This is a genomic window from Streptomyces sp. NPDC001351 (genome assembly GCF_042896045.1).
Taxonomy (GTDB): domain Bacteria; phylum Actinomycetota; class Actinomycetes; order Streptomycetales; family Streptomycetaceae; genus Streptomyces.
The window spans coordinates 168,376-210,433 of record NZ_JBIAWS010000002.1; the positions used below are offsets into that span (position 1 = coordinate 168,376).

42 protein-coding genes, 3 tRNA genes and 1 pseudogene (1 of these 46 cut by a window edge) are annotated in these 42,058 nt (G+C 70.5%); 29 read left to right on the forward strand and 17 right to left on the reverse strand.

Going from position 1 to position 42,058, the window contains the following annotated elements:
• A protein-coding gene (locus tag ACFY1U_RS06315) for an ABC transporter ATP-binding protein (protein ID WP_390693655.1) crosses the window boundary here: on the forward strand, positions 1-768 show its 3' portion. It extends 210 nt beyond the left edge of the window; only the last 768 of its 978 coding nucleotides appear in the window; its start codon lies off the left edge, out of view; its stop codon occupies positions 766-768.
• Positions 755-1,639: an ABC transporter permease gene (locus ACFY1U_RS06320; RefSeq protein WP_390692989.1), complete on the forward strand. Its 885-nt coding sequence runs from the start codon at positions 755-757 to the stop codon at positions 1,637-1,639. Before ACFY1U_RS06315 ends, ACFY1U_RS06320 begins: the two co-directional genes overlap by 14 nt.
• A 3-nt stretch (positions 1,640-1,642) precedes the next feature.
• Here ACFY1U_RS06320 and ACFY1U_RS06325 read toward each other — a convergent pair whose 3' ends face one another.
• Both ACFY1U_RS06325 and ACFY1U_RS06330 read right to left on the reverse strand, forming a co-directional pair.
• Positions 1,643-2,230 carry a flavodoxin family protein gene (locus ACFY1U_RS06325; RefSeq protein WP_390692990.1) on the reverse strand — a complete coding sequence of 196 codons (588 nt, stop codon included), beginning with the start codon at positions 2,228-2,230 and terminating at the stop codon, positions 1,643-1,645.
• Positions 2,231-2,370: 140 nt separating this feature from the next.
• Positions 2,371-2,874: a DUF6668 family protein gene (locus ACFY1U_RS06330; RefSeq protein ID WP_390692991.1), complete on the reverse strand. Its 504-nt coding sequence runs from the start codon at positions 2,872-2,874 to the stop codon at positions 2,371-2,373.
• 258 nt (positions 2,875-3,132) lie between these two features.
• Between ACFY1U_RS06330 and ACFY1U_RS06335 the strand changes: the two genes are divergently transcribed.
• A complete protein-coding gene (locus tag ACFY1U_RS06335) occupies positions 3,133-4,359 on the forward strand; it encodes a tetratricopeptide repeat protein (protein WP_390692992.1) in 1,227 nt (408 codons plus the stop codon).
• Between the two features lie 127 nt (positions 4,360-4,486).
• Positions 4,487-4,625, forward strand: a pseudogene (locus ACFY1U_RS06340) (peptidase M28); the annotation flags it as partial.
• Between the two features lie 108 nt (positions 4,626-4,733).
• Here the strand turns inward: ACFY1U_RS06340 and ACFY1U_RS06345 are convergent.
• The 4 genes from ACFY1U_RS06345 to ACFY1U_RS06360 all read right to left on the reverse strand — a co-directional run bounded on the left by ACFY1U_RS06345 (position 4,734) and on the right by ACFY1U_RS06360 (position 7,642).
• Positions 4,734-5,000, reverse strand: coding sequence for a M28 family peptidase (locus ACFY1U_RS06345; protein WP_390692993.1), 267 nt, complete (start codon positions 4,998-5,000; stop codon positions 4,734-4,736).
• Between the two features lie 68 nt (positions 5,001-5,068).
• Positions 5,069-5,557 (reverse strand): VOC family protein, encoded by a 489-nt coding sequence (locus ACFY1U_RS06350; RefSeq protein ID WP_390692994.1) that lies wholly within the window; start codon positions 5,555-5,557, stop codon positions 5,069-5,071.
• A 163-nt stretch (positions 5,558-5,720) separates the two neighbouring features.
• The gene (gene rarD / locus ACFY1U_RS06355) at positions 5,721-6,668 is read right to left on the reverse strand and encodes an EamA family transporter RarD (RefSeq protein WP_390692995.1); all 948 of its coding nucleotides are present in this window, start codon (positions 6,666-6,668) and stop codon (positions 5,721-5,723) included.
• A 119-nt stretch (positions 6,669-6,787) separates the two neighbouring features.
• Positions 6,788-7,642: an SDR family oxidoreductase gene (locus tag ACFY1U_RS06360; protein ID WP_390692996.1), complete on the reverse strand. Its 855-nt coding sequence runs from the start codon at positions 7,640-7,642 to the stop codon at positions 6,788-6,790.
• Positions 7,643-7,736: 94 nt separating this feature from the next.
• Here ACFY1U_RS06360 and ACFY1U_RS06365 point away from each other — a divergent pair, with 94 nt between their 5' ends.
• Positions 7,737-8,147, forward strand: a complete 411-nt coding sequence (locus ACFY1U_RS06365; protein ID WP_390692997.1) for a winged helix-turn-helix transcriptional regulator — start codon at positions 7,737-7,739, stop codon at positions 8,145-8,147.
• Between the two features lie 96 nt (positions 8,148-8,243).
• Entirely contained in the window at positions 8,244-8,597 is a 354-nt protein-coding gene (locus ACFY1U_RS06370; RefSeq protein WP_390692998.1) for a DUF6082 family protein, read from the forward strand.
• Positions 8,598-8,658: 61 nt separating this feature from the next.
• Here the strand turns inward: ACFY1U_RS06370 and ACFY1U_RS06375 are convergent, their stop codons facing one another.
• The 5 genes from ACFY1U_RS06375 to ACFY1U_RS06395 all read right to left on the reverse strand — a co-directional run bounded on the left by ACFY1U_RS06375 (position 8,659) and on the right by ACFY1U_RS06395 (position 15,632).
• Complete coding sequence (locus ACFY1U_RS06375; protein WP_390692999.1) at positions 8,659-9,738, reverse strand: 2-oxoacid:ferredoxin oxidoreductase subunit beta; 1,080 nt, start codon at positions 9,736-9,738, stop codon at positions 8,659-8,661.
• Positions 9,731-11,659 (reverse strand): 2-oxoacid:acceptor oxidoreductase subunit alpha, encoded by a 1,929-nt coding sequence (locus ACFY1U_RS06380; RefSeq protein ID WP_390693000.1) that lies wholly within the window; start codon positions 11,657-11,659, stop codon positions 9,731-9,733. The genes ACFY1U_RS06375 and ACFY1U_RS06380 overlap by 8 nt, the downstream gene beginning before the upstream one ends.
• 278 nt (positions 11,660-11,937) lie before the next feature.
• Positions 11,938-12,597, reverse strand: a complete 660-nt coding sequence (locus ACFY1U_RS06385; protein WP_390693656.1) for a response regulator — start codon at positions 12,595-12,597, stop codon at positions 11,938-11,940.
• A gap of 354 nt (positions 12,598-12,951) precedes the next feature.
• Positions 12,952-14,310, reverse strand: coding sequence for a sensor histidine kinase (locus ACFY1U_RS06390; RefSeq protein WP_390693001.1), 1,359 nt, complete (start codon positions 14,308-14,310; stop codon positions 12,952-12,954).
• A 128-nt stretch (positions 14,311-14,438) separates the two neighbouring features.
• Entirely contained in the window at positions 14,439-15,632 is a 1,194-nt protein-coding gene (locus tag ACFY1U_RS06395) for a sensor histidine kinase (protein WP_390693002.1), read from the reverse strand.
• 227 nt (positions 15,633-15,859) lie between these two features.
• Here ACFY1U_RS06395 and ACFY1U_RS06400 point away from each other — a divergent pair, with 227 nt between their 5' ends.
• The 13 genes from ACFY1U_RS06400 (at position 15,860) to ACFY1U_RS06460 (ending at position 28,514) form a co-directional block, all read left to right on the forward strand.
• A complete protein-coding gene (locus ACFY1U_RS06400) occupies positions 15,860-16,267 on the forward strand; it encodes an NADH-quinone oxidoreductase subunit A (protein ID WP_344403636.1) in 408 nt (135 codons plus the stop codon).
• The gene (locus tag ACFY1U_RS06405) at positions 16,258-16,878 is read left to right on the forward strand and encodes an NADH-quinone oxidoreductase subunit B (RefSeq protein WP_390693003.1); all 621 of its coding nucleotides are present in this window, start codon (positions 16,258-16,260) and stop codon (positions 16,876-16,878) included. Before ACFY1U_RS06400 ends, ACFY1U_RS06405 begins: the two co-directional genes overlap by 10 nt.
• The gene (locus tag ACFY1U_RS06410) at positions 16,875-18,596 is read left to right on the forward strand and encodes an NADH-quinone oxidoreductase subunit C (RefSeq protein WP_390693004.1); all 1,722 of its coding nucleotides are present in this window, start codon (positions 16,875-16,877) and stop codon (positions 18,594-18,596) included. Before ACFY1U_RS06405 ends, ACFY1U_RS06410 begins: the two co-directional genes overlap by 4 nt.
• Positions 18,593-19,561, forward strand: a complete 969-nt coding sequence (locus ACFY1U_RS06415; RefSeq protein WP_390693005.1) for an NADH-quinone oxidoreductase subunit H — start codon at positions 18,593-18,595, stop codon at positions 19,559-19,561. Before ACFY1U_RS06410 ends, ACFY1U_RS06415 begins: the two co-directional genes overlap by 4 nt.
• The gene (locus ACFY1U_RS06420; protein WP_266958883.1) at positions 19,561-20,172 is read left to right on the forward strand and encodes an NADH-quinone oxidoreductase subunit I; all 612 of its coding nucleotides are present in this window, start codon (positions 19,561-19,563) and stop codon (positions 20,170-20,172) included. Before ACFY1U_RS06415 ends, ACFY1U_RS06420 begins: the two co-directional genes overlap by 1 nt.
• Before the next feature lie 5 nt (positions 20,173-20,177).
• Positions 20,178-20,903 carry an NADH-quinone oxidoreductase subunit J gene (locus tag ACFY1U_RS06425; RefSeq protein WP_390693657.1) on the forward strand — a complete coding sequence of 242 codons (726 nt, stop codon included), beginning with the start codon at positions 20,178-20,180 and terminating at the stop codon, positions 20,901-20,903.
• Positions 20,903-21,292 (forward strand): NADH-quinone oxidoreductase subunit NuoK, encoded by a 390-nt coding sequence (gene nuoK / locus ACFY1U_RS06430; RefSeq protein WP_390693006.1) that lies wholly within the window; start codon positions 20,903-20,905, stop codon positions 21,290-21,292. The genes ACFY1U_RS06425 and nuoK overlap by 1 nt, the downstream gene beginning before the upstream one ends.
• Entirely contained in the window at positions 21,289-23,283 is a 1,995-nt protein-coding gene (locus ACFY1U_RS06435) for an NADH-quinone oxidoreductase subunit L (RefSeq protein ID WP_390693007.1), read from the forward strand. The genes nuoK and ACFY1U_RS06435 overlap by 4 nt, the downstream gene beginning before the upstream one ends.
• Before the next feature lie 6 nt (positions 23,284-23,289).
• Entirely contained in the window at positions 23,290-24,864 is a 1,575-nt protein-coding gene (locus tag ACFY1U_RS06440) for an NADH-quinone oxidoreductase subunit M (protein WP_390693008.1), read from the forward strand.
• Complete coding sequence (locus ACFY1U_RS06445) at positions 24,861-26,381, forward strand: NADH-quinone oxidoreductase subunit N (RefSeq protein ID WP_390693009.1); 1,521 nt, start codon at positions 24,861-24,863, stop codon at positions 26,379-26,381. The genes ACFY1U_RS06440 and ACFY1U_RS06445 overlap by 4 nt, the downstream gene beginning before the upstream one ends.
• Positions 26,382-26,574: 193 nt before the next feature.
• On the forward strand, positions 26,575-27,438 hold the full coding sequence (gene htpX / locus ACFY1U_RS06450; protein ID WP_390693010.1) for a zinc metalloprotease HtpX: 864 nt from the start codon (positions 26,575-26,577) through the stop codon (positions 27,436-27,438).
• On the forward strand, positions 27,435-27,827 hold the full coding sequence (locus ACFY1U_RS06455; RefSeq protein ID WP_390693011.1) for a YccF domain-containing protein: 393 nt from the start codon (positions 27,435-27,437) through the stop codon (positions 27,825-27,827). Before htpX ends, ACFY1U_RS06455 begins: the two co-directional genes overlap by 4 nt.
• A gap of 120 nt (positions 27,828-27,947) precedes the next feature.
• On the forward strand, positions 27,948-28,514 hold the full coding sequence (locus ACFY1U_RS06460; RefSeq protein ID WP_390693012.1) for an SMI1/KNR4 family protein: 567 nt from the start codon (positions 27,948-27,950) through the stop codon (positions 28,512-28,514).
• Positions 28,515-28,698: 184 nt separating this feature from the next.
• Here ACFY1U_RS06460 and ACFY1U_RS06465 read toward each other — a convergent pair whose 3' ends face one another.
• Positions 28,699-29,949 carry an APC family permease gene (locus ACFY1U_RS06465; RefSeq protein WP_390693013.1) on the reverse strand — a complete coding sequence of 417 codons (1,251 nt, stop codon included), beginning with the start codon at positions 29,947-29,949 and terminating at the stop codon, positions 28,699-28,701.
• A 154-nt stretch (positions 29,950-30,103) separates the two neighbouring features.
• Here ACFY1U_RS06465 and ACFY1U_RS06470 point away from each other — a divergent pair, with 154 nt between their 5' ends.
• Positions 30,104-30,370, forward strand: coding sequence for a GlsB/YeaQ/YmgE family stress response membrane protein (locus ACFY1U_RS06470; protein WP_390693014.1), 267 nt, complete (start codon positions 30,104-30,106; stop codon positions 30,368-30,370).
• Between the two features lie 137 nt (positions 30,371-30,507).
• Here the strand turns inward: ACFY1U_RS06470 and ACFY1U_RS06475 are convergent, their stop codons facing one another.
• Complete coding sequence (locus ACFY1U_RS06475) at positions 30,508-30,996, reverse strand: YajQ family cyclic di-GMP-binding protein (protein ID WP_030945172.1); 489 nt, start codon at positions 30,994-30,996, stop codon at positions 30,508-30,510.
• 233 nt (positions 30,997-31,229) lie between these two features.
• Here ACFY1U_RS06475 and ACFY1U_RS06480 point away from each other — a divergent pair.
• A tRNA-Tyr gene (locus ACFY1U_RS06480) sits at positions 31,230-31,311 on the forward strand.
• Between the two features lie 204 nt (positions 31,312-31,515).
• On the opposite strand, the gene ACFY1U_RS06485 is transcribed toward ACFY1U_RS06480, so the two are convergent.
• On the reverse strand, positions 31,516-34,005 hold the full coding sequence (locus ACFY1U_RS06485; protein WP_390693015.1) for an MFS transporter: 2,490 nt from the start codon (positions 34,003-34,005) through the stop codon (positions 31,516-31,518).
• 230 nt (positions 34,006-34,235) lie between these two features.
• Between ACFY1U_RS06485 and ACFY1U_RS06490 the strand changes: the two genes are divergently transcribed.
• A complete protein-coding gene (locus ACFY1U_RS06490; RefSeq protein WP_390693016.1) occupies positions 34,236-34,448 on the forward strand; it encodes a hypothetical protein in 213 nt (70 codons plus the stop codon).
• Between the two features lie 81 nt (positions 34,449-34,529).
• Here the strand turns inward: ACFY1U_RS06490 and ACFY1U_RS06495 are convergent, their stop codons facing one another.
• A complete protein-coding gene (locus ACFY1U_RS06495) occupies positions 34,530-35,186 on the reverse strand; it encodes an NAD(P)H-binding protein (RefSeq protein WP_390693017.1) in 657 nt (218 codons plus the stop codon).
• 575 nt (positions 35,187-35,761) lie between these two features.
• On the reverse strand, positions 35,762-37,066 hold the full coding sequence (locus ACFY1U_RS06500; RefSeq protein ID WP_390693018.1) for an amidohydrolase family protein: 1,305 nt from the start codon (positions 37,064-37,066) through the stop codon (positions 35,762-35,764).
• Positions 37,067-37,333: 267 nt separating this feature from the next.
• On the opposite strand from ACFY1U_RS06500, the gene ACFY1U_RS06505 reads away from it, so the two are divergent.
• The 5 genes from ACFY1U_RS06505 (at position 37,334) to ACFY1U_RS06525 (ending at position 38,864) form a co-directional block, all read left to right on the forward strand.
• Positions 37,334-37,406 (forward strand) — tRNA-Thr (locus ACFY1U_RS06505).
• Between the two features lie 46 nt (positions 37,407-37,452).
• A tRNA-Met gene (locus ACFY1U_RS06510) sits at positions 37,453-37,525 on the forward strand.
• 89 nt (positions 37,526-37,614) lie between these two features.
• Entirely contained in the window at positions 37,615-37,779 is a 165-nt protein-coding gene (gene rpmG / locus ACFY1U_RS06515; RefSeq protein WP_003948671.1) for a 50S ribosomal protein L33, read from the forward strand.
• 199 nt (positions 37,780-37,978) lie between these two features.
• A complete protein-coding gene (locus ACFY1U_RS06520) occupies positions 37,979-38,431 on the forward strand; it encodes a MaoC family dehydratase N-terminal domain-containing protein (protein ID WP_344403656.1) in 453 nt (150 codons plus the stop codon).
• A gap of 4 nt (positions 38,432-38,435) precedes the next feature.
• On the forward strand, positions 38,436-38,864 hold the full coding sequence (locus tag ACFY1U_RS06525; RefSeq protein WP_390693019.1) for a MaoC family dehydratase: 429 nt from the start codon (positions 38,436-38,438) through the stop codon (positions 38,862-38,864).
• Between the two features lie 50 nt (positions 38,865-38,914).
• Here the strand turns inward: ACFY1U_RS06525 and ACFY1U_RS06530 are convergent, their stop codons facing one another.
• On the reverse strand, positions 38,915-39,487 hold the full coding sequence (locus ACFY1U_RS06530) for a hypothetical protein (protein WP_390693020.1): 573 nt from the start codon (positions 39,485-39,487) through the stop codon (positions 38,915-38,917).
• An 89-nt stretch (positions 39,488-39,576) separates the two neighbouring features.
• Here ACFY1U_RS06530 and ACFY1U_RS06535 point away from each other — a divergent pair, with 89 nt between their 5' ends.
• Together ACFY1U_RS06535 and ACFY1U_RS06540 are read left to right on the forward strand one after the other, a co-directional pair.
• Positions 39,577-40,146: a TetR/AcrR family transcriptional regulator gene (locus tag ACFY1U_RS06535; protein WP_390693021.1), complete on the forward strand. Its 570-nt coding sequence runs from the start codon at positions 39,577-39,579 to the stop codon at positions 40,144-40,146.
• 117 nt (positions 40,147-40,263) lie between these two features.
• Positions 40,264-41,706: a DHA2 family efflux MFS transporter permease subunit gene (locus ACFY1U_RS06540; protein ID WP_390693023.1), complete on the forward strand. Its 1,443-nt coding sequence runs from the start codon at positions 40,264-40,266 to the stop codon at positions 41,704-41,706.
• The last annotated feature ends 352 nt before the right edge of the window (positions 41,707-42,058 follow it).

Genomic DNA, 42,058 nt, shown 5'->3' on the forward strand with positions numbered 1-42,058 from the left:
GAGCCCACATCGGGTACGGCGCGCGTGCTGGGGCGGCCCATGCCGCGCGCCTCGCGCACCGTGCTCCCGCACGTCGGCGCCCTCATCGAGGGCCCCGCCCTGTACGGCTTCCTCTCCGGCCGGGACAACCTGCTGCGGTACGACGCCGCCGATCCGACCGCCGATCCGCGCACCCGCCGAACGCGTGTCGGGGCCGCGCTGGACCGGGTGGGCCTGACCGCGGCGGCCGGCAAGAAGGCGAAGGCGTACTCACTGGGCATGAAACAGCGGCTCGGCCTCGCGGCGGCGCTGCTCCAGCCCCGCAGACTGCTCGTGCTGGACGAGCCGACCAACGGGCTCGACCCGCAGGGCATGCGCGAGATCCGTTCGCTGGTCAGAGAGCTGGCCTCCGACGGCACGACGGTCTTCCTCTCCTCCCACCTCCTCGACGAGATCGAGCAGGTCTGCACCCATGCCGCGGTGATGGCGCAGGGCCGGCTGATCACCCAGGGCGCCGTGGCCGACCTGGCCGCGGGGGTGCGCGGCCGGCTGGTCGTCACCACGCCCGACCCCGGGGACGCGGCCCGCGTGCTGAAGGAGCAGGGCGCCGCCGACGTCGTGGTCACCGACGACCGGGTGACCGCCGAGCCCCCGGACCGCGACCTCGCCGAGGTGAACGCCGCGCTGGTCACGGCCGGTGTCCGCGTCCGCGGCTTCGGCGTGGAACGGGCGTCCCTGGAGGACGCGTTCGTGGCACTGACGGGGGAGGGCTTCGATGTCGCGGGCTGAAGCGGTCGTGACCGAGGTGCGTCATCCGAGTCCCCTGTGGACCTTCGGACTCTTCCGCAGCGAACTGGTCACCACGTTCCGCCGCTGGCGGACCCTCGCGCTGCTGGCCGTACTCGCGGCGGTTCCGGTCCTGGTCGGCATCGCCGTCAAGATCGAGACGAGCGACGGCTCGGGCGCCGGTCCCCGCGGCGGCGGTGGCGGTCCCGCCTTCATCTCGCAGATCACCAACAACGGCCTGTTCCTGGTGTTCACCGCGCTGGCCGCGACGCTCCCGTTCTTCCTGCCGATGGCGATCGGCGTCATCGCGGGCGACGCCATCGCCGGCGAGGCGAACTCGGGCACCCTGCGCTATCTGCTGGTCGCCCCCGCCGGCCGCACCCGCCTCCTGCTCACCAAGTACGCGACCGTGATGACCTTCTGCCTGGTCGCCACCCTCGTGGTGGCCGTCTCGGCGCTGACGGTCGGGGCGATACTCTTCCCGCTCGGCGAACTGACGACCATCTCCGGCACACAGATCAGCTTCACCGAGGGCCTGGGCAGAGCCCTGCTGATCGCCCTGATCGTCGCCGTGTCCCTCATCGGCGTCGCCGCACTCGGCCTGTTCGTCTCCACTCTGACCGGCAGCGGCATCGCCGCGATGGCGACGACCGTCGGACTGCTGATCACCGTGCAGATCCTCGACCAGATACCTCAGCTTCACGCGATACAGCCGTACTTCTTCTCCCACTACTGGCTGTCCTTCGCCGACCTGATGCGTGATCCGGTCTACTGGGACGACCTGGTGAAGAACCTCGAGATCCAGGCCCTGTACGCGGCCGTGTTCGGCTCGGCGGCGTGGGCGAGGTTCACGGCGAAGGACATCACCGCATAGCGCTCAAGCGGTCGCGTACGGGAAACGGGCGAGCGGCGGCTCCTGCGCGAAGAAGGTCTTTGCGCGGGTGAGTGCCGCGGTGTCGTGCAGTACGTCGCCGGGCTTGCTGCCGTTGCCGAGGAGGACCCCGCCGAAGCGCATCCCCATGTAGGCGGCCGAGTTGTTGAGGGTGCCGATCAAGGGGGCGGCGACCTCGGTCTCCTCGTGTGCCAGTGCGGTGACGCCCCAGAGCGTGCGTCCGGACAAGGTGGCCTTGAATTCGACGCCGGGTGTGCGCAGCCAGCCCGACCAGTGGTCGAGGTAGCGCTTGGTGTGGGCGGACACGGAGTACCAGTACAGCGGCGAGGCGATCACGATGTCCGTCGCGGCGAGCGTGGCGTCGAACAGCAGGGCCTCGGTGCCGTCCGTCGGCCGGGAGTGGTCGCTGTCGTGGCGCAGGTCCGTGAAGTCGGGCAGCGGGTGTTCGGCAAGAGAGATCCACTGCTGTTCGATGTCGGGAGACAGCTGCTCGGCGGCCCGGCGGGCGAGAAGTTCGGTGTTGCCGTCGTTGCGGCTGCTGCCCAGGACGAAAAGGAAGCGGCGGTCGGTCATGAGGTCCCCCAGGTAATCGACGCGGAACAACTACAGGTGCCTGCATTATATGCACACGCATATAACCGCCGAAGGTCGGTCACCGAAGCCCGCACCACTGCCCCGGACCTCGATGCCGACGCCGAACCCGCCCTTGCCTCTTACCTGCGCCGCGCCGCCGCCCCCATGAGACGGGCCAGTGCCTCCGTGCCACGCGGCGCCGACCCGCCGAGGTCACCGAGGCGCCAGTCGGACACCCAGGGCACGCGGTACACGTCGATGAGCGACTCGATCAGCCGCGCCTGCCGTTCGAGGGGTCGCGGCAGCCGCCCCGGTGCGTCCGCGACGAGTACGACAGCGTCGAGGTCGAGCCCCGGCGGGGCTTCCCCGAGGCGGAAGACCTCCAGGGTGCGCAGGGCGGCCGTCAGCCCCGACGCATGCGTCCGGGCGACGAGCAGGACGGACCGCGGGTCCTCGGGGCCGGGCCAGGCACGGCCGCAGTCGTGACCGCCGTAGACGGCGGCGAGTGTGGACACGCCCGCGCCGCCGTGCGTGCCCACCCAGGAGTAGCGCCGGGCGGTGGCGGCGGACGGGGCGGGCTGCTGCGGTCCCGGCTCCGGTACGGTGTCCGGGCCGCGGATCCAGATCTCAGGTCCCTGCTGCACGTCCGTCCGCCTGCCCGCCCTCCTCCCTCGTACACCCACCGGTGCTCATGGCGCCGGCCACACGACGGGGGCGAGCTCCTGGGACGAGTCTGTGACGCCATGGTGACCGGAGAACCGGCAGCGACCGGCGAGACTCAACAGTACGTGCACGAACGGATCTTGACGCCGGGGGAGCGGAAACCCGACGGCGGGAGGGAGCACCATGGAACCCGAACGCGCTGTCCGCAGACTCCCCGACGCATCCGAGTGAGGGAACCGATGGCTCGACTCAGCCGTGAGAAGAAGCGGGAACAGCAGCGCGCCGAGGGCTCGGCGGCCCTTGTGGCGGCACCGATCGACGTTCGCGTACCCGTAGCCGGTGCGGTCGGCGCCTGGGTCGGCGGTGTGCCGGTCGCCGCGGCCGCCGGCGAGGAGATCCAGCAGGCCGTCCTCAACCACCTCCACCGCATCGCCCTCGCCACCGGCCGTCCCGTCCGGGCCACCGTGCACGACGAGCGGATCGGCTGCGTCGTACACCTTCAGGTGGACACGGACGGGGCCAGCAGCTTCACCGGGGAACCCGTAGGGATGACTGTTTCCGCGGCGGAGGCTCCACCCTCCCCGCCGAGGCAGCCCGAGCATCCGCCCAGGGGCGACACGCCGACACACGTTCTGCGGGCGCCCGCGGAACCCGCGCGGGAGGCCTCGCCGACGTTCGTGCTGCGTGCGCTGCCACTACCGGCACCGGACAGGGCCCCGGGCACGGTGGCGGCCCCGACCGGGGAGTTCGGCCCGCCCCCGCCGATGGACGCGGTCCCGCAGCACCACCCGGAACCCGAGGACACGCCCGAACCCCGCGAGGAATCCGCACCCCGCAAGGAATCCGCGGACGCCCCCGCACCCAAACGCTCGGCGACCGCCCCCCTCCTCCTGGTCCCTCCGGACCCGGCCCTCGACCCCGACCCCAAGCCCACCCCCGCCCGCGGCTTCGACGCCATGGCCGAAGCCGTCCTCGGTGACGAACCGCCGACCGCTCCCGCCTTCCTCGCGGAGCCGATGGCGCAGATCAACGAGGCCGTGAAGGCGGGGCGCATAGAGACGGCGGCCGGGCTGGCCGAGACCACGGTCGAGGAGGCGTCGACGGCGCTCGGGCCGGAGCACGCCGAAGTGCTGCGGCTGCGCGAACTCACCGCGTACATCGCCTATTTGGCGGGCGAGCCGATCCGCGCCTTCCGGCTCTCGCTCGACCTGGCCAGGATCCACCGCCGCGCCCGGGACGCGGAGGCGGCCTACGGCAACATCCAGAGCGCGGCCTCCGCCTGGCGTGCCGTGCGCGATCCGCAGCAGGGCCTGGACCTCGGCCGCGAACTGATCGGCCTGTGGACCGAGCTCACGGCCGAGGACGGCCCGGCGGCCGACGACGTCGAGCGGCTGGAGTCGGCCCGCGCCCGCATGGGGCGGCTCACGGAACGAGCCCGCAAGTCGGCCCAGCAGACGCCGGGTTGACGACCAGGGACGGCTGCGCGACAGCCCCCCACCGCATGCGCGATGGCGTCGCTGTTGCGGTCCGGAGCGGTGTCGTCGATGTCGGACGTCGTGCCGCAGGAGCGGTGGCAGCAGGCGTCGAAGGCCCGAGACCGAGCGTGACGGCCGCTCCGACCACCCGCCGTTCAAGGAGGCGGGCGTCCCGGTGGGCGGGCTGTTCAGCGGCGCCGACCACGTCAAGACGGCGGGCGCAGGCGGCCGAGTGGGGCGGTACGTCGGGGAAGGCCTCGGTGGCGATGCCGAGACCGGTGAAGCAGTCCTTGACGCCTTCTCGATCGCCGGGTCGTCGTCGTGGACGAAGCAGCCGGGGTCCGGCGAGCCGATCATGTCGAAGTTCAGACAGCCGCTGATCTCGAGCGATTCGCGGCGGAGAGGCCGTCGACGTACCGGCCGGAGCCGACGATGCCCAGCTCCTCCGCGCCCCACCAGGCGAAACGCAGATGCCTGGGGGGTGGGTGATGGCGGGCCCGTGACACGGCGAGCGCGGTCTCCGGGGCGGCGGCCGAGCCGGAGCCGTCTCCCGCGCTGCCGTGCGCGCGGGTGCCGCCGTCGGCGGTGGCGATGGACTGCAGCCGGGCGAGGCGTGCCCTGACGTTCGCCACGGGGATGCCAGCTGCCACTGCACGCCCGGAAACGGAGAAGCCCGGCCGCCGCAGCTCCCCACTGTGACCTACTGCACGCAGAACTCGTTCCCCTCGGGGTCCGCCATCACCACCCACTCCCCGGCGGGCTCCTTCACCCGCCGCAGCACACTCGCCCCCAGCCCCGCCAGCCGCTCGACCTCTCCGTCCCGCCGCCCGTCGCCGGGATGCAGATCCAGATGCAGCCGGTTCTTGACGGTCTTCGCCTCCGGCACCCGCTGGAACAGCAGCCGCCGCCCGAGCCCCGTCCCCCGCTCCTGGTCGTACGGATCGTCCGGATGCCGTACCGCCATCAGATCCCGGAAGGCACGGCGCCCATGGAACTCGACGGTGGCCGCGACAGGCAGCGCCCCGAGTTCCAGCAGCCGTTCGACGAACGCACTGTTGTCCTCGACCTCATACCGCAACGCGGCGGCCCAGAAGTCGGCCTGCGCATGCGGATCACCGGCGTCGACGACCAGCTTCCAGTGGATGGGGGAGGGGCCGGACGGGGGCGTGGGTTCGGGCGTCTGCGTCATGCACCACTTATATGCGGCACGGCGGCCACTGTCCCGGCGCCGGCCGGGGCTTTGCCCTTCGGCCCGTCCGGCCATTTGAGGGCCAGGCCGTCCAGGCCGACACGGGGGCCCGGGGGAGAGCCCCCGGTCAGGCCGATACGGAGGCCCGGGGCAGAACCCCCGGTCAAGCGTCCACCGCAGCGGACGGCGCCGCCTCAAGCTTCGGCACGCGAACCCGGGCAAGCCTGGCAGCGGAACGCCACGCATCCCACGTCAGCAGACACAAGGCCACCCACACCAACGCAAACCCGGCCCACCGCTCCACCGGCATCGCCTCATGGAAGTACAGCACCCCGAGCAGAAACTGAAACACCGGCGCCAGGTACTGCAGCAGTCCCAGCGTCGACAACGGCACCCGAATCGCCGCCGCCCCGAAACACACCAGCGGCAACGCGGTCACCACCCCGGTCGCGGCGAGCAGGGCCCCGTGCCCCACCCCCTGCGACGCGAACGTCGATGCGCCCCGCGAGCTCAGCCACAGCAGATAACCCGCCGCGGGCAGGAACTGGATCGCGGTCTCCGCGGCCAGCGACTCGATCCCGCCGAGCCCGACCTTCTTCTTCACCAGCCCGTACGTCGCGAACGAGAAGGCGAGCGTGAGCGAGATCCACGGCGGCTGCCCGTATCCCACCGTGAGCACGACCACCGCGGCGAAGCCGGTCCCGACCGCCACCCACTGCACGGGCCGCAGCCGTTCCTTGAGGATCAGCACGCCCATGGCGATGGTGACCAGTGGGTTGATGAAGTACCCGAGCGAGGCCTCGACGACATGCCCGCTGTTCACAGACCAGATGTACACGCCCCAGTTGACGGTGATGACGGCCGCGGCGACCGCGACGAGCCCCAGTCTGCGCGGCTGCCGCAGCAGCTCGCCCGCCCAGGCCCAGCGCCGCATCACGACGAGCGCGGCGCCCACGAAGACCAGGGACCAGACCATTCGGTGGGCGAGGATCTCGACCGCGCCGGCGGGCTTCAGCAGGGGCCAGAAGAGGGGGACGAGCCCCCACATTCCGTAGGCGGCGAAACCGTTCAGCAGGCCTATGTGCCGCTCGCCCCTCGACGTCCCGGTCACGGGCCCCCTCCTCACCTCGTCACGCACGTGTGCCAGGCAGAAGGTAACGCCGAGCACCCCCGCCTGTCATGCTCGTATCGCCATACGGTCATGACAGGCGGGGGTGTCGCAGTCGTGGGTCAGCCCTTGACCGCCACCGCGATCGCGTCGGCGAGCGGCGTGGTCGGACGGCCGGCCAGGCGGGACAGGTCGCCGGTGGAGACGACCAGCTCGCCCTTCTCGATGGAGGCGTCCACGCCCGCGAAAATCGCGGCGAGCGGGCCGGGAAGTCCGGCGCCGGTCAGGATCCCGGTGAGGGCCTCGGCCGAGACGGGGCTGTAGGCGATCTCCTTGCCGGTCTGCTTGCTGAGCTCGGCCGCGTACTCGGCGAAGCTCCACGCCTCGTCGCCGCCCAGCTCGTACGTCTTGTTCTCGTGGCCCTCGCCGGTCAGTACGGCGACGGCGGCGGCCGCGTAGTCGGCCCGCGAGGCGGAGGAGACCCGGCCCTCACCGGCGGCGGCGACGACGGCGTTGTGCTCCAGCACGGGGGCCAGGTTCTCGGTGTAGTTCTCGTGGTACCAGCCGTTGCGCAGCAGCGTGAACGGCACGCCGGAGGCGAGAAGGGCCTCCTCGGTGGCGCGGTGGTCGTCGGCGAGCGCGGCCGTCAGGCTGCCGGGGGCGCTGGTGTACGCGAGCAGCGCGACACCGGCGGCCTTCGCGGCCTCGATGACCACCTTGTGCTGGCCGACACGGCCCTTGTCGAACTCGTTGCCGGAGATGAGCAGCACCTTGTCACCGGCCGAGAAGACGCTGTCGAAGGTCTCGGGCGCGTTGTAGTCGGCGACCGCGAGCTTCACACCGCGTGCGGCGAAGTCGGCGCCCTTCGCCTCGTCGCGTACGACGGCGGTGATCTGCTCTGCCGGGACCTTCTCCAGCAGCTGCTCCACGACGTGACGGCCGAGGTGTCCGGTCGATCCGGTGACGACGATGCTCATGATCTGCGATCTCCTTGTGGGGTGCGGATGTGCCACTAACCCTAGAGGCGGCGCTAACTATTGGAAAGTACCCACTTTGAAGTAAGGTACTGGCATGGCAGTAAGCAACCCGGAAACCGCCGTCGAGCCCGGCCCCGTCGCCAAGTACGACACCGGCGAGGCGATGTGCCCCTACCGCCTGGTCCTGGAACACCTCACCAGCCGCTGGGGCGTGCTGGTCCTGATCGAACTCCTGGAGCGCCCCTACCGCTTCAGTGAACTGCGCCGGGCCATCGGCCGCGTCAGCGAGAAGATGCTCACCCAGACCCTGCAGACCCTGGAGCGCGACGGACTGGTCCACCGCGACGCCAAGCCGGTGATCCCGCCGAGGGTCGACTACTCCCTGACCGACCTGGGACGGGAGGCGGCGGAACAGGTGCGCGGGCTGGCGATGTGGACGCAGCAGCGGATGGGGGCGGTACAAGAGGCGCGCGAGGTGTACGACGCGCGCAAAGCCAGCTCCTGAGCAGGGGCGACGTGCCCGTGCGAGCGCTTTGACGCATGCGGTCGAACCGCTCGGGGAACACACTCCTCACGGGGCGTCGGATCGGGGGGCTCGGACATGGCCGTACCGCAACAGGACACGCTTGTCGGGGAGTTGCTCCGGCAGATCGGCCGTCTGACCGAGGAGCTCGCCCGTGCCGGCGAGGAGTTGCGCCGGGCGAACCTCATCGAACTGCACCGCCTGTTCGTGGAGCAGCTGGACCGGGCGATCGGGGATCCGCTGCTCGCCGAGGTGGTGAGCACGCTGGACGGAGTCTCCGAGAGCAGGCGGCGGCAGATGCTCTTCGCCAACCGCCAGTACGGCCTGATTCTGCTGGCCTACCAGATCGGTGCGATCGACCGGGGCGAACTCCTCGGCGCTTTGCGGATATTGGGGAAGAACGCGGTCTTCGCCGAATACTGGGACGTGTGACATCGATGCGGAAGGGCCCGGACCCCGTACAGGGTCCGGGCCCTCCGTATGCACGTCTCGGTCAGCCGACGACCGTCCAGGTGTCCCCGCCCGCCAGCAGCGCGGCCAGGTCGCCCTTGCCGTTCTGCACGATCGCCGTGTCCAGCTGGTCGGCCATCTGGGTGTCGTACACCGGCCGGTCCACCGACCGCAGCACACCGATCGGGGTGTTGTACAGGGTGTCCGGGTCGGCCAGCCGGGACAGCGCGAAGGCGGTGGTCGGCGACTCGGCGTGGGCGTCGTGGACCAGAATCCGGGACTCATTGTCCGCCGTCACGTCGACCACCTTCAGATCGCCGGTGGCCACATCCCGGACCACGCCCTTGGACAGGTCGCTGCCGAAGCGGATCGGCTGCCCGTGCTCGAGCCGGATCACCGCTTCCTCGGCCTGCTGCTTGTCCTTCAGGGCCTCGAAGGCGCCGTCGTTGAAGATGTTGCAGTTCTGGTAGATCTCGATCAGGGCGGTGCCCGGGTGGGCGGCCGCCTGGCGCAGCACCTCGGTCAGATGTTTGCGGTCCGAGTCGATGGTGCGGGCGACGAAGGAGGCCTCCGCGCCGATCGCCAGCGACACCGGGTTGAAGGGCGCGTCCAGCGAGCCCATCGGCGTCGACTTGGTGATCTTGCCGACCTCCGAGGTCGGCGAGTACTGCCCCTTGGTCAGGCCGTAGATGCGGTTGTTGAACAGCAGGATCTTGAGGTTCACATTGCGGCGCAGCGCATGGATGAGGTGGTTGCCGCCGATGGACAGGGCGTCACCGTCACCGGTGACCACCCACACCGACAGATCCCGCCGGCTGGAGGCCAGCCCGGTCGCGATGGCGGGCGCCCGGCCGTGGATCGAGTGCATTCCGTACGTGTTCATGTAGTACGGGAAGCGGGACGAGCAGCCGATGCCCGAGACGAAGACGATGTTCTCCTTGGCGAGGCCCAGCTCCGGCATGAAGCCCTGGACGGCCGCCAGGATCGCGTAGTCACCGCAGCCGGGGCACCAGCGCACTTCCTGGTCGGACTTGAAGTCCTTCATGGACTGGCGGGCCTCGGCCTTGGGGACGAGCGAGAGCGCCTCGATCGTGCCCGTGCCTTCCGTGGACGTCTCAGCCATCGATGGCCTCCTTGAGAGCCGTGGCGAGCTGCTCAGCCTTGAACGGCATGCCGTTCACCTGGTTGTACGAGTGGGCGTCTACCAGGTACTTCGCCCGGATCAGCATGGCGAGCTGCCCGAGGTTCATCTCGGGAATCACCACCTTGTCGTAACGCTTCAGGACCGCGCCGAGATTCCTCGGGAAGGGGTTCAGGTGCCGCAGATGGGCCTGCGCGATGGACTCCCCGGCCGTACGCAGCCGCCGTACCGCCGCCGTGATCGGTCCGTAGGTCGAACCCCAGCCGAGCACCAGCGTGCGCGCCTCGTGCGGGTCGTCGACCTCCAGCTCCGGCACGTCGATGCCGTCGATCTTGGCCTGCCGGGTGCGGACCATGAAGTCGTGGTTGGCGGGGGCGTAGGAGATGTTCCCGGTTCCGTCCTCCTTCTCGATGCCGCCGATGCGGTGTTCGAGACCGGGCGTGCCGGGGATGGCCCAGGGGCGGGCGAGGGTCTGCGGGTCGCGCTTGTACGGCCAGAAGACCTCGGTGCCGTCCTCCAGCGTGTGGTTCGGACCCTGCGCGAACTGCACGGTCAGGTCCGGCAGTTCGTCCAGCTCCGGGATGCGCCAGGGCTCCGAGCCGTTGGCCAGATAGCCGTCCGAGAGCAGCATCACCGGAGTCCGGTACGTCAGCGCGATCCGCGCCGCCTCCATGGCCGCGTCGAAGCAGTCGGCCGGGGTCCTGGGGGCGATCACCGGAACCGGAGCTTCGCCGTTGCGCCCGAACATGGCCTGCAGCAGATCGGCCTGCTCGGTCTTGGTCGGCAGACCGGTGGACGGCCCGCCGCGCTGGATGTCGATGACCAGCAGCGGCAGCTCCAGGGAGACGGCGAGCCCGATGGTCTCGCTCTTGAGCGCCACACCCGGGCCGGAGGTCGTCGTCACCCCCAGCGAGCCGCCGAAGGCCGCGCCCAGCGCCGCGCCGATGCCGGCGATCTCGTCCTCGGCCTGGAAGGTCCGTACGCCGAAGTTCTTGTGCTTGCTCAGCTCGTGCAGGATGTCCGAGGCCGGAGTGATCGGGTACGAGCCCAGGAAGAGCGGCAGGTCGGCCTGGCGCGAGGCGGCGATCAGGCCGTAGGCGAGGGCCAGGTTCCCGGAGATGTTGCGGTAGGTGCCGGTCGGGAAGGCGGTCGTCGCCGGCGCGATCTCGTAGGAGACCGCGAAGTCCTCGGTCGTCTCGCCGAAGTTCCAGCCCGCGCGGAACGCGGCGAGGTTCGCCTCGGCGATCTGCGGCTTCTTCGCGAACTTGGTCCGCAGGAACTTCTCGGTGCCCTCGGTGGGCCGGTGGTACATCCAGCTCAGCAGCCCCAGCGCGAACATGTTCTTGCTGCGCTCGGCCTCCTTGCGGGAGAGATCGAACTCCTTGAGCGCCTCGACCGTCAGCGTCGTCAGCGGCACCTCGTGCAGGCTGTACCCGTCGAGCGAGCCGTCCTCCAGGGGGGAGGCGGCGTACCCGACCTTCTGCATCGCCCGTTTGGTGAACTCGTCCGTGTTGACGATGATCTCCGCGCCGCGCGGCAGGTCGGCGATGTTGGCCTTGAGGGCGGCGGGGTTCATGGCGACCAGCACATTGGGCGCGTCGCCCGGGGTGAGGATGTCGTGGTCGGCGAAGTGCAGCTGGAAGGACGACACACCCGGCAGGGTCCCGGCAGGGGCCCGGATCTCGGCGGGGAAGTTCGGAAGAGTGGACAGATCGTTCCCGAAGGACGCGGTTTCGGAGGTGAAACGGTCACCGGTGAGCTGCATACCGTCACCGGAGTCCCCCGCGAAGCGGATGATCACCCGGTCCAGCCGGCGTACGTCCTTCGTTCCGCCCGGCCCCCGCTGCTCTCCGACGACGGCTCCGTCTGCCTGCTCCGCTGTCCTGCTGACCTGGCTGGTCACTGAACTGGACCTCCCTCGAGGCGGCTGTCTGGGACCGGCCTTCCCGTAGGCCTTCCCAAAATCAACCCTACGTCGGTTAGGGTCGCCTTCCCGTGGCCATTCGCATCATGGACACAGCTTTGAGACGGTGCGACGCCCTGACTTGTCATGATTTCTCGCCCCCCGGCGCTCCCTGTGAAGACGCTCCGTGCGATGGGTTCGGTTCTAGGGCCGGACGGTCGGCGGACGGACAGTGGATCGACGACTGAACGCGCGCTTACTGACTCAGTGTCAGCCCGTCAGGAGTTCAGATAGGTGAGGACCGCGAGAACGCGCCGGTGATCCCCGTCACTCTGGGACAGCCCGAGCTTCAGGAAGATGTTGCTGACGTGCTTCTCCACGGCGCCGTCGCTCACCACCAGCTGCCGCGCGACGGCCGAGTTGGTCCGCCCCTCGGCCATCAGCCCCAGCACCTCCCGCTCCCGCGGCGTGAGCCCGGCCAGCACGTCCTGCTTACGGCTGCGCCCCAGCAGCTGCGCGACCACTTCCGGGTCCAACGCGGTACCGCCCTCGGCCACCCGCACCACTGCGTCCACGAACTCCCGGACCTCGGCCACCCGGTCCTTGAGCAGATATCCGACGCCATGACTGGAACCGGCCAGCAGTTCGGTGGCGTAGCGCTCCTCCACGTACTGCGACAGCACGAGCACACCGAGCCCCGGATGGGCCTTGCGCAGCTGCACCGCGGCCCGCACGCCTTCATCGGTGTGCGTCGGCGGCATCCGCACGTCCGCGACCACGACATCGGGCAGCTCGCCCTGCGCGTCCAGCTCGGTGATGGTCTTGATCAGCGCGTCGCCGTCACCCACCCCGGCGACCACGTCATGCCCACGGTCGGTCAACAGCCGGGTCAGCCCCTCCCTGAGCAGCACTGAATCCTCGGCGATGACCACCCGCACCCTGTCCTCCACGATCCCCGGTCCCCCCAGCCCGACTCCGTCTGCCAGTAGTCCAGCATTCCAGCATTCGGACCCGGCCGCCTCTGGCCAACGGGAATCAACGGGATTCCGTGCACGGCACGACGGGTTCCGGCCGCGGGATGGCGGGTTGTCGATCATTGGGGCCGGATTCTCGGCGCGGCCGGCGTCTTTCAGCCCGTCCGGCGTTTGAGGACGAGGCCGTCCAGGCCGATCGGGGGCCCAGGGGGCAGAGCCCCCTGGCGGGGCCGAAGGGGCGGCGCCCTTGGGACGGGCTGGGTAGGGGCGGCGGGGGCGAGCCGCATCCAGCAGCGGCTCCGCCGCGGGCCCCGGCGCTCACCCCAGCGCCCGCTCCCCCCGCCACGGCAACTCCGCAGTCACCCGGGTAGGCCCCCCGACCGGCGAATCCACCACCAGAATCCCGTCCACCGCATCCAGCCGCTCAGCAAGCCCCCCCAGCCCGGACCCGGCGGAGGCATCCGCCCCACCCACCCCGTTGTCCACGACCTGCACCATCAGCCGGCTCTCCACCCGCCACACATCCACCGCGGCCCACGTGGCCCGAGCATGCTTGCTGATGTTCTGCAGCAGCTCCGACACCGTGAAGTACGCAATCCCCTCGATGGCAGGCGCCGGCCGCTCGGCCAGGTCCACCTCCACCTGCACCGGCACAGTGCAGCGCGAGGCCACAGCGGACAGCGCCGCATCCAGCCCCCGGTCCGTCAGCACCGCCGGATGAATCCCGCGGGCCAGATCCCGCAGCTCCTGCAGCGCCGTCTTCACCTCGCCGTGCGCCTCGTCCACCATCCGCGCCGCCGCCCGCGGATCCTCCGCCAGCTTCTCCTTCGCCAGCCCCAGATCCATGGCCAAGGCCACCAGGCGGGCCTGCGCCCCGTCGTGCAGATCCCGCTCGATCCGCCGCAGATCCGCAGCCGCCGTGTCCACCACGACACCCCGGTCCGACTCCAGCTCCACCACCCGAGTCGCCAGCCGGGACGGCCCGAGCAGCCCGTGCACCAGCACCCGGTCCACCATCGTCAGCGCCCGCACGATCCACGGCGTGGCCAGCGTGAACAGCAGTCCCACCAGCGCCGTGACGGTGATCTCGAAGGGGTTGTCGAGGTAGATGCTGTGGCTGCCGTCGCCGTACAGCTGAAGCCCGCCCTGGCCGCCGTACATCGGAAAGAGCCAGAACCACAGCGGATACGTCAGCAGCCCCCAGCCGTACGCCCAGAAGTTGACGGCGACCACGAACGAGAACACCGACCACGGGAACTGCACCAGCGCATACAGCAGCGCCCGCCACGACGTGCCGCTCTTCAGCACGGCCCCCATCCAGGCCATCACGCCGGACTTCCTCATCCGCAGCGGCTCCGGGTCGGCCACCTCGAGCCCCAGCAGCCCCCTCGCCCGTGCCCGCTCCAGCGCACCGAGGCCCCGGCAGCCGACCAGCCCCGCCGCCAGCACCGGAATGCCGAGGAACGTCACCAGCAGACCCGCTCCGAGCGACACCATCGTGACGGCGTAGACGAACAGCATGATGCCGATCGGCAGGCTCAGCAGCACATACCCGAACTCGCGCCAGCTGCGTCCCTCGAACGGCGCCCGCAGCCCGGCCGGCAGCCGGCGCCGCGTCCCCTCGGTGAAGGCGAGCCCGCTGTCGTGCCCGTAGCCCTGTCCGTACTCCGTGGCCATCGGCGTCGTCCGTTCTACTCGTCCCGTTCGCCCTGTCCGGCTGTGGCTGTCCCGCCGTACCCCCACACTGCTGCGCCGCAGGTCCGCGGACCATGGAGGCCGTCGGCCTCTTGGAAGGGGGGTTTTCCCTACCCCTTGCCGGGAGCGCGGTCGCGCCACGGCAGCTCCGCCGTGACCACGGTCGGCCCGCCCTGCGGCGAGTCGATGACGAACAGTCCGTCGACGGCGCCCAGCCGGTCGGCGAGCCCCTGCATCCCCGAGCCTCCGTCCAGGCGCGCGCCCCCGCGGCCGTCGTCCTCGACCTGGATGAGCAGCCGGTCCGTCGCCCGCCACACCTCGACGGACGCGGTCTTCGCCGCGCTGTGCTTGCTGATGTTCTGCAGCAGCTCGGACACGGTGAAGTAGGCGATGCCCTCGATGGCCGCGGCGGGCCGGGAGGCCAGATCGACCGTCACCTTCACGGGCACCGTGCAGCGCGAGGCGACCGCGGACAGCGCGGCGTCGAGCCCCCGGTCCGTCAGTACGGCCGGATGGATCCCCCTGGCCAGATCCCGCAGCTCCTGCAGCGCGAGCTTCACCTCGCCGTGCGCCTCCGCGACCATCTCCGCCGCCGAGTCGGGATCCTCCAGGAGCTTCTCCTTGGCCAGGCCAAGGCCCATCGCCAGATTGACCAGGCGGGCCTGCGCGCCGTCGTGCAGATCGCGTTCGATGCGCCGCAGATCTGCGTTGGCGGTGTCGACCACGACCCCCCGGTCCGACTCAAGCTCCGCGATACGCCGCTCCAGCTCGTCGGAGGGCGACAGCAGCCCGCGCACCATCGCCCGATCGGCGTTGGCCAGCCCCCGCGCGATGAACGGCAGCACCGGCCACAGCACGAACAGTGAGGTCAGCGTGATGACAAAGGTCAGGATCCCCCAGGGCAGCCGGATGAAGTCGTACAGCACCGTGCGCCAGCCCACCGGGTCCTTCACCCGCATCCACATCCACGGGACGAATCCGGTGCCCCGTCCGGGCAGCCGGCTCGGCTCGTCCACCCGCACCCCGAGCAGCTTCCTGGCCCGCGCCCGCTCCATCCTGCCCAGCAGTCGCGCGCCGGTCAGACCGGCGGCCAGCAGCGGGAACCCGATCACCGTCACGGTCAGCCAGAAGCCGGTGAACAGCACCGTCACGACATAGACGAACCCGATCAGCGACACCGGAAGGTTCGCCAGCAGATGCGCGATCTCCTTCCAGGTGTGCCGGTCGTAGGCGAAACGGACGGGCGGCAGACGGTCGCCGTCACCTTCCTTGGCCCCCATCGGGCGCGCGTGTCGTTCGGTCATATGGGCTAGCGTGCCGCGCGCCGGGCGCCCGCGCCATGAGGTCGGCCGCCCCCGTCCCCTGGGGAAAACCCCACCCCGGGAGCTCCTCGGCGGCTTCCCGGCATCTCAAGGTCGTCTCAAGCGGTGACGGGCTGCTTACCGTGTCTTTATCAGGGCCTAGACTCCCGTGCGTACAGATCGTCGAACAGCAGAGTTCATCAAGGTCGCAGGGAGCGAGGGGTACGGACGTGCGGGAATCGACCGTCGCCGGTCCGACCGTCGTCGCGGCGGACTACTTCCAGTCGTACTCGGTCGTCGGACTGCTCGCCGTCGTGGGCGTGCTGTTCGTCGCGGTCGCCTTCGGCGCCGGCCGACTGCTGCGGCCCATGGTCCCCACTCCCGAGAAGCTCCTGACGTACGAGTGCGGAGTCGACCCCGTCGGCGAGGGCTGGGCCCACACCCAGGTCCGCTACTACGTCTACGCCTTTCTGTACGTCATCTTCGCCGTCGACTCGATCTTCCTGTTCCCGTGGGCGACGGTGTTTGCCGCCCACGGGTACGGCGTGACCACACTGGTGGAGATGTTCATCTTCCTCGGCTTCCTGGCCGTGGGCCTGCTGTACGCATACAAGAAGGGCGTCCTGGCATGGACGTGACGACGCCGGACACCAACGGTCAGCCCGTACTCCTCCCGGAACCGAAACGGCTGGGCGCCCTCGCCCGCCTGGCCCCCGAGCCGATGAAGGTGGTCCTGAACTGGGGCCGCCGGTACTCGCTGTGGGTCTTCAACTTCGGTCTCGCCTGCTGCGCGATCGAGTTCATCGCCGCGTCGATGGCCCGCCACGACTTCATCCGCCTGGGCGTCATCCCCTTTGCGCCTGGCCCCCGCCAGGCCGACCTGATGGTCGTCTCCGGCACGGTCACGGACAAGATGGCCCCGGCCGTGAAGCGCCTGTACGAACAGATGCCGGAACCCAAGTACGTCATCTCCTTCGGCGCCTGCAGCAACTGCGGCGGCCCCTACTGGGACTCCTACTCCGTCACCAAGGGCGTCGACCAGATCATCCCGGTCGACGTCTACGTCCCCGGCTGCCCGCCCCGCCCCGAGGCCCTCCTCCAGGGGATCCTCAAGCTCCAGGAGAAGATCGCCCGGGAGTCGCTGGGGGAGCGCTACGGCACCGCACCGGCGCGCCCGTCGGCGGCGGCCCTGCAAAGCGGCCTGGTGAAGCCCCCGTCTCCCGGCGCTCCTGTGGAGGAGGACCGATGAGCACGGTCGGCTGGCTCCCCGCCCCCGCCGACGAGCTGTTCGGTACGGAGGCCACCGCCGAGGAGTCGTACGAGCTCCTGACGGTCGACGTCCCGCCGGCCACCTGGCCGGCAGCGCTGGAGGTGGCCCGCGACCAGCTGTCGTGCACCTACTTCGACTGGCTGAGCGCGGTCGACGAGCCTGGCACGGGATTCCGCGTCTCGGCCCACGTCGTCTGCCTGTCTCCCGTGCGCCGTCTGCTGCTGCGCACCACGGTCCCGCACGAGGCGCCGACGCTGGCCTCCGCCGTCGGCGTCTACGCGGGCGCGGCCTGGCACGAACGCGAGACCCACGAAATGTTCGGCGTCGTCTTCGAGGGCCACCCCGCCCTGGACCACCTCCTCCTCCCGGAAACCTTCGAAGGCCACCCCCTGCGCAAGGACTTCGTCCTGGCCGCCCGCGTGGCCAAGGCCTGGCCGGGCGCCAAGGAACCCGGCGAGTCCGACCACGGCGGCCCCAAGCGCCGCCAGATGCTCCCCCCGGGCGTCCCCGACCCGAACGAATGGGGCCCCCTGAAGGGCCAACTCCCCCCTGCCCCGGCCCGCCCCACCCGAGCCGCAGGCCGCCCCCCGGCCGACCGCCCGGCCCGCCCAGCAGCCGACCGCCCGGCGCGCCGCACCCGCTCGTCAGCGGAGGGCTCGGCCAGCCAGCCGACGACACCGCCCTCCTCGGCCGACACCCCGGCTGCTCCGCGGCGTGCGCGATCGGCGGCGGAGGGGTCAGCGAGCCAGGTGGAGGGCGCGAGCGGTCGGGCGGCGGACGCGGGGCCTGCCGACGCACCGGCTGCTGCGCGGCGTGCGCGTTCGGCGGCGGAGGGGTCGGTTAGTCAGGCGGCGTCCTCCACGGCTGAGGGTGCTACGGCGGGCCCGGCTGCTGCGCGGCGTGCGCGTTCGGCGGCGGAGGGCTCGGTTAGTCAGGCGGAGTCGACTCCGCCTGAGGGCGCCCCGGCCGACCGGCAGGCGTCGACTCCGGCCGACCGGCAGCCGGGTGCCTCCGGTGCGGCAGCGCCGCGACGCACACGCAGCGCGAGCGAAGGCTCCGCCTCGCAGGCCCCCCGGACACCGGCGACAGAGGCCCCAACCACCCGACCCGCACTCGCCCCGCGCAGTTCGGACGCCCCGTGGCACCACGCCCGCCCGGCTTTCGACGAGCCGGAGACCGAGCCGAGGCCTGAGGGCGAACCGAGGCCTGAGGGTGAGCCGAGGCCTGAGGGTGAGCCGAGGCTGGAGAGTGGGCCGGCCGTGGAAGGTGAGCCGGCCCCGGGGACCGAAGCGAGGCCTGGGACGAAGCCGAGCGCGGATGCGAAGTCGGCCCCGGAGGGCGAGCCGGGCCCGGTGCTGGAGCGGCAGCCGGAGGGCGAGCCGAGCCCGGTGGTGAAGCGGCAGCCGGCGGTTGAGTCGAGCCCGGTTCCCGAGCGGCAGCCGGCGGCGGAGTCGTGCCCGGATGCCGAGCCTGTCGCCGAACCGGCGGGCGAAGCCGAACCCTCCGCGGAACCCTCCGCCGGCGCCGGCTCCGACGCGGGTTCAGGCTCCGCCGAAGCAACCACCGGTGACAGCCCCTCAAGGCCGGCCTCCTCCGAGGAGGCCCCCGCCGAGAAGTCCCCCCACGCCACCCCCGAAGATCCGTCCGCCGAAGATCCGGACGCGAACCCGGAAGACCCCGCAGGAGGCCCGCAGTGACCGACGCCCTGGACGTCACCCTGCGACTTCTGATCGTGTTCGTCGTCTTCCTCACCTTCCCCCTGATCGTCGGCCAGACCGAGCACAAGGTCATGGCCCACATGCAGGGCCGCCTCGGCCCGATGTACGCAGGCGGCTTCCACGGCTGGGCACAACTCGTCGCCGACGGCGTGAAGTTCGCGCAGAAGGAAGACGTCGTCCCGGCAGGCGCGGACCGCCGTATCTTCCAGCTCGCCCCCGCCGTGGCCCTCCTCCCGTACCTCCTGGTTCTCCTGGCCATCCCCATCGGCCCCGGCGAGGGCGCCGTCGGTCAGGTCCTGGACGCGGGCATCTTCTTCGTCCTGGCGGTGATGGGCGTAGGCGTCCTCGGCTCCCTCATGGCCGGCTGGGCCTCCGCAAACAAGTTCTCCCTCCTCGGCGGCCTCCGCACCGCCGCGCAGCTCCTCGCCTACGAACTCCCGATGCTCCTCGCCGCCGCCTCCGTCGCAATGGCGGCCGGCACGGTCTCCCTCCCCGGCATCCTGGACGCCTTCCGATGGTGGTGGCTGCCCTGGCAGATCGTCGGCGCGATCGTCTTCTTCGTCGCCGGTCTCGCCGAACTCCAGCGCCCGCCCTTCGACATGCCCGTCGCCGATTCGGAGATCATCTTCGGCGCGTACACCGAGTACACCGGCCTGCGCTTTGCCCTGTTCCTCCTCGCCGAGTACGCCGGAATCATCGTCCTGTGCGGCCTGACCACCGTCCTCTTCCTGGGCGGCTGGCACGGCCCCTGGGGCGCCGACGGCCTTGGCTGGGTCTGGACCCTGCTGAAGACGGCCGTCCTCGCCTTCCTCGTGATCTGGCTCCGCGTCACCTATCCCCGGCTACGCGAGGACCAGCTCCAGAAACTCTCCTGGACCCTCCTCGTTCCTCTCTCCCTCGCTCAGATCGCCCTCACCGGCATCGTCAAGGTGGTGATCTCCTGATGGCTGAGCCGCTCCCGCCCACCCGCTCCCGCATCCCCGGCTCCGGCCTGGCCAAGGGGCTGGCGGTCACCCTCCGCACGATGACGCGGAAAACCGTCACCGAGCAGTACCCCGACGTCCAGCCCGACCTCCCGCCCCGCACCCGCGGTGTCATCGGCCTGTTCGAGGAGAACTGCACCGTCTGCATGCTCTGCGCCCGGGAGTGCCCGGACTGGTGCATCTACATCGACTCCCACAAGGAGACGGTGCCGGCGGCCACCCCGGGCGGCCGCGAACGCAGCCGCAACGTTCTCGATCGCTTCGCCATCGACTTCTCCCTGTGCATGTACTGCGGTATCTGCATCGAGGTCTGTCCTTTCGACGCCCTGTTCTGGTCCCCGGAGTTCGAATACGCCGAGACCGACATCCACGAACTCACCCACGAACGCGACAAGCTCCGTGAGTGGATGTGGACGGTCCCGGCCCCGCCCGCCCTCGACCCCGGCGCGGAGGAGCCGAAGGAGATCGCCGCCGCCCGCAAGACCGCGGAGAAGCTCGCCGCCGCGCAGGCCGAGCCCACCGAAGCCGCCGAGCCTGCCCGGCCGACCGAACCCGAGGGAGGCGCGTCGTGACCCTGATCCCAGCCACCGCGACGGTGGCACAGGCCACGGCAGCCCACGCCCACGCCGCCACGGCCGCCGCCGGCGACCACGGCTTCCTCTCCCCGACCGGTGTCGAGATCGCCTTCCTCCTCGTCGGCCTCGCCACCTTCGGCGCAGCCCTGGTCACCGTCACCACCCGGCAACTGGTGCACGCCGCCCTGTGGCTGGTGGTCACCCTCGGTGGCCTTGCTGTCGAATACCTCCTGCTCACCGCCGAGTTCATCGCCTGGGTGCAGGTCCTCATCTATGTGGGTTCCGTCGTCGTCCTCCTCCTGTTCGGTCTGATGCTCACCAAGGCCCCGATCGGCCGCTCCCCGGACGCCGACTCCGGCAACCGGTGGGCCGCGCTCACCGTGGCGGTCGCCGCGGCTGCCGCCCTGGTCTGGGTCGTCGTCGACGCCTTCCGCACGACCTGGATCGACCTGGACGGCCCGGCGGCCGGATCCACCGCCGTCACCGGAGCGAGCCTCTTCCAGAACTGGGTTCTCCCCTTCGAGGCCCTCTCCGTCCTCCTCCTCGCCGCCCTGGTCGGCGCGATCGTCCTGTCCCGCAAGGCGAAGGCGGAGATGAGCACTCCCCCTGTGAACTCCCGGGCGGCAACCGGTGGTTCCCCATCCGTCCCTGATTCCCGTCATCACCCGATCGAGGGAAACAGTCCGGTCGAGGGAAACAGCCCGGTCGAGCAGGAAGGCGCCCGCTGATGCACCTCGCCTATCCCGCCGTACTCTCCGCCCTCCTCTTCTGCACCGGCCTGTACGGCGTCCTCGCCCGCCGCAACGCGATCCTGGTCCTGATGTCCGTCGAGCTGATGCTCAACGCCGTCAACCTCAACCTCGTCGCCTTCGACGTCTGGCTCAGCAAAACCGCCCAGGAAAAGCTGCACTCCGGTCAGGCCCTGACCCTGTTCACCATCGCCATCGCCGCCGCCGAGATCGGCATCGGCCTGGCGATCGTCCTCGCCGTCTACCGCAACCGCGGCACCTCGGACATCGACAAGCTTCGCGACAGCGCCGAGGGCCACGAGAGCGACGGCCCCGACGGCAACGCCCTCACGACGGAAGAGACCGGGAAGGCTGAGGCCACCGCGTGACCACGACCACCCTCGCCGTCCTCGTCCCCCTCCTGCCGTTCCTGGGCGCCGCCTGCGGCCTGCTCCTGGGCCGCACGGCACCCGGCTTCGTCCGCCCGCTCGCCGTCCTGCCGACCCTTGCCTCCCTCGTGCTGGCCGTGCTGGTCGCCGCGCGCCAGGGCGGCGACCAGACGATCGACGCCGCCACCGAGCTCACGCCCACCGGCTCGGTCCCCATCGAACTCGCCCTGCACATCGACGGCTTCGCCGCCCTCGTCGCCGTTCTGGTCGGCGTCGTAGCCACCTGCGTGCAGATCTACTCGACCGGCTACCTGCGCGACGACCCCCGCTACCCCTCGTACGCCGCCCTGGTCTCCCTCTTCACCTCCGCGATGCTGCTCGTCGTCTACTCCGGCGACCTGATCGTGCTGCTGGTCGGCTGGGAGATCATGGGCATCTGCTCGTACTTCCTGGTCGGCCACTACTGGGAGACCCCGGAGGCCCGCGCCGCCTCCATCAAGGCCTTCCTGGTGACCAAACTCGGTGACGTCCCCTTCCTCATCGGCCTGTTCGCCCTCGCCACCGATGCCGGCTCCTTCCGCATCACCAAGGTCCTCGGCACGGTCGCGAGCGGCGGACTCCACCACCCGACACTGATCGCCCTGCTGCTCCTGGCGGGGGTGGCGGGCAAGTCGGCGCAGTTCCCGCTGCACACCTGGCTCCCCGACGCGATGGCGGGCCCGACGCCCGTCTCCGCACTGATCCACGCCGCGACGATGGTGGCCGCCGGCGTCTACTTCATCGCCCGCCTCCTCCCGGTCTTCGAGGCCTCCCGGGCCGCGATGGTCGTCCTCGCCGTCATGGCGGCTGTCACGATGGTCGGCTCGGGTCTCGCCGCGCTCGCCCAGGACGACATCAAGCGCGTCCTCGCCTACTCGACGATCGGGCAGCTCGGCTATATGACCGGCGCCCTCGCCGTCGGCGACCGCGGAGCGGCCGTTTTCCACCTCCTGTCCCACGGTGCCTTCAAGGCGCTGCTGTTCCTCGCGGCCGGCGTGATCATCCACGCCGCCGGTACCAACTCGCTGGCCACCATGTCCCGCATGCAGGGCCTGCGCGAACGCATCCCCGACGCCTACTGGACGATGACCGTGGCGCTTCTCGCGCTCGCCGCCATCCCGCCCTTCAGCGGCTTCTTCTCCAAGGAGTCCGTCCTCGGCGCCGCCGAGCACGTGGCCGCCGGCCACGCCGGGCACGCACCCGTCGCTGCAGGCTGGATCACCCTGGTCGCCGGCCTGCTCACCGCCGTACTCACCGCGGCGTACGCGATGCGCCTGTGGCTGCTGGCCTTCCACGGCCGGGGTGCCGAGGCCCCCGACCACGGCCGCCAGCCGCTGACCATGACCGTGGTGCTGTGGGTGCTCGCCGTCCCCTCCCTCGCGCTCGGCGGGCTCGCCTACCGCTCGCTGCCCGACTGGTTCGACGGCCGGGACCTCACCCCGACGCTCACCACTTCCGTGCTCGGCACGGGCGTGGCCCTGGTCGGCGGCATCGTCACCTATGCGGCCTGGCGGCACACCACCGCCCTCGCGTACCGGGCCCCGCTCGGCGCGGTCGCGGCCCACCCCGAGGGCGACGCAGGACTCGTCGAGGCCGAGGCCATCGCCAGCCACGCGCCCGCCTACGGGGGAGTGGCGTATGCGCCCGACCCAGCGGACCCGGGACGGCTGCTGCTCGGCCCACTGCACCGGCACGCGGCCGTCGGCTTCCACCTCGACGCTGTGTACGCGGTCCTCTTCGTCCGCCCGGTCCAGGCCGGAGCGAGTCTCGTCCGCTTCCTGGACCGCGAGGTCGTCGAGACCTACGTACGGGGTGCGGGCGCCCTACCACGCCTGCTCGGTGCCGCCGTACGGCGCGCCCAGACCGGCAATGTGCAGACCTATGTGAGCGCGCTGCTCGCCGGCACCGTCGTCCTGGCGGTCGCTGTCCTCCTCGTCGCCACGGGAGCGTGAGCAGGCGTGATCGATATCAACGAGTCCGTGATGCAGTTCCTTCTGGCATTCGTCGTCGTCGGCCCGCTCCTCGGCGCCGTCGCCGCCCTCCTGCCCGCTCCGCCCGGACTGAAGGGGAAGTCACCCGAGCAGGCCGTGCTCCGCCACGGGGTGACCGTGACCGGCGCGGTCCTCATCGCCGCGATCGTCCTTGCGCTCGGCTTCGACCACGACCACCCGTCGAAGATGCAGGCCACGACCGACATCAGCTGGATCCCCGCACTCGACGTGCGGATCCACCTCGGCATAGACGGCATTTCCCTCCCCCTCCTGGTCCTGACCGCGCTGCTGACCTTCCTCTGCGCGCTGTACTCGTACTTCAACATGCCGGCGGGTCCGACCCCGAAGGCCTTCGTCGCGCTGCTGTTGGTCCTCGAGTCCGGCACCCTCGCGAGCTTCGCCGTCCTCGATCTGCTGCTGTTCTTCCTCGCGTTCGAGATGGTCCTCGTCCCGATGTACTTCCTCATCGCCCGCTGGGGCGGCGAGGGCCGGACCCAGGCCGCCTGGCGGTTCATCCTCTACACACTGCTCGGTTCGGTCGTCATGCTGCTCGGCCTGCTCCTGATCGGGATCAAGGCCGGCACATTCGACATGGTGGCACTCGCCACTGACAACGGCCGGTCGCTGACCGCATCCGTGCAGGTCATCGCCGTTTTGGCGATCGGGATCGGGCTCGCGGTCAAGACGCCGATGTGGCCGCTGCACAGCTGGCTGCCCGACGCCCATACCGCCGCCCCGACCGTCGGCTCGGTCCTGCTGGCCGGTGTCCTGCTGAAGATGGGTACGTACGGGTTCGTCCGGATCCTCCTTCCGATCGCGCCGGACGGACTCCACACCTTCGCGCCCTACCTCGCCGCCTTCGCCGTCGTCGGGATCATCTACGGTTCGCTGGCCTGCCTGGCCCTTGCCAAGCGTGGTGCGAAGGGAGATCTCAAACGCCTCATCGCCTACTCCTCCGTCGGCCACATGGGCTTCGTCCTGCTCGGCATCTCGACCATGACGCCGACGGGTGTGAACGGCGCCCTGTTCGCCAACATCGCCCACGGCCTCATCACCGGCCTGCTGTTCTTCCTGGTCGGCGCGCTCAAGGACCGCACGGGCACGACCGACCTCGACACCCTCGCCGAGGAGACCGGTGCCGCGCTCTACGGCAAGGCCCCCCGCCTCGGCGGTCTGCTCGCCTTCGGCGCGGTCTCCTCGCTCGGCCTGCCGGGCCTGGCCGGTTTCTGGGGCGAGATGCTGGCCCTGTTCGGCGCGTTCAGGCCCGCCGGCGACCTCAGCCGGCCGGCCTTCCTCACCTTCATGGCGATCGCGGCCTTCGGCACCCTCCTCACGGCCGCGTACATGCTGGTCGTCGTGCGCCGCGTCTGCATGGGCGCCGTACCCCAGGAAGCGCCGCAGCTCGCCGACGTCCACGCGTACGAGTTCGCGGCCTGGACCCCGCTGGTCGCCCTCACCGTCGCCGCCGGCCTGTGGCCCAAGGTCCTCCTCGGCCTGACCGACCCGGCCGTGCAGCAGCTCCTCTCAGGAGGCACCCGATGAGCTCCCTGGCCCAGCCGCTGGCCGCGAGTGCCGTCCAGTCCGTCGACTGGCTCGCCATCGCGCCACCCACCCTCACGGCGGTCGTCGGACTCGTCGTCCTCGTCGCCGACCTGTTCGTCGCCGACGCCAGGAAGGCACTCCTCGGCTGGGTCTCGGTCGCCGGCCTCGCCGCCTCCGCGCTCCTGCTGCTGCCCCTCCTGGACGGCGACCGCAGCACCTTCTGTGTGAACGGCACACACGCGTGCAGTTACACCGCGGACCGCTTCACGCTCGTCATCCAGTTCCTGGTCCTCGGCGGCGCCCTCCTCGCCGCCCTCCTGTCGGTGACAGCCCTGAAGGACGCCGACAGACAACTCCCCGAAGGGGAGTACTGGTTCCTGCTGCTCTCCTCCGCGGCCGGTGCCGCCCTGCTGCCCGCCTCCCGCGACCTCGCGACCCTGATCGTCGCCCTGGAGGTCGCCTCCCTGCCCGCTTTCGCCCTCGTCGGCATCCGGCAGGGCGACAAGAAGTCCTCCGAGGCGGCCCTGAAGTTCTTCCTGTCGTCGGTCACCGCGACCGCCGTCAGCCTCATGGGCATCAGCTTCGTGTACGCCACCACCGGCACCCTCTACCTCACGCAGGTCGCCGACCGGATCCAGCACGTCGACGGACAGCTCCACACGCTCGCCCAGACCGGTGTCGTCCTCACCCTCGTCGGCTTCGCCTTCAAGACGGCCGCCGTGCCCTTCCACTTCTGGGTCCCCGACACCTACGTGGGCGCACCCCTGCCCATCGCGGCCTATCTGTCGGTCGTCGGCAAGGCAGTCGGCTTCTCCGGCCTGATCCTCGTCACGGTCATCGCGTTCCCGTCGTACGCCGACGTCTGGGGGCCCGCGCTCGCGGCGCTGGCCGCGCTCACCATGACGGTCGGCAACGTCGGCGCCCTGCGCCAGCAAGCCACGCGCGCGTACAGCGCGGTACGGCTGCTCGCCTGGTCGTCGGTCGGCCAGGCCGGCTACCTCCTCGTACCGATCGCCGCAGCTGCCTACTCCGACAACGCCGAGCACTCGATCGGCTCCACGGTCGCCTACGCCCTCATGTACGCCGCCGTGAACCTCGGAGCCTTCGCGATGGCCGCACTGGTGGGCCGTACCAGGTCCGCGAACCGCATCACGGACTACCGCGGCCTCTACGCGAGCAATCCGGTCGCCGCTCTCCTGCTGGCCTTCTTCCTGCTCTGCCTGGCGGGACTGCCCCCGGGCATCATCGGCCTGTTCGCCAAGGTCACCGTGTTCTCGGCGGCGGTCGACGCGGGACTCGGCTGGCTGGCCGTGGTCATGGCCGTCAACGTCGTCATCGCCCTGTTCTACTACCTCCAATGGACGGCACTGCTGTTCCGCGCCCCCGAGGGCGAGCCCGTCAAGCACCGCCTCCCCGCGCCCCTCACAGCGGCGATCACCCTCACCGGCGTCCTCGGCGTCGCCCTCTCCGGAGCACCCCAGCTCGTCCTGCGCTTCGCCGGCACAGCCCTCTTCTGAGCCGACGCCGGCCGCCCAGGGCCGCCGTCACCCGGACGGCCCACTCAGGCCGCCGTACGCACAAGGGAACTAGTGGCCCCCGCCTGGCGTTGACCAGTACGGGAGGGTCCACTGGACGTGACACCACGGCACCAGTGGCACCGGAGATCAGCAAGCAAAGGGTTCCCCTGCTGCACGACTTGGAGGGCGTACCGTGCACCGCCGGCACAACGGGCTAAGGACCGCAGTTCTCCTCGGAGGACTGTCCGCCCTCATCATCGTCATCGGCAGCTTCTTCGGCCGCATGGGGCTCGTCGTCGCGGTTGTGATCGCACTGGGCACGAACGCGTATGCGTACTGGAACAGCGACAAGCTGGCGCTACGCGCGATGCGCGCGCGCCCCGTCAGCGAGTTCGAGGCCCCCGCCCTCTACCGCATGGTCCGCGACCTCTCCACCCAGGCCCGCCAGCCCATGCCACGCCTGTACATCTCCCCGACGGAGGCGCCGAACGCCTTCGCGACGGGCCGCAACCCGCGCAACGCCGCCGTGTGCTGCACGGAAGGCATCCTGCGCATCCTGGACGAGCGCGAACTGCGCGGTGTCATCGGCCACGAGCTGAGTCACGTCTACAACCGCGACATCCTCATCTCGTCGGTCGCCGGTGCCCTGGCCTCCGTGATCATGTTCCTGGTCAACTTCGCCTGGCTGATCCCGGTCGGCCGCTCCGATGACGACGAGGGTCCGGGCATCCTCGGCATGCTGATGATCATGATCCTGGGCCCGCTCGCGGCCTCCCTCATCCAGCTGGCCATCAGCCGCTCCAGGGAATACGAAGCCGACGCCTCCGGCGCACAGTTGACCGGCGATCCGCTCGCGCTCGCCGGTGCGCTGCGCAAGCTCGAAGCAGGTACCAGGCAGCTGCCGCTGCCGCCCGAGCCGCGCATCGAGACCGCGAGCCATATGATGATCGCGAATCCTTTCCGCCCGGGCCAGGGACTCTCCAAGATGTTCTCGACCCACCCGCCGATGGCGGAGCGCATCGCCCGGCTCGAGAAGATGGCAGGTCGCCCCCAGTGAAAACCATCCTGAACGTCATCTGGCTCGTCCTGAGCGGCTTCTGGCTGTTCCTCGCTTATCTTGCCGCGGGCATTCTTCTCTGCATCACGATCATCGGCATCCCGTTCGGCATCGCGGCGTTCCGCATCGGTGTCTACGCCCTGTGGCCCTTCGGGTACACGACGGTCGAGCGCCGGGACGCCGGCGCACCCTCCTGCGTCGGCAACGTCCTGTGGCTGATCCTCGCGGGGTGGTGGCTCGCGCTCACGCACATCGTCACCGGCATTGCCCTGTGCATCACGATCATCGGCATCCCGTTCGGCATCGCCAACTTCAAGCTGATCCCGGTCTCGCTGCTGCCGCTCGGCCGCGAAATCGTGCCGACGGACCAGCCGTTCGCCACTCGCTGACCGACGGGGACCAGGGCGAGGGGTGCCCGCTCACCCCCATCCGAGTGACCAGGTTTTCCACAGCCCGAAGGTTGCCCACAGGCCGGTCCGATTGTCAGTGGCGCCTTGCATCATGAACCCATGACCGAGAACGAGCAGTTGCTGGCACGGGTGTCAGCCAAGGCACACAACACCCGCCCGTGGGGCTGGCCTTCTCTTCCGGAGCCGGCCGACGCGTCCACGCTGGCACGAGCCGAGACCACCTTGGGCTTCTCCCTGCCTCCCCTGCTCGCCGACCTCTACCTACGCATAGGAGACGGCGGATTCGGTCCGGAGTACGGCCTGTTGCCCCTCCTCGACAGCCCCCCAGCCGGCGAGCCCGCCGCCGTAGTGCAGTACCTCGCCAACCGCGAGAGCGCCCGCAAGGACCCCGACTGGCCCTGGCCCGAAGGCGTCCTGCCGATATCCCACTGGGGCTGCGCGATGTACGCGTGCGTGGACTGCCGCACCCCGGAAGCCCCAGTCCTCCTCTTCGAGCCGAACGCCGACCACGCCGACCACGCCTGGTACGTCGACGCCCCCAGCCTCACGGCCTGGCTGAGGTCCTGGGTGGACGGCACGGGCTGGTACGAGGAGACGAACGAGGAACTCGAGATGATCCCTTGGACCGACTTCCGCATACGCACCACGGCGGCACGAGCGTCCTGACAGCCGCGACAGCATGCGTACGACAGCGCGGCGATCCCTCTGCTACGGCGACTGCGGAGATCCCGCGGACCAACAGATGGAAGAGCGTGCTCTGCCCCGACGCTGACGGCCGGCCATGCCCGCCCTCGGCCGGAAGCCTTGATCAGGTACCCCGCCCGCCCCGACTGGTGTTCGGCCCAGTGCGCTACCGCGCAGCCACCCATCGCCGTACGCCATACGCGCCCACACCCGCCGCCAACACTCCCGCGCCCACGACCACCGAAACCGCCGGCAGCGAGAACGCCAGCACCACGCACCCGAGAAGACCCACCGCAGGCAACAGTCGAGCCCTCGTGGCCGAACTAAGCGTCCAGGCAGAGGCGTTGGCCACGGCGTAGTACGCCAGCACACCGAAGGAGGAGAAACCGATCGCGCCTCGTACGTCCACCGTGGCGGCCAGGGCGGCGACCACGGTACCCACGGCCAGTTCGGCCCGGTGTGGCACCTGGTAGCGCTGATGCACGGCCGACAGCGCGCCGGGCAGGTGCCGGTCGCGGGCCATGGCCAGCGTGGTCCGCGAGACGCCCAGAATCAGGGCGAGCAGCGAACCGAGCGCCGCCACGGCGGCCCCCACCCGCACCACCGGAACCAGCCCCGGCACCCCGGCCGCCCGCACCGCGTCGGCCAGCGGAGCACCAGCACGCCCGAGACCGCCGGCCCCCAGCACGGACAGGACAGCCACCGCCACGCACACGTACACCGCCAGCGCGATGCCCAGAGCCAGGGGGATCGCGCGCGGGATGGTGCGCGCCGGATCCCGTACCTCCTCGCCCAGGGTCGCAATGCGCGCGTACCCGGCGAACGCGAAGAACAGCAGCCCCGCCGCCTGCAGCACCCCGCCCACCCCGCCCGAGGTGCCTACGTCCAGGCGCCCCGTGTCGGACATCCCGGACCCCAGGCACACCACCACGACGGAAGCGAGGACAGCCAGCACCACCGCCACGATCACCCGCGTGACCCACGCGGACTTCTGGACACCGCCGTAGTTCACCGCGGTCAGCGCCACCACGGCCGCGACCGCCACGGCGTGCGCCTGACCCGGCCAGACGTACGCCCCCACGGTGAGGGCCATCGCAGCGCAGGAGGCGGTCTTCCCGACCACGAACGACCAGCCCGCGAGATAACCCCAGAACGGGCCGAGCCGCTCACGCCCGTACACATACGTGCCGCCCGAAGCCGGATACAGGGCTGCCAGCCGTGCCGACGCCATGGCGTTGCAGTAGGCGACTACGGCGGCCACTGCGAGGCCGAGCAGCAGCCCGGACCCGGCCGCACGCGCCGCAGGCCCCAGGGCGGCGAAGATCCCGGCCCCCACCATCGAGCCGAGCCCGATGACGACGGCGTCGCCCACGCCCAGCGTGCGCCGCAGTTCGGAAGCAGAACCGGTCGATGTCATGTCCCGCACCCTACTGATCGCTGCAACCGATGAGTGCCGCTGCGACGTCCTGCTCATCAACAGAGCAGGACAAGCACGTGGCGCACAGCGGATCTTGACCGAAATCTCACTGTCCGGAAAGTGCAGGCACGGTGCGGAAGGGCAGGTTCACGGCATGACCATCATCAGCTGGATCATCCTGGGGCTGTTGGCCGGAGCCATCGCCAAGTTCCTGCTGCCAGGCCGCGACCCGGGCGGTTTCATCGGCACGACTCTCATCGGCATCGCGGGTGCGTTCATCGGCGGCTGGATATCGGCCCGCTGGCTGGACCATCCGATCACCAAGAACTTCTACGACGGCGCGACATGGGCCGCGGCGGTAGGCGGCTCACTCGTGCTCCTGATCGCGTACCGCATCCTGTTCGGCAACTCGCGCAACTGAGCACGACCGAGCACGCCCCGGACCGCAGCCAGCAGGCGAGAAGGGTGGGCACCCGCCGGGTGCCCACCCTTCCTCGCGGACCGGCGGCCGACGACGGCCGGCCGGTGACTGTCATCCGGCAACGGTGAAGCAGCGGCTCACCGGTAGTTCACGAACTGCAGGGCGAAGTCGAAGTCCTTGCCCTTCAGAAGCGCGATCACGGCCTGCAGGTCGTCACGGCTCTTCGAGCTGACACGAAGCTCGTCGCCCTGCACCTGCGCCTTGATGCCCTTGGGGCCCTCGTCGCGGATGATCTTCGCCACCTTCTTCGCGTTCTCCTGGGAGATGCCCTCCTCGATGGACGCGAAGATCTTGTACTCCTTGCCCGAGAGCTGGGGCTCGCCCGCGTCCAATGCCTTCAGTGAGATCCCGCGCTTGATCAACTTGGACTGGAAGACGTCGAGGACCGCCTTGACCCTGTCCTCGGAGTTCGCCTCCATGAGGATCTTGTCACCGGACCACGAGATCGAGGCACCCACGCCCTTGAAGTCGTAGCGCTGCGAGATCTCCTTGGCGGCCTGGTTGAGGGCGTTGTCGACCTCCTGCCGCTCGACCTTCGAGACGATGTCGAAACTGGAGTCGGCCATGTCCTGTGGCTCCTTGTATCGGTGCGTGATGGGGTGCGTACGGGGGCGTATCGGCGTACGTGGGGGCGGGCGCCGAGCCCGGCATGGTCCCGGGCCGCATCCGGACAAGCCTAGCCACCCGTCGTCCTCCGGGCGCAGATCAATCGGGTGGCGAAGCACCCCTCGGCATCGGGTATTGTTTACGTCGTTGCCAGGGAGCACCGCCGAAGAGCGGTTCGAACGGCAGCAAACCCGGCGGTGTGCCCGAGCGGCCAAAGGGAGCAGACTGTAAATCTGCCGGCTCAGCCTTCCCAGGTTCGAATCCTGGCGCCGCCACTTTGATGAAGAGACCCCCTCTGATCTGCGGAAACGCAGATCAGAGGGGGTCTCTTCATGTACCGCCGTCGCCGTCACGCCATCAGGCCGGACCGCCCCCACGAACTCCTCCGCTCAAGGTGTCCGTGCGGGCCGTGGCTCACGGTCGGTCCGGATTGTTTCCGGCTGTGGGTGGACTGGCCTGCTCCTGCGCTGCGGGCGCAACTACTCTCCGCTGTGCGCAAGTTCGATGTCGTGGTCGTCCGTGCCGGCGCCCGACACCGTCAGCGTTGCCGCATGCGGGGGATAGCCCGTCGCGATGACCGTGTACGCGCCGCTGTCCAGGTCGGAGAAGGCATACACGCCGTCGTGCCCGGTCCGGGTCGTGGCGACCACGTTGCCCGCGGCGTCCACCAGGGTGACCCGGGCGTCGCTCAGTGGGGTGCCCGAGCCGCGTACCGTGCCCCGGACGTGCGCGCCGGGCCGGAGCTCCACCTCGATGCGTGTGGTGCCCGCGCCGCCGATCTCGACGGGCAGGGCCAGCGGGCGGTGCTTGGCGGAGTTGACGGCGAGCGTCACCGTCCCCGGCACCAGGTCGGTGACCGTGAACTCGCCCAGCACGTCGGTCCGTCGGGTGGTCAGCACCTCCCCGCGCACATCGGTCACGATCACCACGGCGTCGGCGACCGGTGCCCCGCTGTCGGCAGACCGCACCAGCCCGGCGAGACCGCTCGTGCCGCTCAGCAGGACGTCGTACGAGACCGGCCCCTCGGCGACAACGAGTGTCGAGGCCTGCGGCTGGAAGCCGTCGGCGGAGGCGATCAGGACGTACGAACCGGCGGCGGGCGCGTCGACACCGTACGAGCCGGCGGCGTCCGAGACCGACCGGCTCAGCTGCGTTCCGCCCAGCGAGATGAGCGTGACCGCGGCCCCCGCGACGGGGACCCGCTCCGCCGCCAGGACATGACCGCTCACCGGGATTCCACCGCCGTCGGAGCCGCTCACCCCGTCAGGCCCGGCGGCCGCGACGGAAGCCGCTGAGGACGCGGACCCAGGCGAGGGCCTGCCTGAGCGCGCGGCCGACAGGCCTGGTGCACCTTTCCCGATCGCACCTTCCCCGATCGCGACCGCCGCCGCGGACCGTCCCGGCGCACCCTCCTCAGCCGGGCCGGGCGCCCCGTTCTCGCTCCCGGCCGCGGACGGCGTCGTAGCAGACGCCAGGGCTGTCGCCGTAGCGGATGCCTCTCCGGTGGCAGCGCTCTTCTCGGACGCGGAATCGCCCCCAGTCCCAGCCGCCCGATGCCGCGGAATGAAGGACGCGACGGCGAAGGCGAGCAGCGCCGCTCCGCCGCCGATGGCCAGAACGGTCTTGAAGCCGTTCTCCGAGGGGAGAGAGGCCCCGCCGAGGTCCGTGGTCATCTGCGACAGGATGACGCCGGCGACGGCGCTGGCGGTCGACGTACCGATGGATCGCATCAGGGTGTTGAGACTGTTGGCGGCGCCCGACTGGGACGGGGGCACGGCGCCCATGATGAGGGCGGGCATGGCGCCGTATGTGAAGCCGATGCCGGAACCGATGACGCAGGACACCAGGACGAACTGCCAGACCTCGGACATCAGGAGGATCTGCAGGCCGTAGCCGGCTGCCACGATCAGCGAGCCCAGCATGAGGCTGGCTTTCGGGCCCCTGGCCTTGGAAAGGGCGGCCGAGACGGGAGCGATCGCCATCATGACCAGGCCGGAGGGAGCCATGACCAGGCCGGCGGTCAGCAGCGACTTGCCCAGACCGTAGCCGGTCGCCTCAGGCAACTGCAGGAGCTGCGGAAGCACCAGGGACATCGCGAACATGCCGAAGCCGAGGGCTATCGAGGCGAGGTTGGTGACCAGTACCTGCCGGCGGGCGGTGGTGCGCAGGTCGACCAGCGGCTGCTCGGTCCGCAGCTCGTACCAGCCCCACAGCAGCAGCACCACGACGGCCGCCCCGAACAGGCCGAGCGTGGTGCCGTCGGCCCAGCCCCAGTCGCCGCCCTTGGAGATGCCGAGCAGCAGGCAGACCAGGCCGGCCGCCATGCCGAAGCCGCCGACGACATCGAAGCGGCCGCCCGTGCGGACCTTGGACTCGGGGACGACGAACAGCACCAGCAGGAGCGCCACGGCACCCATCCCGGCCGAACTCCAGAACAGTACGTGCCAGTCGAAGTTGTCCGCGATGAGGGCGGCAGCGGGCAGGCCGAGAGCACCACCGACGCCCAGCGAGGCGCTCATCAGCGCGGTGGCCGAACCGAGCCGTTCGGCGGGCAGCTCGTCCCGCATGATGCTGATGCCGAGCGGGATCACACCACCCGCCATGCCCTGCAGCACCCGCCCGACGATCATCGGCGCCAGGGAGTCGCTGAGCGCGGCGGTGACCGATCCGGCGACCAGCAGGACCAGGCTGACCAGGAGCATGCGGCGCTTGCCGTACATGTCTCCCAGCCGGCCCATCATCGGGACGGCGACGGCGGCGGCGAGCAGCGTGGCGGTGACGGCCCAGGCGGTGTCGGACGCGGGGGCGTTCAGGAGCTTCGGCAGCTCAGGGACGATCGGGATCACCAGGGTCTGCATCAGCGAGACCACGATCCCGCCGAAGGCCAGGACCGCTACGACGGCATTGGCCCGCGGCGCTGCGGACACCACCCCGTCGTCGTCGGCGGGCCGGGGGAGTGCGTGGGACATGGGTCGGGCCTCCGTGGGCAAGGGGCATCGGGTGTGCGCGACACCCTTAAACCAAGTCAGTTGATTGACTTAAGCAAGTGTGGTCGGATGGTGTGGCGCCTCGGTGAAGGCTTCGGGGGCGACAGGGGCCGCGGGGGCTCCAACGGTGGCACGGTGGCGCGCGAGTCCATGCGGAGTCCGGAGCGTGCGCCCCGCGCACAACACACCCCCGCCCGGGGCACACTGACCCCATGTCCACTCGCCGCAGACGCTGCCCCGAATGCCGTCGCGAGATCGCCGTCGTCGCCGGACGGTTCGCTCGTCACGACCCGCCCGGCGCGCGCGAGAACGGCGTACTCGTCTCCTGCCCCGGCTCGCGCCGCCCGGCACAACTCGACGCGGCCCAGCCTTCACTGGACGGATACGTCGTCCCGGAGATACCTGGCCAACTGCCCCTGTTCTAGAGCCTTCCAGAGGGAGTTGCAGCAAACCCGGAGGGAGCTCCTCCAGTCGCATCCCCCTCCGGTATCCCTCGCCGTCCGCCCTCAGTTCCCGGCCACCGACTTCACCGCGACCGACACGGGCGCCGATCCGCTGACCAGTTCCAGGATCAGGCCGGCCGTCGCCGGGGTCTCCACCAACTCCGCCAGTACGGCGGCCACGTCGTCGCGGGGGACGGCGCCGCGGCCCGTGTGGGCCTCCAGCCGTACGAGGCCGGTGCCGGCGTCGTTCGTCAGCATCCCGGGACGCAGAATCGTCGCGTCCAGGGCGTCCTGCCGCAGCACATAGGCGTCGGCCTCGCCCTTCGCGCGCAGATACACGTCGAAGATGTCGTCCCCCTGGTGCGCGGGATCGGCGCCCATCGACGAGACGACCACATGTCGTCGTACGCCCGCCCGAACCGCCGCGTCCGCAAACAGGATCGCTGCCCCCTTGTCCACCGTGTCCTTGCGGGCGGCACCGCTGCCGGGACCCGCACCCGCCGCGAACACCGCCGCGTCGGCGCCCTGCAGATGCGCCGCGACCTCCTCGACCGAGGCCGACTCCAGATCGAGCAGAACCGGCTCGGCACCGGCTTCCCGCAGGTCGTCGCCCTGTTCGGCGTGACGGATGATCCCCGCGACCTCATCTCCGCGCGCAGCGAGCAGCCGCTCCAGCCGCAGCGCGATCTGACCATGACCACCAGCGATGACAATGCGCATGTTTCCGACCGTACGCCCGGACGGCCGCGTCCGCCGCACGACTTGAGCCACGCCTCAGGGCGCGCACGCGGAGCGCGCAGATGGAAAGTGCGCGCTGGGCGCGTGACCCCCGACCATGCGCTCCCGGCGCACGTCGCTGAGGCACGCACTGCCCGCTCGCTCCTTACGCAAGATCTCGGAAGGGGCTCTGGTGGCATGCGTTTCCGTCGCTCGAACCGGCGGCGCGGCTCCGCATCGGTCCGCCAGGAGGTCGGAGCGCGACGCAACGGACGGCACCGAGGCCCTGCTGTTCGACGCCACGCTCGCCGCGACGGACATCGTGATCACGCCGGGCAGGCGCGCACACCCGGCGTGCGCGCCCCGCGCACAAGTCCAATGCCGACCGCCCCTAACGCATACACGCGCCCCCACCACGCCCCTCTGCCCTCACCACGCCCCTCTGCCCTCACCAACACACACACCGGGACTGCTCACCGCCCCGCACCTCCGCAACGCGTCCCCGCAATGCGCCCTCCGCAACGCGCGCCCCAAGAACGCGCACCCTCACCACGAGCACCCCCGCTCCCTCCCACCCCTCACGACAACTCCCCCCGCCCCTGCCGAGGCAGCCCCAGCTCCGCCGCCGCGGCCGAGTTGCAGTACTCCCGTACCGCGCTCGTCCGCGCCACCACCCGCCCCCGGTGCACCACGATGCGGCTGTACGCCAGCGACAACGCCCCCGCCAGCCGGTCGCCGCGCAGGGCCAGCAACTCGGCCGGGAAACCCGCCTCCACCCGCACTTCGGGCAGCCCCATGGCCGATCGCGCCCAGGAACTCACCGCGTCGTACGAGTCCTCGGGCCGCAACCCGTACCGGGAGGCCAGCAGATAGGCCGCCTCCAAGGGGTCCCCGCGCCCCACCGGGTTCGACGAGTCGCGCAGGGCGCCGCTGCCCGCGGCCACCCGTACACCGGCCGCCCGCAGCAGCCGTACCGGAGCCGTGTCGCGCCGGTCGGTGCCTCCGCAGCCGCCCTGGGGCAGACACACCACCGTCACCCCGGCCGCCGCGAGCTGGTCGGCGGTGCGCCGCGCCGTCTCGGCGGGCAGCCGGCCGAGGCCGCCGCACGGTCCGAGCGTCACCCCGGGACGCAGCCCCCCGGCCATCGCGGCGATGCGGGCGAGACGGGCCGGATCGGCGGCGTCGGTGTGCAGGTCGACGGGGCAGCCGTGTTCGGAGGCGACCTCGAGGACCGCCTCCACGTACCCGGTCGGATCCGGGTCCAGGTCCGGACAGCCGCCCACCACGGAGGCGCCCATCTTCAGGGCGTCCCGCAGCATCGCCAGGCCCTCCGCCCCGGCCACGCCGGTCAGCATGCGCGGCATCGCCACCGTCGTCAGTTCCGTCAGCCCGCGCAGCGAACGCCGCGCCTGGAGTACGGCGCCCAGCGCGCCCAGCCCCTGAACGTCGCCCACGCGCACATGTGCCCGCAGCGCGGTCGCCCCGTGTCCCAGCTGCAACAGCGCCGCCTCGGTGGCGCGGCGCTGGACGTCCTGGGGCTCGTACGAGGCCGGCCCGTCGTCCTCGGCGGACAGCGCGGTGTCCCCGTGCGCATGCGGTTCGGCCGGGGCCGGCAGCAGCAGATAGCCGCTGAGATCCACCCGCATGCCGCAGTCCCGCGCTCCGCCGGCAGCCAGGCTTCCCGCCGTGCCGACCGCCTCGATGCGCCCGCCGCTCAGCCGCACGTCCACGGTCCGGCCGTCGGTCAGCCGGGCCCCGCACAGCAGCAGGGCGGCCGGGTCGTCCACCCGTCCCGAGGACCCCGGAGAACCCGAGGACCCCGAAGAGGAGGACGAGCCCGAAGAGGAGGACGAGTGGGGTGGCTGCGGCTGGCTGTCGGGCATCGCACTCCAGGGGCTCGGGGGCTGCGCAGGGGAACGCAAGATCACGCAGAGTGAGTCGAGCCTAGGGTGGCGATCCGCCCGTGTCGGGGAGGAGCGCAATAGTCGTACCGGTGTGGTCCGCCGTATCGCAGCGGCCTCAGTGGCTCCTGGGAGAGCCGGGAAACGGACCCGGGCAGGGGCCCGGGCCGCCTGTGGAACAGGCCGGAACGGGGGCCGCGAAACGGATTTGGGTGAACGGCGGCCGAGCGTGTAATGTCTTCATCGCTCGCCCCAATAGCTCAGTCGGCAGAGCGTCTCCATGGTAAGGAGAAGGTCTACGGTTCGATTCCGTATTGGGGCTCTGGTGTGTGAGGTTCCCGTCGCAAGGCGGGAACGGATCGCATCACAGCGGTGTAGCTCAGTCGGTAGAGCAAGCGGCTCATAATCGCTGTGTCACCGGTTCAAGTCCGGTCACCGCTACTGACAGTAGCCGATTGCGGGGTCGGTCCTTCGATCGGCTACTCTTCTATGCGTTAAACCGTCCCATCCGTTCGTCAAGGAGCACTCACGTGGCTGCCACCGACGTCCGCCCGAAGATCACGCTGGCCTGCGTGGAGTGCAAGGAGCGGAACTACATCACCAAGAAGAACCGGCGCAACAACCCGGACCGTCTTGAGATGAAGAAGCACTGCCCGCGTTGCAACGCGCACACCGCGCACCGCGAGACGCGATAAATCAGGCTCGTACGCGAGGCCGTCCCCACTAGCGGGGGGCGGCCTCGCGGCGTTTCAGCCCCGGTTACCGGCCGGTTCCGGCCGATCACAGGCGGCAGGACAGTCATCCGGCGGACATCCGCAGCCGTCAGCGGCCGGCACTCGGCGGATGGCAGTGAGTAGTCAGTAGTCAGCAGGCAGACACAGGAGGTGCCGGGCCATGGCGCTCGACCAGTCCTTCGTGGGGCGGAGCTACCCGCCCACCGAGCCCTACGAGGTGGGCCGCGAGAAGATCCGCGAGTTCGCCGAGGCGGTGGGGGACCCCAACCCCGCGTACACGGACCCGGAGGCCGCCAAGGCACTCGGTCACCCCGACGTCATCGCCCCGCCGACCTTCGTCTTCGCGATCACGTTCAAGGCGGCCGGACAGGTGGTCCAGGACCCCCAGCTCGGCCTGGACTACAGCCGGGTCGTCCACGGCGACCAGAAGTTCTCCTACGTCCGCCCGGTCCGCGCCGGCGACCGGCTCACCGTCACCTCCACCATCGAGGCGATCAAGTCCATGGCCGGCAACGACATCCTGGACATCCGCGGCGAGGTCCACGACGAGGCCGGCGAACACGTCGTGACCGCCTGGACCAAGCTCGTGGCCCGCGCGGCAGAGGAGGCGTGACCCGATGACAGCGAAGATCGCATACGAGGACGTCGAGGTCGGCACCGAGCTCCCCGCCGGGACCTTCCCCGTGACCCGCGCCACGCTCGTCCAGTACGCGGGCGCCTCCGGGGACTTCAACCCCATCCACTGGAACGAGAAGTTCGCCAAGGAGGTGGGCCTCCCGGACGTCATCGCGCACGGCATGTTCACCATGGCCGAGGCGATCCGGGTGGTCACCGACTGGACCGGCGACCCGGGGGCGGTCGTCGAGTACGGCGTCCGCTTCACCAAGCCCGTCGTCGTGCCGAACGACGACCAGGGCGCCCTCATCGAGGTCAGCGCCAAGGTGGCGGCCAAGCTCGACGACAACACGGTCCGCGTGGACCTCACGGCGACCAGCGCCGGGCAGAAGGTGCTGGGGATGTCACGGGCCGTCGTACGGCTGGCCTGAGGGGCACGACTGACGTGATGTAAGGGGCGTTCTCCCTGGCGGAGCGCCCCTTACGACGTCTCAGCCGCCCTCCGTGCTCGAGGCGGGTCGGGTGCCGTGTCGTCGAGCGCGGCGCGAGCGGCAGCGGTGAAGGCGCTGATTCGTTCGGAGACCCTGGTCACCTCGACGGCATGTCGTTCCACGAACTTCACGTTGCCGTCGAACGCACCCTCCGCCGAGTCGCGCCACGCGAGCAGCGTCGTCTGCATCGAGTGCAGGGCCGTTTTGACGCCGTGGGCCAGCTGTTCCACCGCCTCGGGACCTTCGACGGCGAGAGCGGCCCAGGCCGCGTGGACCGCCGTCAGGTGGTCGTGGGCGGCCCGGAGCCGACGGTCCGCCTCGCCCACGTCCACATCGCCGATCAGCGATCGGGCGGCCTGTTTCAGCGCGTTGCCCGCTTCGTGCGCGGGCGCGAGGAAGGCGCTGTAGGCGTCCCGCCGGGCCTGTCTGCGCCACTGGGCATGGTCGATTCCGGCCTGGGCCCGTAACTGCTGACGGCTCGACCATCCGGAGATGGCCGCGGCGGCCACGGTGCCGAGAACGCCGACCGTCGCCCCCAGCAGGGCCGCGATTCCCTGATCCACGAGGCGATTGTGCCGTCTCCGCCGACCTCTGGAGAGTGCGTCTCCGCCACCCCTTGACCTAGGTAGTGATTGAGTACTAACTTACTTGCATGGTCAGGATGAGCGCAGAAGAGCGGCGCGAGAGCGTCATTCGGGCGGCGACCACGGAGTTCGCCCGCGGCGGCTACTACGGGACGTCGACCGAGGCGATCGCCAAGCGGGTCGGTGTCTCACAGCCGTATCTCTTCCGGCTCTTCCCGGGCAAGAAGGCGCTCTTCCTCGCGGTGGCGCAGCGGTGCATGGAGGACACCATCCGCACCTTCGAGGAGGCCGCCAAGGGGCTGGAAGGCGAGGAAGCCCTGCGTGCCATGGCGAACGCGTACACCAAGGTCATCGCGGAGCAGCCCGAGCGGCTGCTGATGCAGATGCAGATGTACGTCACCGTGGGCGCCGCCGAACAGGCGGGCGACCCCGAGTTCGGCGAGGCGGTGCGCGACGGATGGATGCGGCTGTGGGACACGGTCCATCTGCCGCTGGGTGCCGACACTGACGGGACGACGACGTTCATGGCGTACGGAATGCTCATCAACTGCCTGGTGGCCATGGGTTTTCCTCCCGGGCATCGAGTCTGGGAGGGGCTGTATCCAGAGGCGCGGCTGGAAGGCCGTCTGGAGAAGTAGTGCACGCATCCGCGGGAAAGGCGCCGCAACCGCCTTTTCATGCCCGCGAAAGTTAGTCATCAATAACTAACCATCTGAACAGATCTACCGAGCGACTGATCACCCTCTGGGGGAGCGATGTCACAGCAGACCGCACGTCGCGGGGGAACCGTCTGGGCCCTCGTCATCACCAGCGTCGCCGGATTCATGGCGGCCCTCGACAACCTCGTCGTCACCACCGCCCTGCCCTCCATCCGCAAGGACCTGGGCGGCGCCCTGGGCGACCTGGAATGGACTGTCAGCGCCTACACCCTCACCTTCGCCGTCCTTCTGATGTTCGGCGCGGCACTCGGCGACCGGTTCGGCCGCCGCCGGCTCTTCCTCGCCGGCCTCACCGTCTTCACCGGCGCCTCCGCGGCCGCGGCCATGGCGACCGGCATCAGCTCCCTGATCGCCGCCCGTGCGGTGCAGGGCGTAGGCGCCGCGATCATGATGCCCCTGACGCTCACCCTCCTCACGGCCGCCGTGCCCGCGGCCAAGCGCGGGATGGCGTACGGCATCTGGGGTGCCGTCAACGGCCTCGCCGTGGCCTCCGGCCCGCTGATCGGCGGCAGCCTCACCGAACACGTCTCCTGGCACTGGATCTTCTGGCTGAACGTTCCCCTGGGCCTCGCCCTGCTGCCGCTGGCCCGTCTGCGCCTCGCCGAGTCGTACGGCACCGGCGCACCGCTCGATGTCCCTGGCACCCTGCTCGCCAGCGGCGGCCTCTTCGGGATCGTCTACGGCCTGGTACGCGGCCCCGCCGACGGCTGGACCGCTCCCTTGGTCCTGACCGGCCTCATCGCCGGAGCCGCCCTGCTCACAGCGTTCGTCGGCTACAGCCTGCGCGCCAAGAACCCCATGCTGCCGATGCGGCTGTTCCGCTCCCGCGCCTTTTCCGGCATCAACGCCGCGAGCCTGCTGATGTTCCTCGGGATGTTCGGCTCGATCTTCCTGCTCAGCCAGTTCATGCAGGGCGTCCTCGGCTACTCGCCCACGGAGGCGGGCCTGCGCATGCTGCCCTGGACCGGCATGCCGATGATCGCCGCGCCGATCGCCGGCGTCCTGTCCGACCGCATCGGGGGCCGCCCCGTCGTCGCCACCGGCCTCTTCCTGCAGGCCGTCGGCCTCGGCTGGATGGCTTCCGTGGTGGCGCCCGGCGTGTCCTACGCCGCCCAGCTGCCCGCCCTGATCATCAGCGGCGTCGGCATGGGGCTGTACTTCGCGCCGGCCGCCAACCTGGTGATGTCCAGTGTCCGCGCCAAGGAGCAGGGCATCGCCTCCGGGGCCAACAACGCGCTGCGTGAGGTCGGCGGCGCGCTCGGCATCGCGATCATGTCGTCGATCTTCTCGGCGCAGGGCGGCTACGAGTCCGCGCAGACCTTCGTCGACGGCCTCCAGCCGGCGCTGGTGACCGGGTCCGCGGTCGTCGCGCTTGCCGGAGTGGCGGCGCTGCTGATCCCGAGGCGGCGCGCCACGCAGCCCGCGGCGCCGACGCCGACGGACGAACCCACCCCGACGCTGGAGCTGGTCGCGGGTTGACCCCCACCGCAGTGGCCCCGCCCGCAAGGGCGGGGCCACTGCGTACGCCCGGCGCCTGAACGTACGGCGGCCGGGCGCCGATGCCCGCAACTGCCCGCAGACGGAGGCGGAGAAGCGGAGACGAGGTACGCACCCGCAGCCGCGCACGGCGGGAAGGGGATGGGGCGGGGGGTGTCCGCCCGCAGCGGCCGGCGTCAACCCCGAGCACGACTGCAGCCACCAGCAACCGCCGGACCGAGGACGGACCCCCCCCGGCCCGGGCCCCCCCCCCCCCCCCCCCCCCCGGGCCCCCCGCCCCCCCCCCCCCGGGGGGGCGCGGGGGCCGGGGCGGGCGGCCGCGGCCCGGGCCGGG

What these genes read in the sequence shown, in the direction of transcription:
- ACFY1U_RS06445 (WP_390693009.1), top strand. Translation starts at nt 24,861, where the DNA reads ATGAGCTCCCTGGCCCAGCCGCTGGCCGCGAGTGCCGTCCAGTCCGTC.
- ACFY1U_RS06475 (WP_030945172.1), bottom strand. Translation starts at nt 30,996, where the DNA reads ATGGCCGACTCCAGTTTCGACATCGTCTCGAAGGTCGAGCGGCAGGAG.
- ACFY1U_RS06470 (WP_390693014.1), top strand. Translation starts at nt 30,104, where the DNA reads ATGACCATCATCAGCTGGATCATCCTGGGGCTGTTGGCCGGAGCCATC.
- ACFY1U_RS06360 (WP_390692996.1), bottom strand. Translation starts at nt 7,642, where the DNA reads ATGAGCATCGTCGTCACCGGATCGACCGGACACCTCGGCCGTCACGTC.
- ACFY1U_RS06525 (WP_390693019.1), top strand. Translation starts at nt 38,436, where the DNA reads ATGACAGCGAAGATCGCATACGAGGACGTCGAGGTCGGCACCGAGCTC.
- ACFY1U_RS06365 (WP_390692997.1), top strand. Translation starts at nt 7,737, where the DNA reads ATGGCAGTAAGCAACCCGGAAACCGCCGTCGAGCCCGGCCCCGTCGCC.
- ACFY1U_RS06350 (WP_390692994.1), bottom strand. Translation starts at nt 5,557, where the DNA reads ATGACGCAGACGCCCGAACCCACGCCCCCGTCCGGCCCCTCCCCCATC.
- ACFY1U_RS06490 (WP_390693016.1), top strand. Translation starts at nt 34,236, where the DNA reads ATGTCCACTCGCCGCAGACGCTGCCCCGAATGCCGTCGCGAGATCGCC.
- ACFY1U_RS06535 (WP_390693021.1), top strand. Translation starts at nt 39,577, where the DNA reads ATGGTCAGGATGAGCGCAGAAGAGCGGCGCGAGAGCGTCATTCGGGCG.
- ACFY1U_RS06320 (WP_390692989.1), top strand. Translation starts at nt 755, where the DNA reads ATGTCGCGGGCTGAAGCGGTCGTGACCGAGGTGCGTCATCCGAGTCCC.
- nuoK (WP_390693006.1), top strand. Translation starts at nt 20,903, where the DNA reads ATGCACCTCGCCTATCCCGCCGTACTCTCCGCCCTCCTCTTCTGCACC.
- ACFY1U_RS06405 (WP_390693003.1), top strand. Translation starts at nt 16,258, where the DNA reads ATGGACGTGACGACGCCGGACACCAACGGTCAGCCCGTACTCCTCCCG.
- ACFY1U_RS06370 (WP_390692998.1), top strand. Translation starts at nt 8,244, where the DNA reads ATGGCCGTACCGCAACAGGACACGCTTGTCGGGGAGTTGCTCCGGCAG.
- ACFY1U_RS06485 (WP_390693015.1), bottom strand. Translation starts at nt 34,005, where the DNA reads ATGTCCCACGCACTCCCCCGGCCCGCCGACGACGACGGGGTGGTGTCC.
- ACFY1U_RS06325 (WP_390692990.1), bottom strand. Translation starts at nt 2,230, where the DNA reads ATGACCGACCGCCGCTTCCTTTTCGTCCTGGGCAGCAGCCGCAACGAC.
- ACFY1U_RS06335 (WP_390692992.1), top strand. Translation starts at nt 3,133, where the DNA reads ATGGCTCGACTCAGCCGTGAGAAGAAGCGGGAACAGCAGCGCGCCGAG.
- ACFY1U_RS06375 (WP_390692999.1), bottom strand. Translation starts at nt 9,738, where the DNA reads ATGGCTGAGACGTCCACGGAAGGCACGGGCACGATCGAGGCGCTCTCG.
- ACFY1U_RS06495 (WP_390693017.1), bottom strand. Translation starts at nt 35,186, where the DNA reads ATGCGCATTGTCATCGCTGGTGGTCATGGTCAGATCGCGCTGCGGCTG.
- ACFY1U_RS06390 (WP_390693001.1), bottom strand. Translation starts at nt 14,310, where the DNA reads ATGGCCACGGAGTACGGACAGGGCTACGGGCACGACAGCGGGCTCGCC.
- ACFY1U_RS06395 (WP_390693002.1), bottom strand. Translation starts at nt 15,632, where the DNA reads ATGACCGAACGACACGCGCGCCCGATGGGGGCCAAGGAAGGTGACGGC.
- ACFY1U_RS06540 (WP_390693023.1), top strand. Translation starts at nt 40,264, where the DNA reads ATGTCACAGCAGACCGCACGTCGCGGGGGAACCGTCTGGGCCCTCGTC.
- ACFY1U_RS06500 (WP_390693018.1), bottom strand. Translation starts at nt 37,066, where the DNA reads ATGCCCGACAGCCAGCCGCAGCCACCCCACTCGTCCTCCTCTTCGGGC.
- ACFY1U_RS06460 (WP_390693012.1), top strand. Translation starts at nt 27,948, where the DNA reads ATGACCGAGAACGAGCAGTTGCTGGCACGGGTGTCAGCCAAGGCACAC.
- ACFY1U_RS06420 (WP_266958883.1), top strand. Translation starts at nt 19,561, where the DNA reads ATGGCTGAGCCGCTCCCGCCCACCCGCTCCCGCATCCCCGGCTCCGGC.
- ACFY1U_RS06520 (WP_344403656.1), top strand. Translation starts at nt 37,979, where the DNA reads ATGGCGCTCGACCAGTCCTTCGTGGGGCGGAGCTACCCGCCCACCGAG.
- ACFY1U_RS06465 (WP_390693013.1), bottom strand. Translation starts at nt 29,949, where the DNA reads ATGACATCGACCGGTTCTGCTTCCGAACTGCGGCGCACGCTGGGCGTG.
- ACFY1U_RS06410 (WP_390693004.1), top strand. Translation starts at nt 16,875, where the DNA reads ATGAGCACGGTCGGCTGGCTCCCCGCCCCCGCCGACGAGCTGTTCGGT.